Origin of the sequence: Francisella philomiragia subsp. philomiragia ATCC 25015 (assembly GCF_000156715.1) — a bacterium.
Lineage (GTDB): Bacteria > Pseudomonadota > Gammaproteobacteria > Francisellales > Francisellaceae > Francisella > Francisella philomiragia.
Genome location: NZ_DS999311.1, coordinates 230687 through 276146, shown reverse-complemented (window position 1 = coordinate 276146; position 45460 = coordinate 230687). Strand labels below are relative to the sequence as shown.

The following is a 45460-nucleotide window of genomic DNA, read 5'->3' as shown; positions in this document are numbered from 1 at the left end:
TTCAAGCACAAAAATATCTAGGTAAATGGTATGAGATAGCTAGATTTGATAATAGTTTTGAGAAAGGCATGACAGAAGTGTATGCTGAGTATAGCCTAAATCCTGATGGTTCGATAAAAGTTGTAAATAGTGGCATTACTCCAGAAACTGGTAAGAGAAGTTATGCAACAGGTATTGCTAAATTTGTAGATGGAGATGATCAAGGGTATCTTAAAGTGTCATTCTTTAGACCATTTTATGGAGCTTATGTAGTATTTAAACTTGATGATAATTATAAGTACGCGTATGTCGCAGGAGCAAATGAAAATTACTTATGGCTACTATCTAGAACCAAAACTGTACCTCAAAGTGTCAAAGATGATTTTATCAAAAAAGCTAAATCACTAGGTTTTGATACTAATAATCTAGTATGGGTTAAGCAATAATTGCTCTCAAAACAAAATAATCTTCATAAAGCTTCTATTCCCTCATTTTTAATCTAACAGAAAAAGGCTAAAATATGTCTATTCTTATTAGAGCTTTTTAAAAGATGAAAGGATTGGCAGATTTCAATAGATTTGATTTTGGTTGGTTAGTCGTTAGTATTGGCATGGCTGTTGGTGCAGGGATTGTATTAGTGCCTGTGAGTGTTGGTGTTGTTGGTTTTGCAGTTTTTGTAGTGTCAATACTGATAGCTTATCCTGGTATTTATCTTTTTCAAAAGTTATATATAGAAACTTTATTTGCTGCAAAACAACCTAAGCCATATAAGGAGACTGTAGCTGAATTATTAGGTAATGGTTGGGCTGTTTTTTTAGGGGCAGTATATTTACTGATGATGTTAACATGGACTATTATATATGCTGAGGTTGTAGCAAAGTCTCTAGCAGCATATCTATATATGTTTCATCTCAGCTCAAATCCACATTTAGAACAAAATGCGTTATATAGTGCTATATTGATGATTGTTTTAATCTTTACTGGGATGAAAAGCCAAAAGTTATTTGTAAGAGTATCAACTTTTTTAGTGTTTATATTAATCATAGCGATTATATTGGTATCTATATCTTTAATTCCGCTATGGTCATTTAAGAATGTTGTAGAAATACCTGCGAGTAGTAGTGAGTTTGTTGCTAAGAGTATCATTATGTTGCCATTTTCTTTGACATCAATATTATTTATACAGTCCCTAAGTCCGATGGTTATTGGTTACCGTAAGTATTATCACAATAAGGGTAAGGAATTTGTTTTATCTAAAACTCTAAAAACTATGACTTTAGCATTTGTGATCTTAGTTGTTATTATTGGTTTTTATGTTCTATCATTTTCGTTAGTTATCCCTAGAGCCGATGCATTAGAAGCAACACAAAATAATCAATCAGCATTTATACTTTTAGAGAAACAGCACATATCAAATATGCTAATATATGGATGCGGAATTGTTATTAGCTTATGTGCTATTTTGACATCTTTTTTGAGTGTATTAGCAGGTATGGAGGAATCCCTAAAAGGCTTGCTGCGAAATAGTGCTATCAAATTAGGGCTTAAAGAGGACTCGAAGGGTGTTTTTAGTTTAAATACGCTTGTGATAGGAATAATTTTTTTAATGACATGGCTTTCAATAGTTTTTGATGCTCCTGTGTATAAGTTAGTACCTTTATCTGGACCTGTCTTTGGTATATTGGGTTGCTTAGTGCCTGCGTATATTGTTTTTAAGATACCTAGTCTTGAGAAATATCGAACAAAAAGTATTTATTTTATTATTTTTGTTGGAATAATATTAGTGATATCACCACTGTTGACATCGGCATTATCTTAAAAATAGTGACTATACAGTTAGAAGATATAAATCCATAGATATAAATAAGATATATGTTTTTTTAAAAGATTAATGTCTAAAATGTCTCATACCTGTGAAGACCATAGTTATGCCAGCTTTGTTAGCAGCATCAATAACTTCTTGGTCATTCTTTGAGCCACCTGGTTGGATTACAGCAGTTGCCCCAGCTTTGATACACTCCTCTAAACCATCAGCAAATGGGAAAAAGGCATCAGAAGCTACAGCAGAACCTTTAGCACCCTCATGAATTTGTGCTTTTTCTGCTCCAATTCGAGCAGAATCAACTCGTGACATTTGCCCAGCACCAATACCGACTGTTTGAGTATCTCTAGCATAGACAATAGCATTAGATTTGACATATTTAACAGCTTTCCAAGCAAACATCATATCAGCCCATTCTCTGTCAGTTGGAGCTCTGTCAGTTACAACTTTACAGTCGTTTATTTCAACACCACCGTTGTCATAAGATTGAGATAAAATACCACCATGAATATTTTTGCTAATCATACGCGATGATTTTGTATCAAAAACTTTGCCAGTCTCTAGTACTCTAAGGTTCTTTTTAGCAGCTAAGATATCAAGTGCTTCTTGAGTATAGCTTGGAGCAATTATTACTTCTAAGAACATCTTGCCTAGAGATTCTGCAAATTCTTTATCAACCTCGCAGTTAAAAGCAACAATGCCACCAAATGCGGAAATTGGATCACAAGCTAGGGCTTTTGTCCAAGCTTCATAAGCATTTTTACCAGATGCGATACCACAAGGATTTGCATGTTTGATAATCGCACATGAGGGTTCTGAGTATTCACAAACCATTTCAAATGCACCATCAGCATCGTTTAGGTTGTTGTATGATAGTTCTTTACCTTGTAGTTGCTTAGCATTTGTAATGCTTATACAGTCAGTATCAGTAGAGTATAAGGCTGCTTTTTGATGAGGATTTTCACCATATCTTAGTACTTGCTTTAGAGTTCCTACTGAAAATAATTTTTCTGGGTACTCTTCATCAAGTTCCTTGCTAAACCAATTTGCAATATGGCTATCATACTCAGCAGTATGGGCAAATGCTTCTTTGGCAAATTTAAGACGAGTAGCTGGAGTCGTTTGACCGCCATTATCTGCCATTTCCTTTGCAACTATTTCATATTGGTTAGGGTTGGTTACGATAGTTGTGTGCTTATGGTTTTTTGCGCATGAACGTACCATTGACGGCCCACCTATATCGATATTTTCGATACAAGTGTCAAAGTCAGCGCCTGATTTAACAGTATTAACAAAAGGGTATAAGTTAACTACAACCATGTCTATTGCACCGATATGATTATCTGTCATAGCTTGTAGATGCTCTGAGTTATCTCTATCTGCTAAGATGCCACCATGAATTAGTGGGTGAAGAGTTTTTACGCGACCATTCATGATTTCTGGGAATTGGGTGTGATCAGATACATCTTTTACATTTAGCCCAGCTTCTTTAAGGGTTTTTGATGTTCCACCTGTTGAAAGTATTTCGACATTATATTTACTTAACTCTTTGGCAAATTCAACAATACCTGTCTTGTCAGATACAGATATAAGAACCCTCTTTATTTTTGACATGATTTTTCCTTGTTAATGATATGTTAAAGCTTAAAATTAAAATCTTATTATAACAATTTTAATCACAAAATCTTAGTCAAAACGCTTTTGTTTATGGGATATTTTACTAGTAAAATAGTGACTAATATATTAGTATATTTAATATCAGAACTTTAATCTTTAGATATTCAATTTAATATGTCAAATATTGTAATCGTTGGTGCTCAGTGGGGCGATGAGGGCAAAGGTAAGATTGCCGATACATTAGCCGAAAAATCAGATTTAGTTGTTCGTTATCAAGGTGGTAACAATGCTGGACATACTCTAGTGGTAAATGGTAAAAAAACATTTCTTCATTTGATTCCATCAGGTGTTTTGCATAAGCATACAAAATGCGTAATAGGTCATGGTGTAGTTGTTGATCCTATAGCTCTTGATACAGAAATTACACGTCTACAAGATACAGGTATTGAGATATCTGCAGATAATCTGTTTGTTTCAGAATCTTGTACAGTTATTACTTCATATCACAAGCTTTTAGATGCTGTTAGAGAGAATAGCACTACTGAGAAGATTGGTACAACTGGTAAGGGTATCGGCCCAGCGTATGAGGATAAGGTATCACGTAAAGGTATCAAATTTAAGCATTTGTTTGACAAAGATGTCTTAAGATCAAGATTGGCACTTTCTTTGGCTGAGAAAGAGACTCTATTTAAAGATTTATATAAAGTAGAGTATCCATCTTTAGAAGAAGAGTTTGAGAGATTGTATACACTAGGGCAAAAGCTCAAACAATATTCAGCTGATACTTTCTCTATCATCGATCAAGCTGTTTCTACTGGTAAAAATGTTGTATATGAGGGTGCTCAGGGAGTACTTTTAGATATTGATTATGGTACATATCCATTTGTGACATCTTCGAACACATCTGTAGCGGGTGTGTACTCAGGTGCAACAACAGCAGGACATAATCTTGATCATGTAATAGGTATTACAAAAGCTTATACTACTAGAGTTGGTGAAGGTCCTTTCCCAACAGAATTATTTGATGATACGGGATTATTTATACAGAAAAAAGGTGGTGAAATTGGTGTAACTACAGGTCGTATCCGTAGATGTGGTTGGCTAGATTTACCATTGCTTAAGTATTCTGCTAAGTGTTCAAATTTGACATCTATAGCATTGACAAAAGTTGATGTTCTTTCTGATTTAGATACCCTAAAGATATGTATTGGCTATAAGTATGAAGGTAAAGAAATATTCTGTGCTTATCCAGGCATAGATCTATGTAAAGTAGAGCCTATACTGGTAGATATGGAACCATTCTCTCTTGATGAAGTTGTAACAAAAGAAAATATGCCAACTGCTCTTAAAACGTATTTAAGAACTATAGAAAATCATATTGGTATTCCAATATCTTCATTGGCTTATGGCCCATCTAGAGAGCAGATTTTATTCTTTGAAGATTATTTCAAAAAGGGTTAGTTATGAGTTTTGCTAAAGATAATACAGAAGTATATATAAGTGCCGAGCAGCTAGAAACTGAGATTACAAAGCTAGCTGATAAGATAAATAAAGATTATGCAGGTCAAGAGATTGTATTGATTTGTGTATTGAAGGGCTCGTTTATGTTTTTTGCGGATCTAACTAGGAAGCTAGAAGTTGATCTTAGAACTCACTTTGTGACGGCTTCATCTTATGGTTCTGGTACAGTTAGTTCGGGTAAGGTAATCTCCACTATTGGCTCTTTGAAAAAAGAGTATATTCAGGGTAAAAACGTAATTATAGTCGAAGATATTGTTGATACTGGACATACTTATCATAAGCTTATGGATGGTATAAATGAGCTAGAACCAAAGAGCTTGAAATTTGCAACTTTACTATTCAAACCAGCTAGGCTAGAAAGAGAAGTAGACCTAGATTATATATGCTTTGAAATTGAAGATAAGTTTATAGTTGGTTATGGTCTAGACTATAATGATAGATATCGCCAGTTGCCATATATTGGTATCATGAAAGATACTAAGTAAAATTTTCTTAAAAGATATATCCACGAAACGTCATTATTAGTTATTTTATAACTTTGAAGTACTCAATAGACAGTCTTTAATACTCTGTACTTTATAGAGTATGTTAGTAACTAGATGAAGCGGATGTTTCTGATTTTTTATGATGATGACAGCTAGTTACAAGTGTAGTCATAATTATTAGCATAATAGGTATTATTAGTAGCTTTTATATGTATTTTCCTTCTTAATTCTTTATAAGTACATATAATGTATGACCTTTAATTAATATTAATTTGGTAGACCATAAAATGATAATAATTAATTACTTATAGATATACAAGTTATTCAGGAGTAAGAGGACTTTTTTTAAAGAGTTTGAATTTGCTAAGATGGTTATTAAAAATAACTACTGACAAAAGTCTCTCTCAAGAAATCTTCAGCAAGCTTCAAAGCTCTTTTGTTTGATTCTTTGCTAAATACAGTACCAAACTCAGGATCATTAGCATTAGGGTTAGTAAAAGCATGATATGTATTACCAAAAGTATGTAGTTGCCAGTCAGCTTTACGCATATTCATCTCTTGTTGAAATCTATTGACTTGCTCTGGTGGTACCATAGGGTCATTATAACCATGTAGCACAAGTATTTTTGTGTCTATGTTTTGTTCTTTTATAATATTAGACTCTAGTAAGCCATGGAAACTAATAGCTGCTTTTAATTCAAAGTTCGATCTAGCCATGTCTAATACACACTTACCGCCAAAACAAAAGCCTATAGCAGAAACACTTGACTTATCTACGCGAGGCATCTTTCTAACAATATTGTATGCAGACCTAAGTCTAGTCATAAGAGCGTGTTTGTCTTCAAGTAGACTATTCATAAGATTGGCATTTTCTTCTTTAGAACTACCTACCTTACCTTCTCCATAGATATCTATGGCAAAACCTAAATAGCCTTTTTTTGCCATAGCGATTGCTTTTTCACAAGCAAAGTTGTCTCTACCTGCCCATGTTGGAGCAACTAATACTGCCGGTAAGTGCGCACCTCTATCAGGGTATGCACAAAAACCTTTCAATAAAACACCGTCTCCACGATACTCAACTTCTTTTGTTATTATCATTTTTTATATTAAATATACTAAAACTAGCATAATTATAATCGTAAATAATGTTTCGGTATAGTGACAACTTGCTAGATTAGCAAAAATTAATAGAATTTATTTTTTATGATACTTATTAGATATAAAATACAGATAATAGTAGTGATAAAAAAGCTAATAGGAACATCGATATAATAGGCAGCTACAATCCCAGACCAAACCGTCAAGATGGATATAACTGTACTTAGAAATATAGGTTTATAAAAGCCATCTACCCATTGAGTAGCGATCGCAGCCGGACCTATAAGTAGTGAGAACACTAATAGTATACCAACAACTTGACAAGCCATAGATACTGTAATCGCAATACAGATGAAAAGTAAGATGGACAGAAATTTATTAGGGATTTTTTTTGATTCAGCAAATACAGGATCTATCGATGATATAAATAATGGTCTAGCAATCATAGCTAAAAGAGCTATAGTAAATATAGCAAGAGTAAGTAGTATATATATCTGCTCTAGTGTCACAGTGAGGATATCACCAACAAGGATGGACATCACAGAGCCTGAATAGCCACTTTGATATAAAAACAGGAAGTAAGTACCAAGACCCAAAAAGAAAGTCAAAACGATGCCTATCGCGATATCATTTTTTTTGATTTTGTCACCAAAGGCACCCATAAGAAGACCCGCGACTAGGTTTATGACAAGCTGTCCAGTCATGGCTGATAAATTTAGTAGAACTGCTCCAGAAGCTCCGGTAAGACTAATATGACCTAAAGCATGAGATGCAAATGATAATCTTCTGATAATCACAAAAAAACTAATAATACCGCATATAAGAGCGATTATAGTTCCAGCTATAAAAGCATAGAGCATGAAAGTATAATTAAACACAGATATCCTCCTGTAGACATGGCATCTCATTACAATAGTGACATTGACCATCCTTAAAGTGAATAAAAGCATCTAGTTGTGAGCTAATCTCTTTCATATCATGAGAGATTAGAAGTAATGTAATACTTTCTTTTTTATGAATTGCTTTTAAGCATGCTAGGAATCTTTGCTTTGCATCTGGATCAAGATCTGATAGAGGTTCATCTAACAAAAGAACCTTAGGATTATTTATAAGAGCTTGAACTAGATATATACGCTTTTTTTGACCTCCTGAGAGATTCTTAAAAGGCTTGTGTATATAGTCTTGAGTCTGGGTCAACATAATAAGATATTCCAACTTTTCTCTGAAATTCTTATCAAATAAAGGTAATCCCCATGAGTTTGGTTTATAACTGTATTTTACCAGAGTATAGCCAGATGTTTTTTCTTCAAAATTGATTTCTCTTTCTTGTGGTATATAGCTAATGCTATTGATATCAACTTTTGCATTATTGATAGTAATAGAACCAGAGATACTTGGTATCTTACCCAAAAGAGTTTTGAAAAAGGTTGATTTACCAACACCATTTTTACCTACTATACCTACCCAAGCATTTGTTGGGATTTCAAGATTAAGAGGTTGTGTGATTGGCTTGTTATAGCCAATTATCAGATTAGAACATTTGATCATTTTATTGGTTAGATTTGTCTAGTGCTTCAGCAGTTTTTTGTAATGTTTTTACCATCCATGTAATAGCATCTTCATTTGTAGGCATCGTTTCTGTAATACCAACTACGGGTATATCGTTTTCTTCTGCTAGCTCTAACATTTTATTAGTGACATTATCAGTAACTTGCTTATTATAGAAAAGAGCTTTAACTTCTTTATCCTTGAAAAGTTTTTGATAATCAATCATCATTTTAGGACTAGGTTCAGACTCATTCATAATAACCCATTGGAATGCTAGACCTTTCATGTCTAAGCCTAGAGCACTTGCCATATAACCAAATAGAGGTTCTGTAGCTGTAACTGGAGTGCCTGCGCTAGATTGTTTGATTTGTTTAACAAGATCGTAGACTTGTTGATACTTATGTTCAAAATTAACATAGTTTTTCTCAAATAAATTACTATCAATAGAGTCTTCTTTAGAGAATACTTCCTTTAATTTTTTCGCGAGAGCAGGGAATGTGTCTGGATCATACCAAAGATGAGGATTGATACCAAATTTTGGAGTTTCAGGATAATCTACAAGATCTTGTACTTTAATGATTGTAGCATGTGTATTACTCTTAAGAATAGGTATAATCCATGAGTCATAATCTGCACCGTTGTATATAATTACATCAGCTGATGCTAAAAGCTTAGCATTTTTGACCGAGGATATAAAAGTATGCGGATCGCCATCAGCATTGTTTATGATATTAGTAACTTTGACATTACTACCGCCTATAAGCTGAGCTATACTTCCATATTGGTTTTCAGCAGCAACTACAGTTATATCATGAGATCCTTTTGTTGTTTGTGGTTTAGTTGTCTCTTTTGTTAGAAAGTTAACAGCTACAAAAGCTATAATGATTATTGCCATCGCAGCAGCGATTATTAATTTTTTCATATTTTATATAGGTTCAAAATTTTATAACAAATAATAGATTAAAAAAAAGTTAGAGTAAAGCAGTATATATTTTAGTTATTTGAATCTTTGATGAATAAAGCTATTACAAAAGAAAGAATCATTAATATAGGAATAATTATTAATGTGCTTTGGAAAGCATATAATGTCTCATGTGACTGCTTAAGATGAGTTATTAATGCTCCTGTAGCTGGTTGTAAGATTCCTCCACTTAGTGGTAAGAACATATTTACTACTGCTAATCCAGTTGCAATTTGTGTCGCAGAAACAGTATTTCTTAGTGCAGAATAATTAAGAACATGAACTGCTTGGACAGCACCAAATAGGATACATAAGATTACAGCTACAGGAAAACTTGTATTGAAAAATAATAAGTATGTAACAATAAAGAATCCAAAGATAGGTGTAATTAATAAGAATTTCTTCTCGCCGTCAAATATTGAGGCAATAGCTCCCCATATTGGACTAGATATAGCTACACCAATAAAGATTAGTGAGGTACAGTAACCAGCATTGGCTTGAGAGAAACCGGTCAGTTGTAGATATTTTATTCCCCATAAATCAGCAAAAAGAACAGTGGTTCCATAGATAGTAAAGCAATACAAACCATTAAACCAAATTTGTTTATTTTTGAATACAGTAATAATATCTTTTAGACTACTTGTCTTTTGTTCATTTTGCATATTCTGTTTAGAGTAGTCAGGATGTACTCTTATTATAAATATACTAACAAGTAGTAAAATTACAGAAATTATGAATATTAAAGCCATAATTTGTGAAATGCTTAAATGTCTAGCTAAGAACACTAGAGGTGCGGCTGAAAGCGTAGCCCCAACGTATAGTACAAATTGAGTTAGGCCTGTAAATGCAGGGAACAATCTATTTGGTAACCATATCGCAATCGCTTTTATAGCACATAAAATGGCAAATCCTCCGCCAAAGCCTGCTAATATTCTATAGGTCAAAAGCATTGATTCATTATGAGCTAGAGTGGCAATTAGCATCGCTACTGAAAATATTGCAGAACTTACTATCATTACTCTCTTGATACCAAATTTGTCTACAAGAATACCTGCTGGGATCTGTGAAATTATATAACTCCAGTAGAAAGATGAGCTAAACATTGCAGTTGCTGCAAGGGTAAGGTTATATGGCTCTTCTGTAAAGCCATCAAGCAGAGCTCCTGTTGATGATCTTACAAAATACTCAAGAGCATAAAAAAATGCACAGGCGAACCATATACTTAACCCTAAAGCGGTAACTTTTTTCTTATACATTTTATTAGATTCCTCTTTTATCAAAAAAATTGCTTAGCAAAGATGAATAAAGGCTAAGCATTATAAGGGATGACAAAAATGATATACTAAACGATAACTTTTGTGAAAGCAAATTTTACTTATTTTTAATATTGGTTTTTAGTTTTTTGCAGGAACAATTCTAGTATTGTTGCCAGACATATATATAGTCACTTCATCGCCAATATTTAAGCCATGTTTATCTTCTTGTAATATGGCAAGTGTTTCACCATTACTTAACTGTATTGTAAATTGATATCCTTTTGAAGATGTTATGGCATCTTCTGTAGCACCACCTGCAATACCACCAACTACAGCACCACCAATAGAACCAGCAATACTAGTAAGCATATTACCACTACCTGCTAGAGCTCCACCAAGCCCACCAGCAAGACCACCTACACGAGCACCTACATTGTCAGAACCTTTGATATGAACTTGCTGAATATCTATGATTTTACCTTGTTTGACTTGAGATACTTGACCTACAGAGCTAGCCGAATAGCTTGGCTCTGATGTACTACAACCACTCAATATCAAGAGTGATAAAAATATTAAAGTATAAAAAATATTTTTCATATAATATTCTCCTAACAACAAAGTTTATTTGCAATATCAGCTACTCTTTTACCCAGTGTTTTACATATTTTTATTTCATCGTCAGACATGGTTTTGTTTGGTGAAAATGTATTTAGGTGAGATGCTCCATATGGAGTGCCACCTGTACGAGTATGTTCTAATGCTTGCTCGCTATATGGTATACCAACAATTAAACAACCATGATGTATAAAAGGGATCATCATTGATAGTAGTGTACTTTCATGGCCAGAGTGCATTCCTGAAGCTGCGGTAAAAAAGCCAACTGGTTTGCCAATTAGGCTACCTTTGAACCATATATCACTATGAATTTCTAAAAAGTATTTCAAAGGTGATGCCATATTGCCAAAGTATGCGGGACTTCCAACTATCAAACCATCACAATTGGCAAGATCTTCTTTTGTAGCATATAGATCGCCATTATCTGGAATTTTAGAGTCAATTTGCTCAGTTTTTGCTGAGATATTTGGTACCGTACGGACTATGGCTGTAGCACCTGTAGCTTCTACACCTAGGGCTATAGTATGAGCCATTTTCTTTGTACTTCCACCTTGGCTGTAGTATAGTATTAGTATGTTTTTCATTGTTGTTTTTCTATGTTTGATATCAAATTATACAAAAAATATTTGTCAATATTTAAAAACTATTGGATCTGGGTCTTCAAAGAATATCTTCGTAAAGATTGTCCAACAGTAGCTGCGGCTATAACTCTTACGAGTTTGTTTGCTATCGTACCAGCTTTTTTCATTATAATAAATATTTTGAATGCTTTTAACGCATTTAGTTCTCTTTCTGAGAATTTACAGAATTTTCTTTTTCAGAATATGCTTCCCGAGACTGCAGCGACAGTCCAGCAGTACATCACAAGTATTTCTGAAAAGATGACCTCTTTGCCTATTACATCAGTTATAGTTTTATTGGTTGTTATTTTTCTAATGATTAAAAGATTAGAAATTACCCTAAATAAAGTTTTTTATGTTAATAAACAACGACCGCTGGTTCAGAGTCTATTGGTTTATTGGGCTTTGATGACAATGGGGCCTATACTTATGGGTTTTGTATTTATTTCTAGTACATATCTTATTTCTATGGCTTGGTTTGTAAAAGATATTGGTATTGAGCAATATCTTTTAAATGGATTATCTTTAATTTTTTTAATAGCAGGATTTTTTGTTTTTTATAAAATATTACCTAATACAAGGATTAACTCAAAAACGGCATTAATTGTAGCGTTTTTGGTGGCTATTGTTTTCTCTATTGCAAAAAAACTTTTTGCTCTATATATGTTCTATGTACCTACTTATTCAGTGATTTATGGTTCATTATCTTTGATACCTATCTTTATACTATGGGTCTTTGTTGCTTGGCAGATTACACTTCTAGGAGCTGTAATGATCAAAGCTATACAGTATATGGAGGTGACACTAGACTTTAAGAAAGAAGTAAAAAGAGATGATCTAAGTATTAGTGTGTGTATGCTTAAAGAATTACATGTGGCTCAAAGAGAGTCGAGAAATGGAATAAGTATAGACCAGATGTATCAAAAAATGGCGGTTGCTGATTACGATAAAGTTAAGAAAATCTTATATGACTTAGAAACCGCCGGAGTTATTAGAATAACTGCTCAAGATATTTGTTATTTAAATTGTGATGTATTTAGTACAGACTTGTATGAGATATATTTGGCGTGTAATCCTACAATTAATTTTAAAACAAGTTCTATAAGAAAAATTAATGTAATAAAATCTGACTTATACAAAGATCTTGATATAAAATTATACGAGTGTTTTTAGGCGTATAAGGATTTATGTAATGTTATTTGAGACTCTTGATTATTCAGCATTGATTATAAATGTGTTGTATACAATATACTTAGCAAGGCTTAAAGTGTGGTCTTGGTCATTAGGTATAGTAGGTGCGATACTTTTGTTATTTTTGTTTGCAATGAAAGGTACATATTCACTGGTATTACTCCAATTTGTTTATGTAATATTCTTCAGCTATGGTTGGTATAAGTGGTATACACAGGGTATAGATGGTGAGCATAAGACTGTTAAGTGGATGAAGAGAGCTGACTATTTTCGTTATATTGTCTATCTAGTGATACTATGTATTTTTAGTATTGTATTTAACTATATCACTAGTTCAGCAGCTATATTTTCAACAGGTATTCTGACAGGTATTACATTTACAGCAATTATCATGACTATAGAGAAGTTTATGGAAAATTGGATTGTATGGATTATTTCGGATTTATATTTCGTTGTAGTCATGTATCAACAAGAACTGTATGGTCAAGTGCTACAGAACTTCATATTTTTCATTACAGCTGTTTATGGCTTTTATTACTGGTATAAAAATACAAAAACTGCAGAAGTTAGATAATGATTGTTAAGGTTGCTCTAGCAGTACCTCCAAGTTACTTGCTTGATTACTCTATTAAAGATACTAATGTCGAGCTATTTAGCAGAGTTTTGGTACAGGTGGGTAAGCGTCAACTTATAGGCTTTATTGTAGCTAAAGATATAAAGATTGATTATGAGCTTACAAGAGTAAAACCTATCCTAAAGATTATAGACCAACCTATTAGCGATGTTGTACAAAGACTTATTTTGTGGTTGTCGCAGTATTATTGTTGTGATTTATATAATGCTATACGTTTGGCTTTACCAAATGATTTTTTGAAAATTGAGAAAGTTTCTCCTCAGAAAGATACCTATGTATATTTAGATCAAATAGAGCTACAGCAACATAAACTGACTTCAAAGCAACAAGATGTTCTAAAAATTTTTGCTAATAATGAAGCGCTTCGTTTTGAGGATCTAAAAGAACTAGCCTCTAGCTATGTTATTAATAAACTGCTTGATAAAAACATCCTCAAAAAAACTTACAAGTTAAGACAGTCTAATAATACTATAGAATCAGACTTACCTAAGTTGCTTAATCCAGAACAGCAATACGCTTTTGAGCAAATTACATCACAATCGGGTTTCAAGGTATCTTTAATTTATGGAGTAACTGGAAGTGGCAAAACAGAGGTTTACTTACATACCATCCAGAGTTTTTTAGCTAAGTCTCAACAAGTTCTTGTCTTAGTGCCAGAAATAAATCTGACACCACAGACAATCAAAAGATTTGAGAAGAGGTTTATAGATAAGAATGTTGTTGCACTACATTCTAAACTAAGTGATAAAACTAGGTTAACTAACTGGTTAAAAATAAAAAATGGCGAAGCTGATATTGTAATTGCTACTCGAAGTGGAGTCTTAGCTGACTTTAAGAATCTTGGGATTATCATCGTTGATGAAGAACATGATAGTTCATATAAGCAACAAACAACAACTATTCGTTATAATGCTCGTGATGTTGCTATATTTCGAGCTAGTCAGTTTAATGTTCCAGTCGTTCTGGGTAGTGCTACACCATCTATTCAAAGTTACTATAATTATCTTATTGGAAAGTATAATTTGCTCAAGCTTAATAAAAGGGCGCTAAACTCACACCAGAATACGATTGAGCTATTAGATCTAAAATCAAGTATTGTTGATAATAGTATTAGTAATACTCTTTTTTCATTGATTGAACAGAATATCAACGATCATCAGCAGTCATTAATATTTATCAATAAATTAGGTTTTGCTAAGGCTTTGGTCTGTAAGAGTTGCGGAGAGGCTGTTGAGTGTAAGAGATGTGATAAGCCATATACATTACATACACATCCATATCAGTACTTAGAATGTCATTTTTGTGGTTCTCGTAAACCAATAGTTACAGCTTGTCCAAGTTGTAATGCTGAAGAACTGTTTGCTTATGGTAGTGGTACTGAGAAAGTTCAATCAAGAATAGAAGCCAGATTTCCATATAATAAGATAGTGCGCTTTGATAGATCAAATATCAAAACTATGAATGACCTACATAGCATTAATCAAATGATAAATGATAAGCAAGTTGATGTTATAGTTGGTACTCAGATGATAGCAAAAGGGCATCATTTCGAGAATATTACCTTAGCGGGATTAATTAATATTGATGCTGGTTTATATAGTACTGATTTTCATGCAATAGAGCGAACTGCGCAAATGATAGTTCAAGTCTCTGGAAGAGCTGGAAGAGCAGATAAACCTGGAAGGATAATACTTCAGACATATCAGCCTGATAATAAACTTTTACAGTTATTAGTAAATAGCGATTACCTTGATTTTTTAGACTATCTTTTAGAGCAAAGAAAGTACGCGAGTTATCCGCCATATACCTATCAAGCACAAATCATAGCTGAATCAAAAGATGAGAATAAAGTCTTAAATATATTGGAGCAAATATATTTAAGTTTGAAAGATAGCTCCGGTGTACAAGTATCTAAACCTCTACCAGCTCTTCATCTGAAAAAAAATAATGTATATCGCTATAGTATACTTTTAACCTCAAACTCTCGTAGTCAGATAAATTCAATAATTAAATGGGTAGCTAATACTCAAATAATGTCTAGTTTAAAAAACTCAGTTAAGATGTATTTTGATATTGACCCGATAGAGTTAGGTTGATTCAGAGAACTTTTATTTTTCTGAATTTAAATATTGATGAAGAATTTTAGGATTATCTTTTATCCAGTCATTAAACTTATTAGCGAGATTTTTCCCTGCTGGAGTGTTATTAAACATAAAAGCCTTATATGAAATACTATCATCAACTTTAATTGGTACTTGGCAAATATTTGGATTTATAGAGTGCTGGTACGCAATTTCAGGCGAATCGGTAAACATTATATCTGGATATATACCATCTATGCCATCGGTGATAGATTTAACCGCAAGCTTATTATCAGCGATAATTAATAATTGAGCATTTTTGATTTTCTGTAAAGCAAAGTTCTCATTTGTTCCACCTCTATTTTCGATGATTAGAGTGTTTGGGTTATCTATATCTGCAAAGCTTTTGAACTTAGGTAAGTTTTTGCAGTTAGTCATGGCAGCTTTACTAAAAGAGCCTAATGGAGTAGAGAATATAAATTTTGCTTGACGAGTAGAAGTTATTGTCATACCTCCTACAAAGACATCAAATTTACTGTCTTTTAGATCACCTTCAGCAGTTGCCCAAGTGGTTTTAACAAATTTAATATCTTCATTATTTGCTTTAGCAAAAGTTTTTATGAGATCAATATCCTTCCCAGAGAATTTATTATCGTTTTTATCATAAATTGAAAAAGGAGCATAATCTCCAGTTGTTCCAACAATAATATCTGCATAACAATTAGATGTTATAACAAAAAATAGAGCGATAGTTAGATATATTATTTTTTTCATTTTTTTAAAAAAATAAAATTTGAATGAAAAAATTTTATATCAAAGAGAAGAAATAAAATACAAGAAAATAGCAGATAGAAAATTAGTCTTCTTTTTTGTCGATTCTACTAGCTACGAAACAACCAGCACCAACAGCTACAAATGCAGATGTAATCCATAATAAATAAAACATACTAGTCTCCTCTTAGTATAACTCGTGAGAGTTTGCTTTAACTTCTTCAGCAGATACTCTACGACCATTTGCCCACATTTTCTTATACACAAAGAATGTATAAGAGAAGATGATTGGAAGTATAATAACAGCTGCACATAATATACCTATTAGAGAAGTTTGGCTACTACTTGCGTTAAATACTGTTAAGCTATATTGGAAGTTACCTACATTAGACACCATAATGAATGGGAATAATGCAAAGCCAACTGTTAATACAGCGCCTAGTAGAGAAGCCATACTAGCTATGAAGGCAGCACCATCTTTATCTTTGTTGTTAAACTTGATAACAAGTAATGCACCAACAAAAGCTAGGATAGGAGCAAACCACATCCAAATAGTTTTAGCTTGTGTGAAGTTGTAATACCAAGAGTGATCACTAGTAATAACTCCAGCACTAAATGGGTGTTGTAATGCTTCTGATGCGTATGTACAACTTGCACCAGTAGAATACTGATATCCTGGTATTAGAGCAATCCAAATAGCTGCGACTACAAATAAAACTAAGTAGATAGTCGCTGTAACATTTGTGATTTTTCTAAATCTATCTCTTAGGACACCATCAGTTCTAAGCTTAGCATAAGCTGAACCATGCATTAGTGACATATTTAGAGCAAATATACCAAATAATAGTGCAAATGGAGTCAATAAGTGTATTAAAGTAACCCACATAGACTGATATTGACCATCAGTAACTGTGCCGTATATTAATCTTGCAGTATCATCATAAGATATTGGGAAACCTAAGTATAAGTTACCAACAGCTACACCCATAACAACTATAGGGATAACACTTCCTAATAAAAGCATCCAGTCCCAGAAGTTTTTCCATGTAGGATTGTCTATCTTCTTTCTGTACTCAAAAGCAGGCGGTCTTAAGAAAAGTCCCCATAGCACTAGTAAGATAGCAATATATAAACCTGAGAAGCTTGTAGCATAAACTTGCGGCCAAATAGCAAATATGGCACCACCAGCTGTAATAAACCAAACTTGGCTACCATCCCAAGTAGGGCCAACTGTATTTATGATAGCTCTTTTTTCGTAGTCATCTTTACCAACAAATTTGGCAAGAATACCTACACCAAAGTCAAAACCAACAGTAGCAGCTACTAAGAATATTAGAACTCCTACAACTAGCCAAGAGATAATTTGTAAAACATCTAATAACATTTATCTCTCCTTATTTATCATTTTTGTTTTGTTCAAAATGGTATTTACCAGTGCCTAACGAGCTAGGTCCTAGTCTTGCATATTTGAACATTAAGAAAACTAATACAGCAAATAAACTCAAGTCTATTAGACAGAAGATTGCCATAGAAGTACCAACATCTGCTGCAGTAAGAGCTGAAGAACTTATACTAGTAGGAAGTTCTCCATATACTGTCCAAGGCTGACGGCCATGCTCTGTTACGAACCAACCAGCTGAACAAGCAATAAATGGTAATGGAATTGACCATAACATTACTTTTAGTACGAATCTGCTGAATTTAGTACCACCTAATGAGTTCTTAGCAAGTAGTATTAGCCCAACAAACATTAGAGCAAATAATAGTAAACCAATAGCAACCATTATTCTAAATGCCCAGAATATGCTAACAACTTCAGGAACCATATTAGTAGCAGCTGCTTTTACTAATTCAGGATCGTTAGCAACATTTGCTATAGTTTCAGAGTCAGCTTTACCATATTTCTCTTGAGCCACTTGTACAAGTAACTTACCGAAGCCCATGTATCTTTGGTATTCAGGATTGTTATAGTTAGCATAACTACCATCTGGAGTATCGCCTTCGTGACCAGTTTCTCTCCATTTTAGAAGATCTGCATACGCTAAACCACCATCTCTAATCATAACTACCGCAGCAGGTACTTTTTCGTACTTAGCAGGGTTAGCAGCAGCTACTTCTGGAGATACATCAGCAGTTTCACCTGTTGCGATATCTCTGTAGTATGCAAGATTAGGATCTCTAGTGCCATTAGCATCTGCTTTTCCATAAAGGATAGCTTTGATACCAGGGACTTCTACATCTGTAGAGTGAGTAGCGATTAGACCAAGTACAGCAGGGATCTCTACTGCATAATGGTTTTCTTGATCAGCATTGCTCGGGATAGCTACAGCATTGAAAGCAGCAGGAGCTTTAGAAGTATCCCATTCAGCTTCTATTGAAGCCATTTTTAATGGTTGTACTTTAAATGCATCTACACCGTTTGCATCACCAAAGAACATTGCCATAGTACAAGCAACGATACCAAAACCTAGGCCAACACCTAAAGATCTTTTAGCGAATCCATTATCACGATTTTTTAGTAGATAGAAAGCACTGATACCGATTACAAAAGTCGCACCAGTTGTATATCCAGCTGTTATCACGTGACCAAAGTTTGTTTGTGCTGTTTCATTTAGGAATACTTGAAGTAAGCTTACAGTTTCCATTCTCATTGTAGAGGCAACGAACTCAGAACCTACCGGGTGCTGCATATAACCGTTAGCAACTAAGATTAGTAGAGCAGAGAAGCTTGAACCTATTGCTAAACAGAATGTAGACAGTAAGTGTTGTTTCTTTGATAATTTATCCCAACCAAAGAAGAATAAACCAGCAAAAGTAGACTCAAGCATAAATGCTGCTAAGCCCTCAATAGCTAGAGGTGTACCAAAGATATCACCTACTGATTGAGAGTAGTATGACCAGTTAGTACCGAATTCAAACTCCATAGTTAGACCAGTAATAATCCCTAGAGCGAAGTTTATACCGAGTAATTTACCCCAAAACTTCACCATATCTTTATATACTTGCTTACCTGTTCTTACGTACATTACTTCCATTGTGAATAAAATCCACGTTAGACCTAATGTTAAAGGAACAAATAAGAAGTGAAATGATGCTGTTAAACCAAACTGCAATCTTGCTAAGTCAACAGACATGAGCGTTGGTAACATGTTGCTTCTCCTTATAGTTCTAGTATTTTAGTGTTATTTCCTTTTTGTAAAAGAAGTGGAAAGAAAAAATCTTATAAATTAATGATTTAGAGGTCTTTTCTTACCTTTAATTATACAGTTCAAATTGTAGCATATTAATAGTCTAAATCAAAAATTAAATTCGTGTCAAAATATTGAAAATAAAGGCTTTGAGTATACTGAAATGGTATAGTATCTATTTAAAACTAAAGATGTTAAATAGATAAAATTAATATATCTATTAGCTTTTAGAGTGGTTTTGTAGGAAATAAATAATTCATCATAATTAAAATGGATATCAGAAATTCTTATTTATGATATTAGAAATTTAAATGAGTAAAAAATTAGATAATAATCTTTATAGATCGATTTTTAGACTTTTTGCTAGCGCTTTGAGTTTTTTCATGGTTTCTGGAAGTTTTCTGATAGCAATCCATTGCTTTGCTAACTCAGTATCTTTGTAAGCTGGGTATCCCATATGACTCTCGCCAGCAGGGACATCCCACATTACACCAGCTTTACCACCGATACGAGCACCACTACCAATCTTAGTATGGTCTTTGACACCAGCATTACCAGCAATAACTACTCCATCGCCAACCACTACAGAACCACTGATACCAGCTTGTCCACATATCATACAGCCTTTACCAATAATGACATTGTGACCTATCTGGACTAAGTTATCAATTTTTGTATAATCACCAATTATTGTTGATCCATATTTAGCGTTGTCAATACAAGTGTTTGAACCGATATCTACAAAACTACCAATCACAACATTACCGATATGCGGAATTCTGACAATGCTTCTACCATCTTCAGAAGGTCTGTAGCCAAACCCATCTGTACCTATAGAGCAGTTAGAATATAGTCTACAGAAGTGTCCTATGACTGTTCTATCTCGAATTGTAACACTAGGCCATATAATACAGTTAGTACCAATCTTTGTATCGTTATAAATACATACATTAGCGTAGATTATTGTATTATCTCCAATCTCAACATTCTTACCAATATATGCTCCCGGACCGATCGAGACGTTTTTGCCGATTTTTGCTGTTGGGTCAATAACAGCCCTTTCGTGAATGCCATTCTGTTCTGGAGATGGTACAGAAAAAAGTTCTAATACTTTAGCCATAGCTAAATCAGCATTATTTACCACTAACAACGGTTTATTATTAATTTGTGCTAACTCATCGCTAATCTTATCACTGACTATAGCAGCAGCAGCTTTTGAGTTTTTCCAAAGTTTGATATGTTCATGCTGATCTATAAGAGTTAAATCATTTTCATTTGCTAAATCTGCGTAATCAAGTCCTGAAATAGTGATTTCATCAGAAGGTGCGTTGATTATTTTTGCTTTCAGAGTATCTGAGATTTGTTTTAAAGTGTGCTGCAACATCTTCCCCAAATGTATATTTATACTACAAAGATATCATATTTGAGCGTATTTTGATATCAACTAAAGCCGCATCAGTCACCAACCCCAAAATCAGTATTACTAACAAGTATTTCAAATTGAGGATCGTTGAAAAGATCTTTGTATTCTTCTAGGAACCATTTTTTGAGCTCTTCATCTGCTTTTATTGATGTTGTGTTGTTTACATATAGATTCAAAGTTGTGTGATTGAAGTGTTTTTTAGCAATTTCAATATCTTTTTTTATTATTTCTTTTGATTGACCTTTGACACCAATTAAAAGACAAACAGAATCAAACAATTCACTTAATTGTTTTGGAGAGCTATGAAAGAAGCCTTTATTTAATACTTTTTCTCTAAATTGATTGTCAAAACTTTCTAGACCTGTTTTGATAAAGATATCAGTCTCAAAAAGATCTTTGATTTTGTGTAGATGGTCTTTGTACATCCAGTGCGCTTCAACAAATAATAATCTGATATTTTTCTCTTTGACTATTTCTTTGATACGCTGTTTAGTTGCCTGAGGAAGTTCAAATATACTGCCAGAATTTATTATTTCTAGAATACCAAATTCTCCGGTAATATTGTTTAAAATATCAAGGTTAATAGTGTTGATTTCATCGATATTTTTTGAATTATCTAATATATAATCGCAAAATGTACATTTTCCATAAGCACAAGGGCGACTTTTTAGTAGTACGATTTCTCTTTTGTAGCGATGAACATCTGTGATTTTGCTATAACGATCCATTATTTGATGTACTCCTGTGCTTGTATTAAGGCTAGTTCATCAGTGTTTAATTCGTGTGTAACCCTGAAGATACCATCTAAGCACTTGGTAACTAAGTTTAGAGCTTCATCTAGTGTTTTGCCTTTTAGAAGATAGCTTAAAAACATCGCTGCTGTGATATCACCTGAGCCACTAACTTTAGGTTGGACCTTATATTTAGCGGATTCTATATATGAGAAGTTGTCGTTTTGATATATCGCTATACCAGTTTTATTTTTATCAAAAGAAACACTAGTGGTAATTATTATTTGTTTTTTATTTTTGGTTTTTGAAATTAGTTTTTGGCATGCTTTGATTATATCATTATAACTGTTTATTGTCGTATCACTTAGTACACTTAGCTCAAATAGGTTTGGTGTGACTATATCAGCTAGTGGTAATAGGTGTTTTAAGAAGATTTTAGGATGGTCATTTGATGCAAAAATATGCCCTGTTTCATCTTCATCATATTTGTCACCAAATACAGGGTCGCAGCAGTATAGACTAGCTTGTTTTTTTTCTTTAAGTAAAGTGACTGTATTTGCTATAACTTTAGCAATATCAACATTACCAATGTAGCCAGATAATATGGCATCTTGCTTTTCTAGAAAACCATTGGAAATCATTCCATCAATAATATTTTGGATATCTTCAGCACTAAAAAAAGATCCTTTAAAAAAATCATATTGAGTATGGTTTGAGAGCTGTACTGTATATATTGGAGAGACTTCTATACCAAGTCTTTGCATAGGAAATACAGCAGCTTTGTTACCCGCATAGCCGTATGCTACATGAGACTGTATAGACAATACTTTAGGGATGTTCGCATTCATATTATAATCCTAGATTGCTTCTGATATTTGCTAATAAGTTAACTGAAGTTTGCTGATCTCCAAATTTACCCATCTTAATAAATAAACTTACAGTATCATCTTTGGTCTTGAGTAGCTTGATATCAAAATTATCTATACCTGCTTTATTAAAAAAGCCTTTGTCTACAGTATATGTGCCTGTGATTTCAGCAGAATTATTGTCCATATTGCTAGTTTTTATTTTATCACTATTATTATTTAAAGCTAAAAGAGTGGCGTTGTAGACACTCTGTAGGCTGGTGTTATTTATTTCTGCACTAAGCGTACCGTTAGCAAGTCTTACAATTGAGTCTCCTGTTGCACTTAGGTCCTTAGATAAATCAGTGTTGTTAGAGCAACTAGTAAGAGCTAGATTTACTAGTATAAAAAGAGTCAATAATTTAAGAGTTTTCATGAGGATTATACTAATTTATAGATTAATAGCTTAAATTTTATAGCAGTATTAAGTCTTTGTAAATTAGCTATATCGAGCCTAGGCTCTTGAAAAACTAATAACAACCCCTATACTCTACAAAAGAAGGTAAGAGGTTTTGGAGAGACTGTGTCTGTATATAATCAGTTTGAAGAATTATTAGAATTCTTAAACAATCGTGTTGTTGGTCAAGAAAATTTAAATAAGCGCTTGTTGATAGCATTGCTAGCTGGAGGACACTTACTCGTAGAAGGAGCTCCAGGATTGGCTAAGACAACCGCGATCAAAACATTGTCTGAAAGTATAGATTGCTCTTATCATAGAGTGCAGTTTACACCGGATCTTTTACCGGCAGATTTGACAGGTACAGAGATATACATACCTCAGCAACAGAGCTTTGAGTTTCAGTCAGGGCCATTATTTCATAACCTATTACTTGCTGATGAGATAAATAGGGCGCCTGCAAAGGTTCAGTCGGCATTGCTTGAGGCTATGGGAGAGAAGCAAATCACAGTGGGTAAGAAGACTTATCCTTTGTCTAATCTTTTTATGGTGATGGCTACGCAAAACCCAATTGAGCAAGAAGGTACTTATCCACTTCCTGAAGCACAGTTAGATAGATTTATGCTTTTTGTGAAGATTGAGTATCCGGATCCAAAAACGGAAGCAAAGATTCTGGCTATAAGTAGAGGTGAGGCATTAGGGCATAAATTACGCTACCCAAATATTTCTCAAGAAGCAATTTTTGCAGCACAAAAAGAAGTTTTGAATGTTCAGATGTCAGCAGCTCTTGAGCAATATATTATTGAATTGATTCTAGCTACTAGAGACCCATCAAAATATAGTCCAAGTATCAAAAAATGGATTGCCTTTGGTGCAAGTCCTAGAGGAACTATAGCATTAGATAGAGCAGCTCGAGCACATGCTTGGTTATCTGGCAATGACTATGTATCTCCAGGAGATGTTCATGCAGTTATATATGAAGTCCTACGTCACAGAATATTATTAACATTTGAAGCAGATGTTGATGGTATTAAAAGTGATGATGTGATTACTGAATTGCTAAAGGCTGTGCCAATCCCTTAGAGTATCCTCAATGAAAAGTTATAAAGGTGTTAAGGCTGATATTCAAGAGCTTTTGAATCATCGCTATCAGGCAAAGTCACTAAAATTATTTGCTAATCAGAAAGTTAATACGACTAATGCTGGTACAAATATTTCTAATGCAAAAGGTCGTGGTATGGACTTTGATGAGGTTAGACATTATCAAGCAGGCGATGATATTAGATTGATGCACTGGTCACTTACGGCAAGACTTGGTAAACCATACACTAAAGTTTATCATGAAGAGCGTGAACGTAGTCTGTATTTTATTGTTGATCAAAATAGTACAATGAATTTTGGTACAAGGGAATGCTTTAAATGCGTTAAGGCTGCTAATACATTAGCGTTATTAGGGTTTGGGGCGTTAGAAGCACATGATAAGGTTGGTGGCATTATTTTTGATGATCATGGCTATAATTTCTATCCTGCAAAACAAGATAAATCAGCGTTGATCAAAATGTTTAATTTTATAACGACTGATCACAAAGATTATCAGCTTAAGTCTCAAAAGAAATTAGCAGATGTTATAAAGTTTCTTTATGCGAAAGTTCGTAGTAATAGTGTGATAATCATTATTAGTGATTTTAGTAGTTTTGATGAGCAAGCAAAACAGTATCTTAAATTATTGAGAGCTAAAAATGAGGTTATAAATATCTTTAGTTATGATCTTATAGAAAAGGAGTTGCCTGCTTTAGATACATATTATTTTAGTGATGGTGAGCATCGTATAGTATTAGATGCTGCAAGTAAGAAACAAAGAAGTGTTTATAAAAATCTTTATCAAGAAAGATACACTGCGATAAAGGATTTTTCACGTAAGAATAAAACAGGATTTATTGAGATAGCAACGAATGATGATTTGGTTAAAGCAATAAACTACGGGATAGCTAATTATGCAAACTAATGATCTTTTGGCTCAATTAAAAGATATTTATTTGCCTGCAAGGGTCTCTCAATGGTGGCCTTTGGCTTATGGTTGGTGGTTACTTTTAGGTTTGATTGTACTAACTTTTATTATCTTCTTGATTATTCTACATTTTAGGAAAAAGAGAAATAGTTACAAGGATTCTATTGTTAATGATTTTAGAAGGACAATAGAAGAGACTCAACAAAATAAACCTAAAGAAGCTTTGCAGAATATCTCGGTATATCTAAAAAGAGTAGCATTACAAAAATTTCCAAACCAAGAAATCAAAACTCTACATGGTGAGCAATGGCTTGAGTTTCTTGACTCTAAAATGAAAAAGCAAAATTTTAAAAATACCAAAGCTAATATGCTGGTAAATAGTTATAGAGCTATCGAATTAGATAGACAAACGTTAAATGAAATTTTGACTGTGGCAGAGCAGTGGCTAAGGAGAGTATTGTGATTAATATAGAATATCCTTGGTTTTTGGCTTTGGTTATTTTACCTGTTATTAGCTATTGGATATTTCCAAGGGTAAAACATGATAAGCAGCTAGCACTAAAAACTCCATTTTTTGATCAGTTAGAATCTCAGTTGAGAGGTAATAAAAATGGAGACTTTACCAAAGCGAATTATCTTAAATATATTCTAAGTACTATTTGGATATTATTGATTATTTCAGGTTCTGGTATTCAGTGGTTAGGCAAACCAGTTAGCTTGCCGCAAAGTGGTAGGGATCTGATGATGGCTATTGACCTATCTGGTAGTATGGCTATCCAAGATATGCAGAAGTCTAATGGTAAGATGGAGTCAAGATTTGATCTTGTAATGCGTGTTGCTAATGAGTTTTTAGATACACGTCAAGGAGATAGGGTCGGTTTGATACTTTTTGGTACTTGGGCATATTTGCAGACCCCGTTGACTTTTGATATTCCAACTGTCAAAAAAATGCTTGATGATGCGAGTATAGCTCTACCAGGTCCACAAACTGCTATAGGCGATGCTATAGGTTTGGCAGTTAAGAAGCTCAAAAGATATCCAGGTGACTCTAAAGCTCTTGTTTTGCTAACAGATGGTGAAAACAACTCTGGAGCGCTACAGCCTTTGCAGGCAGCAGAACTTGCAAAACAGTATCACATAAAGATATACACCATAGGTTTGGGTGGCGGGCAAATGATGGTTAAGACTACTTTTGGTGAAAGATTAGTTAATACATCAGAGGATCTAGATACAGAAGTATTACAAAAAATTGCCACAATGACCGGAGGGAAGTTTTTTAGAGCGCAAAATAGTACTGATTTGAAACAAGTATACGAGTCGATAGATCAGCTAGAGCCGATAGAGTCAGACAAAACAGTAGTTAGACCAGTTACATATCTATATCCATGGAGTCTTGGTCTTGCATTGCTGTTAAGTTTTGTAATGACTATGGTATGGTTGAAGCGTAGGAGAGGATATTAGTATGGATTTTCATTTTCTGCGTCCGTGGTGGCTGTTAGCATTAATACCTATTGTAGTTTTTGTTATTTTACTTTTTAAAAGTTCTTCACAAGCAAATAGTTGGGCTAAGTATTGTGATAGTCATTTGTTAGAACATGTAGTTGTAGGTAAGCAGTCAAAAACTAAAAAGTCATTGGTGCCTTTTTTATTTTTGTGCTTGTGGATTGTATCTGTGGTAGCATTAGCAGGTCCTACATGGAAGTATAAAGATGTGCCTGTATATCAAGAAAATGTTTCGAGGGTTATAGCTTTAGATGTTTCACAGTCTATGGACACTACAGATGTTTCTCCAACTAGGCTTGAGAGAGCCAAGTATAAGACTTTGGATATTTTGCGTAGAATAAAAGAAGGTCAGGTTGGGATGATAGTATTCTCAAGTGAGCCATTTGTTGTTTCGCCATTAACATCTGATGCGAATACTGTTGAGAACCTTGTCCCTGTTATTAATTCAGATATTGTGCCTGTGCAGGGCAATAATATCTATAAAGCTATAGAAAAATCTGCTCAGTTAATTACTCAGGCAGGTGCAAAAAAAGGTCAGATAATTTTGATAACAGATTCAACACCATCAGCGGATGCTATCGCTAAAGCAAAACAGTTAGCAGAGCAAGGTATAGATACTGATGTATATGCAATAGGAACCCCAAAAGGAGGTATTGCTAAAGATGACAAGGGTAATTATATAAAAGATGATGGAGGTAATATCCAGTATTTTGGTATAGATCTGAATCAACTTGAAGCATTAGCAAAAGCTGGATCTGGAAAATTAGTGACTTTAACTGCTAATAATACAGATGTTAAAAAGTTATTATCAGATACACAAGGCAATGGTAAAAAGAAATCAGATAAAAAGTCGGTAAATATCTTTTGGCAAGATGAGGGGATTTATTTTATTTGGTTACTGGCGGCTATGAGTTTACTGTTTTTTAGAAGAGGTATTTTGGAGAGAATATGTCGCTAAGAAAATTAATATTTATCTTGTTACTATTGCCATGTTTTTGTTTTGCGAATAAGTGGAATGATTTATGGCAAACAAGAGATCAACAAGGCATGGGATATTATGATAGTGGTAATGCAAAAAAGGCGGTTGAAGCTTTTCAAAATAGTAATTGGAAAGGTTCTTCATACTATAAGGCTGGAGACTATCAAAATGCATATCAAGAGTTTAAAAAAGATGATTCAGCTAAAGGGTTGTATAATCAGGGTAATGCTTTAACGCATATGGGCGAATACAAAAAAGCTATAGAAGCATATACAAAAGCTATACAAAAAAGACCAGATTTTGCAGATGCAAAAAATAACTTAGAAGTAGCAAAAGAGCTAGATAAACAAAAAGATAATCAGCAGAATTCTCAAGACAACAAAGACAACAAAGACAACAAAGACAACAAAGACAACAAAGACAACAAAGACAACAAAGACAACAAAGACAACAAAGACAACAAAGACAACAAAGACAACAAAGACAATAAAGACAATAAAGACAATAAAGACAATAAAGACAATAAAGACAATAAAGACAATAAAGATAATAAAGATAATAAAGATAATAAAGATAATAAAGATAATAAAGATAATAAAGATAATAAAGATAATAAAGATAATAAAGATAATAAAGATAATCCTGAGCAATCAGATGCAGCAGATCAGCGCCAACAAGAACTAAATGACAAAGAGGCGAATAAGCTTCTAGCTGCGATAAATGATAATCCAGGGGGACTTCTTAGAAATAAATTTGCACGTGACTACCAGAGGATGATAGGAGATAAGCGTGAGAACTAAATTATTAAAATTAGTAAGTATACTTTTGCTGTTAATCGCTGGATTGAATATTAGTTATGCTAATGTCACAGCTAGTGTCGATAATACTCATCTTGAGTATGGAGAAACTTTTGAGCTAATACTCCATCTAGATGATTTTGACACCCAGCCTGACTTAGATGTTTTAGATAAAGATTTTACAGTTTATAACACTAGTACCAGTAGTAAGACTACTGTTATAAATGGTAAATCAAGCTCACAATTTGAGATGATTGTCACGCTTATGCCAAATAGATCGGGTAATTTGACAATACCTGCAATTGATGTTGGTAACCAGTCAACAAAGCCAATCTCTATAAAAGTAGATAAAAAACTCTCAAATGAAGAAGCAAGTAATTATCAGGATATATTTGCTATAGGAACATTAGCTACAAACGAAACTTATGTTAATGTGCCTGTGTTATATACTTTGAAGCTGTATTATTCGACACCTATTTTGAGTCTAAATCCTAGAAATTTTGATATAAGAAACTCTGAAATTAAACAAACAAATCATAGAAGAACTTATCAAAAGCGCATTAATGGTAAAATGTATGATGTTGTGGAAGAAAGTTTTCTGATAATTCCACATAGAACAGGGACTATTGCTATTCCACCTATCGCAATGCAAGCGACTATTCCTAATACATTTGGTCAGTTAGGAACTAGGGTCAAAAGCTTCTCTACGGATGCTAAATTCTTAAGAGTTAAACCAATTCCTCAAAAAATTGCTATTAAAGACTGGTTCCCTGCATCAGATGTTAAGATTAGTGATAACTGGTCAGCAGGAGATACCATAAAAGAGGGTGAACTACTAACTAGGACCGTAACTATTAAGGCAAAAGGTGTCCTAAGTGAAGATATTCCAAAATTAGAATTTAAATCTTCGGATGCTTTTAATGTTTATCCTGAAAAGCCAGTACTTGAGGATATCGAGCAAGGCGGCCAGCTAATAAGTACAGCGACTTACAAGATTGGTTATATGCCTATTAAGCAAGGTAAAACGACAGTCCCTGCTGTTATATTAAAATGGTTCGATATTGATAATAGTAAATCACAGCTTGCGACAATAGCCGCAAAAACGTTTGATGTCAAAAAAGGCACTATACCTAGTACAAGTTTTAATGTAGGTAGTCAAACTGCACCACAAGTTATTAAAAAGGTTATTGAAGATACTTTTTGGCGAAATGTGGCTATAGGGATTTTTGTATTATGGCTGATTACATTTATGCTACTCATAAAGTGTAAACTAACTCGAAAAGCTAAAAATATAACTGAAGAAAAGTTTGTTACAGATGATAAAAATCCTGCAAGCATAAAAGATATTAAAAAAGCATGTGCAAATAAAGATAATATACAGCTTCAAAAAGCAATTATTGGTTGGGCAAATACTAAGAGTGATAAGCGACTCTTTTCATTATTAGAGGTTGCTGAGATATTCCCGCAATTAAAAGAGCAATTAAAATCTTTAAATGCGAGCATATATGCCGGAAAAAGTTTTAGTAATTACCAAGAACTGTTAAGTTTAATTAAAAGTACAACAAAAAATACTAAATCTAAATCTGATACACTAATTAAAGGTTTGTATGAATAGGTAGGGATCATGAAAAAATTTTTATTAAATATATTTATATTTTTGACTTTTGCTGTTTCAGCGAATTCACAAACTGTTCTTATAACTGGTTTTACTCCTTTTGGTGGAGAAAAGATAAATCCATCTTGGCAAGCAGTTAAACAGCTTCCAGACTCTATTGATGGAGCTAAGGTTATTAAAAGACAAATTCCAGTTACATTCAAAGGCTCTGCTAATGAGTTAGATAAATTAATCAAAGAATATAATCCTGATGTGATTATTGCAATTGGCGAAGCTGGAGGTAGAGCAGCAATCTCTATCGAAAGAGTAGCAATAAATGTCGATGATGCTAGGATTGCGGATAATGATGGCTATCAGCCTAGGGATGTCAAAATATCAACAAATGGTGATAATGCTTATTTCTCTAAGTTACCAATTTATCAAATCCAAGATGCAATACAAGCGCAGGGTATTCCAGCATATATATCTAATAGTGCAGGAACATATGTTTGTAATCATGTAATGTATCATTTACTAGAGACATATCCTAATAAGATAGTTGGATTTATACATGTGCCATATGCACCACAGCAAGTTGTAAATAAAGCTGATATACCTAGTATGAGCACTAATGATGCTACTAAAGCATTAAAGATTGCTATACAAGAGTCATTGATTAAGCAGGGTAGTTAACATGACAAAAGATTGGAAATATTATTTAGGATTGTTGTTATTTATCTTATCATTTGTGCCTTATATTGTGGTTTTTTGCATAATGCCTTTTTTGGGGTTATCTACATCTAGCTATTTGGCGATTTCATCAATTTTGCTTGTTAGTGCGGAGGGAATTTTTCTAATATCAGTTATGCTACTGGGTAAAGTAATAATTGATACGATAAAGTCAGCGATTAAGACAATATTTAAATCAGCTTTTACAACACAGAAGCCGATTAGTCGTACAAGGCATAGCATTGGTTTAGTGATGTTCTTTGCTAGTTTGGTATACCCAACATTATTGCTTGAGATGATACTTATTTTTGACAAGATTAGCCAAGTTGGACAGCTAAATATGATGTTTGTCTTGTTTAGTGGGGATATTATTTTTGTGGCTAGTTTTTTTGTCTTAGGTGGTGACTTTATCAATAAGTTAAAATCAGTATTTAGGTACAGTAATTAAGCATAACTCAAATAGAGGGTATAAGAAGATATGTTTCATAGATTTAAGTTAATAGTTTGTTTAACTCTAGTACTACTGCCTTTTAGTCTTTATGCAAAAGATAAAAAGTTAGATTATTCTAATTTTCTCGGGACTTGGACTAATGTGGATAAAAATACTCGATCTATAGTTAAGTTTGAAATAACTGCCGATGCTAAAGGTAACCCTTTGATTAGTCTAAAGGGAAATTGTTCACCAACATTTTGTGATATTGGGCCGTATAAACTAGTGCTATATGGAGATAGTGTAGCATCTAAAAAAGCGGTATCTGCTATTGCTAATTATGATATTGATTGGTCGAAAGGATATTATGTATTAAGACTAGAATCAGCTGATAAAGTGGAGCTTTCTTCGTATACTAGTTATGATGATTTTAGGACTAATAGCTATACTTCAGGGGTCTTTATAAAATCAGACTCAGTAGATAAATAGTATCTAGCCATTTGTCTATAGATTCTATTTGTATTATTATGGTTGTGTATTTTGGTAGATAGCTAATTTGTAATTTTTGGAGTGGTAATATTTGTGATGAAAGTAGAGTTTAGAGTTTTACAAACGCCAGATATTAACCAAATGCTAGAAGTGTTGATTGCTACAGTTATCAAAGAATATGATGAATGCAAAACAATAGCGATTCTTGCTCCTACAGGTATTGCAAAACAACTTGATGATGATTTGTGGCAAGATGGTCAGGATTCTTTTATACCGCATCATTGTGCTATAGCTGCTAGAGAATATAACCAATATAAAAATATTCCGATTCTTATCACAGATAATTTATTTATCACTTCAGGTTATGATGTTTTGATTAATATCATGGAAGTAGCAGTTGATCCTCAACGAGTTAAAATCAAAGAGTTAAAAGAGTTTGTTTATCAGGAAGATAGAGCTTTGCAGGCTTCGCGTAAGAAGTATGTTTACTATAAGAACTCAAATTTAGAAATAACTACTACCAAAGATAGTTAGTGTTGCTATTGGACGTGGTTAGCTTATTGATGATAAACCTTAGTATTATTTAACTAGTGACTAATAGTACTTTCTAAAGAACTTTGTTAAAATTATCAGCATTAATTTTTTCTATAAACTTATATATTTAGGCATTATAAATGACTCAAGAAATGAATAAAAACTATAACCCAAAAGAAATAGAGCAGTCTAATTATCAAAATTGGGAAGCTTCAGGTAAGTTTGCATGCGGTAATACTGACTCAAAAGATACTTATACAATCATGCTACCACCACCAAATGTAACAGGTACTTTGCATATGGGACATGGTTTCCAGATGTCGTTAATGGATATTTTGATCCGTTATAATCGTATGTCTGGCAAAGATACACTTTGGCAACCTGGTACCGATCATGCGGGTATCGCTACGCAAATGGTAGTTGAAAGACAGCTTAACGCTCAAGGTATCTCAAGACATGATTTAGGGCGTGAGAATTTTGTAAGCAAAATTTGGGAATGGAAAGAGCTATCAGGTGGCACTATTACATCACAGATGCGTAGAATAGGAGCTTCTCCAGATTGGGATCGTGAGAGATTTACAATGGATGATGGTTTATCTGATGCGGTTAAGAAGTGCTTTATTAAGTTATATGAAGATGGCTTAGCATATCGTGGTGAGAGGTTAGTAAACTGGGACCCTAAGTTAAAAACAGCAGTTTCAGATCTTGAGGTGGCTCAAGTAGATAAGCAGGGTTCTCTTTGGCATTTCGTATATCCGGTAGCTGATAGTGATGAGAAGATTATAATTGCAACGACTCGTCCTGAGACAATGCTTGGTGATATGGCTGTTGCAGTCCATCCAGAAGATGAAAGATATACTCACTTAGTTGGTAAGATGATAACTCTACCACTTACAGATAGACAAATTCCAATTATCGCTGATGATTATGTCGAAAAAGACTTTGGAACAGGTTGTGTCAAGATCACTCCAGCTCATGATTTTAATGACTATGAAATGGGTAAAAGACATGATTTGCCAATGCTAAATATTTTAACTGATGATGCGACATTAAATACAAATGTGCCATCAAAATATCAAGGTTTAGATAGATTTGAAGCTCGTAAGCAAATAGTCGCTGATATGGAGGTTTTGGGTCTTTTAGATAAGATAGAACCACATGCGCTAAAAGTGCCAACTGGAGATAGAACAGGAGAAATTCTTGAGCCATATCTAACTAAACAATGGTTTGTAAAAGCTGATGTGCTAGCAAAACCAGCTATAGAAGCAGTTGAAAAGGGCGATGTAAGATTTGTTCCAGATAACTGGAAAAATACCTATTTTGCGTGGATGAGAGATATTCAAGACTGGTGTGTATCACGCCAATTATGGTGGGGTCATAGAATTCCAGCTTGGTATGATGAAGCAGGTAATGCTTATGTCGGCGAAGATGAGGCTGATGTTAGAGCTAAATATAATTTGGCTGAAGATGTCACTATCAAGCAGGATGAAGATGTATTTGATACTTGGTTCTCTTCTGCATTATGGCCATTTAGTACATTAGGTTGGCCTGAGAAAACTCCTGAGTTAGCAAAATACTATCCAACAAGCGTACTTGTAACTGGTTTTGATATTATCTTCTTCTGGGTTGCTAGAATGATGATGTTTGGCATGTATTTTATGAATGATGTGCCATTTAGAGATATTTATATCACTGGTCTTATCCGCGATAGCGAAGGTCAGAAAATGTCAAAATCTAAGGGTAACGTTTTAGATCCTGTAGATTTGATAGATGGTATTTCATTAGATGAGCTTCTGAAAAAGAGAACTACTGGTCTAATGCAACCACAAATGAAAGCTAAAATTGAGAAAGCTACTAAAAAAGAATTCCCTGAAGGTATCAGCGCGTATGGCGCTGATGCAGTGAGATTTACTTATGCTGCATTGGCATCTACATCTCGTGATATTAGTTTTGATACTGCGAGAGTTGAGGGGTATCGTAACTTCTGTAATAAGCTATGGAATGCTTCAAGATTTGTGATGATGAACCTTGATGATTATAAAGTTTGTGATAACTATGAGTTAGGTGTGGCTGATAAGTGGATTTGGAGTGTGCTAAATACTGCTACCGCTGATGTACATAGACATATTGCAAATTATCGTTTTGATTTAGTAGCAAACACTATTTATGATCTTGTATGGAATAACTATTGTGACTGGTATGTTGAGTTTGCAAAAGTTACCTTAAAAGACGAATCACTTTCAGAGCAACAAAAAAATGGTGTTAAATATACTCTTACTAAAGTTTTAGAAAATATCTTAGCTTTAGCGCATCCGCTTATACCATTTATTACAGAGAGCATTTATCAGCAGTTAAAAGCACATTTAAATGATGCTAAAGATACAATTATGGATGTATCTTATCCTGTGGATACCCAAGATTTAGAAGCTCCAGAAGCTGAAAAAGCTATCGTATGGTTACAAAATGTTGTTACAACTCTGCGTAATATGCGTAGTGAGGTGGGTATTAAGCCATCTTTAGAGATTTCTCTAATAGTCAAAGATGTTGCTGCTAAGGACAGAGAATACTTAGCTCAAACAGAAGGCTTTATCAAAGCGTTAGCTAGAATAAGTAATATTGAGTTTAATGATAATCCGCCAACATCTTTATCACAGATTGTTGAAGGGCTTGAGTTAAATATTCCATTAGCAGGTTTGGTTGATATTGATGCTGAAAAGGCAAGATTGGATAAAGAGCTAGACAAACTAAAAGGCGAAGTTGATAGGGTACAGAAGAAACTTTCTAATGAAAGATTTGTCTCAAATGCACCTGAGGCAGTTGTTGCTGCAGAGCAAGAAAAGCTTGCTAAGTATCAAGAGTTATATGATAAGACTTTAGAGAAGAAGCAAGCATTAGCATAGCTACTCATAAATCACCTTATTTCTACCATTTTCTGAATAAAATTAATTTATATAGAATTCTGATTAGCATTTATATTAGCTGCTAGAGATTTTTTGATTATAGTTTTCAAAAGCTTCTTATGTTTATGATTAGGGTTTTTTCTTAGGCAGTCTAACGCATATTGTTGCAATATAACCAAAGGTAGAGTTATATCATCTCTCATTTTGATAGATCTTTCTTTGACAGGATTTGCATGCAAGAAGCTCTCATCTTTTTCAGTTACAGCTAACAGATATTTTTTAGCTAATTGATGCTCATCGAATAATTGTTGCCAAAAGGCACTGTATTTAGGATCTTTACTTATATGCTTTGTAATATTGAAATTTGTTTGAGCAATACTTTGTAGAGCATTATCAAATATTCCTTTGATTATAAGTGAGCGTTTATATATTTTTTGTAGTGCGGTTAGATTGTTGTTATCTTTTGTCACTACGGTACTTATAGCTGTTCCTAAGCCATAAAATGCCAAGATATTCTGTCTCATTTGAGTCCAAGCAGCACCATAAGGTATAGCTCGAAGGTCATCTAGTTTAAATTTATCGCTAGAGTTTCTTTTAGCGGGGCGAGATCCGACATTCATTTCACTAATATATTTCAAAGGAGTGATTTCGGTAATATAGTCAATAAATTGCGGATGATTTTTTAGATTTATATAGGTATCGAAAGATAGTTTTCCTAGCTCATTTATAAGAGAAGTCTCTGTAGGATTAAGTCTATGTGCATTGTGTAAGTTTAGTTTGCCATATAAGCCAGATGTTAAAATTTGCTCAAGATTATATTGAGCACTATTGGTATTACCAAATTTTGAAGAGATACTTTGTCCTTGGATAGTTATCTGTACATCGTGGTTTGAGACAACATTAGATAGTCCTTTGTAGAATAGGAACATATCTCCACCTCCACGTGAAGGAGGGCCGCCACGGCCATCAAAAAATATTGGTTTGATACCTTTTGAGCTAAGATATTTGCTTAGAGCTCTTTTTGCCTCAAGGATAGACCAGTTAGCCATGAAATAACCACCATCTTTGGTACCATCAGAGAATCCAAGCATAATGGTTTGAGTATTTTGCCATGCTTTGAGATTGTCTGTGTAGAGCTGTATTTTGAGTAGTTCATCAAGGATTTTTGTCGAATTTTTGAGGTCCTCCATAGTCTCAAATAAAGGCACTACTTCAATTTTTATTTTATTATTAGTATCGATATCTTTGTTGAAGAGTTTAAATATTGTCAAAACCTCTAAGATACTTACAGTAGAGTCAGCATTACTTATGATATATCTTTGAATAGCATCGTAACCACTGTGTTGCTGAATATATTGTATAACTTCAATAGTTTCTAGAAGTTCTCTAGCTAGATCGCTGTTGACTTCTAGTTCTTTAAAAGATTTTTGTTTAGCAAGTTCGATAAGGTGTTTAATTTTCTCAGACTCGTTGAGTGCTTGATAGTCAAGGTTATAGTTATCACTAAAAAGTTCATTAAAAAACTGATTATGTATTTTGGCATTTTGACGAATATCCAATTTAGCAAAATGAAAGCCGAAAATTTTGACCTTTAGGATGAGATTATCTAGTTTATCGACAAACAAAGAGTCATATTCGCTATCTACGACATTTTTTACTTTGACTAAATTATCCAAGAATGTTTGTGCGTTAGGATATTTGTTAGTTTTTAGTCTTTTGCGTATTTTTGTAAGCTCTTCATGGACATTTTCAAAAGTAAGTTTTTTGATTAATCTTTTTAGATCTTTATTGTAGCTATTTAATATATTTGTTCTTAAGTGTTTAGAAACTTTTTTGGTAACATTTGCTGTCACAAAAGGGTTGCCATCACGATCTCCACCTGGCCAAAATCCAATTTCAATATTAGTACTATCATTGGTTAGTTTATGTTGGATTTCTGGAATCACATTATAAAAAATATTATTTAGATACCATATTATCGAAACAGCCTCATCCTCAGGTGTTGGCTTAGTTTTATTACTGAATTTAGTTTTTCCCATTTGCAGGAAAATATCCTGAATTTTATTTATGTCATTAGCGATAATGGCTTTTTTTAGATCATGGATAATCGGTAGCACTAATTTTGCATAAAACTGTGTAGGATGAGCTGTGAGTACAAGTCTTGTTTTGTACTCTTGTAAGGCTCTACTTAGAGCGTTTTGTTTATCGTGTCGTTCGACTCTTCTAGCTAGCCTTGTGATACTATACTCACCATTTAAATCATGTGTTTTGGCATAAGCAGCTTCTTCAAGAGCATCTATCAAGACTGTTTGTCGTTCAATATAGCGTATGAATTTGACAAAGATTTGAAGCTTTTGCTCTTCTGACATTTCAGGATATAGATTTTCAATAGTCTCTATTGGGTCTTTAGCATTTTCAATGAGATCTTTACAGATATTAGCAAATGTAGCTAACATTGCATTTGCATTGTGTTCTTTATCAAGAGGAGTACTCAAAAAAAGGCCATTTAGCATCTTATACTTAAGCTCAACTTCAGATTTATAGCTCTCTACTAGTTCATTTTGGATCGAATAAAATGACATTGGCAACTCCTCAAATTTATAAAAACATATAAATAAACATTTAAAACTATTTGGTATGCAGAGTATATATTTATACGCTTATTTTGATGATTTTATATAATTATTACTTTAGTTTTGTGCTAATGAATAAGAGCTTATTAAATAACTGTCTTGAAACCATCAAATTTCTAGTTTAATCTTAAAACAATTTTATTTGCATGATATTTTAAATTGGGAATTTGTAGATATGAAAAAATCTTTTGTATTGCTTGACTATATTTTGAAAAACTTGTTTACAGCAATATTTTGGTTTGTTGCTGGTCTTTTTGTTGGTTATTTAGCAGTAAGCTTTGCAGCATCAGAACATGTTTATAGTGTTCTAAAGTCTTATGGTTTTGTTTGGATGTCAATATATGGGGCTATTAAGATTTCGGGAGTGCTTAGTATTATTTTTGCTATTATTTTTGCTGTATTTGATGAAAATAAAAAGTTTTTGATAATACCGATGATAATTACCGTCGCTGTTTTATATTTTATTCAATATTTTTTGACTCATTTCATATTTAACTGTTTAGCATAAAATCATGTTGAATCAACTTGCTGAAAATATCTGGGTTGTAGATGGCGGAGCAGTTCCTTTTTTTGGTCTTCCGTATACGACAAGAATGACGATTATAAGGCTTGAGAATAATGATTTATTTATTCACTCACCAATTAAGCCAAATAACGAGCTAATTCAAGAAGTATCAAAGCTTGGTAATATTAAGTATCTAATTTCTCCAAATAAAATTCATCATCTATTTTTACAAGATTGGATAGAGCTTTATCCTAATGCCGAAGTATATGCTTCACCAGGCCTTAGAGAAAAAAGAAAAGATATTAATTTTACTGCTGATCTAAAAGATTTTCCTAAAGCTCAATGGCAGAATGAAATTGATCAGCTAATATTTAAAGGTAGTAGAGTAATGCAAGAGGTTGTGTTCTTTCACAAGCCATCTAAAACTTTGATACTTACAGATCTTATAGAGAATTTTGATGAGAACTACTTTACAGGATTTAAAGGCTTGATAGCTAAGTTATCAGGTATAGTTGCCCCAAATGGCAAAACTCCTATAGATTGGAGGATGTCATTCTTTTTTGGTAAAAAACAGGCTAGAGAGTGTTTTGAGAGAATCTTGGCTTGGCAGCCTGAGAGAATAATTGTTGCTCATGGTAAAAATATTGAAACAAATGCTGTAGACTTTCTTAAAAAATCATTTAAATGGGTAGGGAAGTAAATTAATGATCCATGCAGCAGCTTTTGTCGCTATCAAAGATAATAAGATTCTTTTGACTAGAACTAGAGATAATACTATTTGGTATCAAGCAGGTGGCAAAATTGAGCAAAATGAAACACCTATCCAAACTATTGTAAGAGAGCTAAAAGAAGAGTTAAGTCTGGAGCTTACAATAGATGATATGCGTTACTTAGGGAACATAACTACGGATAATCATGATAGAACCACGACGGTATCTTTAGAGTGTTTTACAGCCGATATTAATCAAGAGATTAAACCATGTGCTGAAATTTCGGCAATCAAATGGTTTGACTTTGATGATACTGAGTTCGTTGCACCAGCTGTATTAGAGGTTATTGCGAAATACAAAAGTGGTGAATGGCAAATATAGATATTCTAGGTATTCTTTTAGACTTTAAATCATAATTTTTTCAAATACATATTTAAATGATTAAATAAACTTATAAGCTAGTATAAACTTGTTTCAAATTGCTAATGAATTATCAAAAAATATGCAAAGAAAAGAGCTACTAAATGCGGTTAAGAGGATAGTTGTAAAAGTTGGGACTAGTACTCTAACTCATCAAACAGGTCTACTAAATATTTATCGAATAGAAAAGCTAGTTAGACAGTTATCGGACCTTCATAATCAAGGCTATGAAGTAATACTTGTAACATCAGGAGCTGTTGGTGCAGGCATGGGTAAGTTGGGGCTGCAACAAAAGCCAAAAACTCTACCCGAGAAGCAAGCTGTAGCTGCAGTAGGGCAAGTGGCTTTGACTCATTTATATCAAAAGCTTTTCTCTGAATATGGTAAGAATATTGCTCAGTTGCTTCTGACAAAAGATGATGTTGCTAATAGAGAAAGATACCTAAATGCGCGAAATGCTTTTTCAGCTTTATTGGCAAAGGGAGTTATCCCAATCGTTAATGAAAATGATGCGGTAGTAGTTGATGAGATTAAGGTTGGTGATAATGATACATTATCGGCATTAGTTGCAAATTTAATAGATGCTGACTTGTTGATTATTCTCTCGGATATTGATGGTCTGTATACAGCAAATCCACGTATAGATAGTTCAGCAAAACTTTTAAATATTATCCCAGAAATTTCAGATGATATTCGAGCTATGGCTGGTGACGTGGGTTCTAAATTTGGGACAGGAGGCATGGCTACTAAGATTAAGGCGGCTGAGATTGCTGTGGCTGGTGGTATTAATATGGTTATTGCTAGTGGAGAAGATCCTAAAATTCTTTTGGAGATAATATTGGGAGATGATATCGGGACATTATTTGCAAAAAATAACAAAAAAGAAATTACAGCTAAAAAGCATTGGATAACATACAGTAGTCACAAACGTGGAGAAATTATAATCGATAAAGGAGCTGTTACGGCGCTAAAACAAAACAAGAGCCTTTTACCATGTGGAATTATTTCAATTAATGGAGATTTTCAAAAGGGCGCTACGGTTGTTGTTTGTAGTGAAGATACTCAAGAAATAGCTACTGGATTGGTTAATTATTCATCACAGGATTTAGCAAAAATCAAAGGACATAAAAGTTATGATATTGCTAATATTTTAGGGCATTGTGATTATAATGAAGTTGTCCATGTTGATAATATGTTTTTAAAGGAGTGTTAGATGAGCTTGTCTATCGTAGAAATGGGTAAAAATGCTAAACAAGCTGCCAAAGAGTTAGCTAAAGTAAATACAGAGCTTAAGAATAATGTGTTACAACAGTTAGAAAAATCATTGTTAGACAATGCTGAGTATATTTTGCAACAGAATCAAAAAGATCTAGATAATGCTAAAAAAAATAATTTATCAAAAGCATTCATTGATAGATTAACACTAACCTCAGCACGAATAGAATCTATGGCTCAAGGGGTTAGACAAATTGCTGACTTTGCAGATCCTATAGGCAAGGTTGAGAAAGGCTTTAAGCACCCTAGAGGAATGACAATCTCTCAAGTTAGAGTGCCATTAGGTGTAATTGCGATGATTTTTGAATCACGCCCAAATGTAACTATAGATGCTGGAGCATTAGCATTAAAATCAGGTAATGCTATTATCCTTAGAGGAGGTTCCGATGCTTTACATACAAATATTGCTTTGAAAAATATTTTCCAAGAGGTATGTGAAAGGCATGGGTTATCAAAAAATATAGTACAGTTAGTCGAGGATATCGCCAGAGAGCGTGTAACAGAATTAGTAACATTAGATAAATATATTGATGTGATAATTCCAAGAGGTGGCAAAAGTCTTAAAAAAGCTATCCAACAGCAGGCTACTATTCCAATGATAGAAACAGGGGCTGGTATTTGTCACACTTATATTGATGAGTTTGCAGATTTAGATAAAGCTATAAAGATAGTTATAAATGCAAAAACCCAGCGTCCTGGAGTTTGTAATGCTTTAGAGAGTCTTTTGGTTCATCAAAATATAGCGGAGAAATTTTTACCTAAGTTAGAAATAGAGCTCGCTAAATACAACGTTGAACTAAGAGCCGATAATGAGAGTCTAAAATATCTAGGAAATGCTATACTAGTGACCCCTGAGGATTGGGATACAGAATATTTAGATCTAGTACTTTCTATTAAAACAGTGACAAATATTAATGAAGCTATAGAGCATATTAATACCCATGGTAGTATGCATTCAGAGTGTATAGTCACTGAAAGTTATACAAATACAGAGATTTTCTTAAATGAAGTAGATGCCGCAGCTGTATATGCTAATGCTTCAACTAGATTTACAGATGGTTCTGAATTTGGTTTTGGCGGTGAGATTGGTATTAGTACGCAGAAGCTTCATGCTAGAGGACCAATGGGTATCAATGAGCTTACAACTCTAAAATATATTATTAGAGGAAATGGGCAGGTTAGGGGATAGTCTTATTTTACTAGTATAGATTTATCTACATTATTGATATCTGTGAAACCACAAAATGCCATAGTTTTATCCATTTCTTGATGGAAAATTTCAAGTACTCTGTAAGCACCTTGTTCGCCATAAGCACCAAGACCGTAAACCATTGGTCTACCAATTAGTCCAGCTTTAGCTCCGAGAGCTTTTGCTTTGAGTAAATCTTGACCGCTACGAATACCACTATCAATTAGAACTTCAAGTTTTGGATCTACTGCATCAACTATCTCTTCAAGCATAGATATGCTAGACGGCGCTCCATCTAACTGGCGACCGCCATGATTTGAGACTACTATTGCATCAGCACCAGTATTTTGCGCCATAATAGCATCTTGTGTATCCATAATCCCTTTGATAATCATTGGACCATTCCATTGCTTTTGTACCCACTCGACATCATGCCAATTTAGGCTTAAATCAAATTGTTCATTTGTCCATTTACCAAGAGATGCGAAGCCACCTTTATTTTCAGCGTGATTTGCAATATTACCAAAGGTTCTATTTTTGGTTTTTAACATATTCAAGCACCAGTATGTTTTAGTACTTAGGTTAATTAGATTTTTAAGAGTAGGTTTTGGAGGTACTGTTAAGCCATTTTTTATATCGGCATGGCGGTTACCTAGCATTTGTAGGTCAGCAGTTAGTACTAGGGCACTACAATCAGCATGCTTCGCGCTTGCTATAAGATTTGCCATAAACTTTCTATCTTTCATCATATACAACTGAAACCAAAATGGTTTGGTTGTATGCTTAGCTACTTCTTCTGTAGAGCAGATAGACATTGTCGATAGTGTAAAAGGAATACCAAATTCTTCGGCTGCTTTGGCAGCATGAATCTCGCCATCTGCATGCTGCATTCCAAGTAGACCAACTGGAGCAAATGCTAAAGGCATACTGTATTCTTGTCCAAGAATTTTGGTTTTTAACGATCGATGTTGGATATCAGTTAGCACTTTTTGCCTAAAAAAGTATTTATCAAAATCTTTTTGATTATGCTCTAGAGTATTTTGTTGCCATGAGCCTGATTCACAGTAATCAACAAACATTTTAGGAACTCTGCGATGATAAATTTTACGCATATCATCGAGAGATATGATTTTTAGTAGATTTTTTTTCATAAAAGCTTTCTCAACCATAATGATTTTTTTATCAAAACTGTAGTGGTGATGTAATAAGTTAAATTTCTGTAAATATTTTATCTTCAGGTAGTCTAGATTTTGGTAATTTAGCATTAAAATCTTCTTCTGAAGCATAACCAACAGTTACAACCACGGATGTTTTATAACCTTTTTCTCTTAGATTAAATTCTTCATCTATTATATGAGCTTCGATGCCTTCCATTGGTGTAGCATTTATCTTCAGTGCTGATAATCCTAATAGAATATTACCAAGGGCAATATAAAGCTGCTTTTCTGTCCAAATTTGTAATTCTTGTGGTTTGTCTTTGTATGCTAGAGCAAATTTTTTGCGTACATCTCTTTGCATATTTTCAAAATCTGAAGTAGGGAATCTACCATCTTTACGCTCTTGATCAAGAAGTAGCTGTAGATATTTATCATCGATATCAGTTTTTAGGCAAAATACTATGGCCAAAGCACAATCTTTAATATTTGTTACATTTTTTGGGTGTATATTTTCAGCAGCTTTTGAAATTTTGGTTTTTGCCTCATCAGATGTTGCTAGGATAAAATGCCATGGCTGTGAGTTTACACTTGATGGTGTGAATCTTAGCAAGTCTTTTATTTGTTGGATTTGTTCAGAGGTTAACTTTTTTGTTGGATCATAAGCTTTTGTAGTGTAGCGAGTTTTGGCATATTCGACGATATTCATAATTAAAAAGTAAAATTTTATCAAAAGATTAACTCAGTATATTTGATTCAAAAATATACAACAATGTTTTTTAATCTAGAGATATTTATATTTTTTTGTAATCATATTGTTTTGTAAGGATTAATTTTTAAGGATATATAAATGAGAAAAAAGATTTTAGTAACGATGCTTGGTGTTTTTGCGGGATTATCGTTTGCAAATGCAGAGAATATAGAGCAGATGAGAGATAGTTCGCAAAAGATTGTTAGCGTAAACCCTAATTTTGTTGAAATTGATGTTTCAGCATATAAGCATAATCTAAAAGTGGTGAAGAGCATTATTGGAGATGATGTTAAATTATGTGCAGTAATGAAGTCGGATGCTTATGGACATGGATTAGATAATTTGATTGATGCTACAGTCAGCTCGTCTGCTGTTGATTGTATTGCTGCAGTTGACAATAAAGAGTTTGCGATTATCTCTCCCAAAATTCAGCAAAGTGGAAGAGATATTACAGCTCTAAGAATTGCTCCTGTTACTAAATCTGAACTAATTCAGGCCATTAATAATGGGTGGGATATCGAAGAGATCATAGGCTCTTATGAGCAAGCAAAGATTATTTCTGACACAGCTCAGCAGATGAGTGAAATTCTTGGTAAGAAAGTGATAATAAAAGTTTCTATAAATATAGAGACTGCGATGGGAAGAATGGCTTTTAGGAAGGTTGAAGATATAAAAAAAGCTATGAAATTACCAAACATTAAAGTAGTGGGAGTTATGACACATTTTGCTAAAGATTATGAGAGTGAGAGTGTGGCAGAGCCTGCAACAAAACAGCAATTAGCAAAGTTTGATGAGATAGTCTCTCAACTAGATTTACCAGAAGGAACTATACAGCATGTTGCTAACTCAGGTGCAGCTGCAAAATATCCTTGGGCAAGAAGAGATATGGTTAGAGCTGGTTCTCTTATTTATGGTGAAGATCTTGATGATTTGCAAGATCCTAAACATGAGCTTCGACCAGTGATGAAATCATTTAGATCAGAAGTTGCGATTATTGAGAGAGACATTCCACCACATTCACCAATTAACTATGATGCTGAGCAATATACTCGTTCGGATAGAAAATCAACAACGGCAACATTAAGAACTGGCTATAACTATGGTTTCCCTCAAAGAGCTTATAAAAGTAAAATGCAAGTTATTATCGATGGTGTCAAATATCCTGTTATTGGTAAAACATCTATGAATATGCTTGTTGTGGATATTACAGATGAACCGAAAGATAAGAGGGTTAAAGTAGGCGACCAAGCATTATTAGTAGGTAAGTACGGAGATAACTATATTTCTTGGCAACAGTTTGCACAACAAAATAATATGGGAACTACAGAGGAGGTTCTGGTGGTTGGTAGTCTTAACAAAAAGATTAATACTACAGCTGATTAAGAATTATTTTTGATTGGACATTTCCAATTAAAATTTTCTGGTAACTTCGCTGTTATTTTTGGGAAATCTTTTTTTAGAAATATTATTAGTGAAATTGATCTTAAAGTTTTTATATACATCAGTAACATAAATATTGAGATCATAGTTTCATAGAAATATCTCATTATTTTTATACTGCCTTTTATTTCAAAGTTTAGATAGATGATTTTATCAAAGACTATTAACACTAAAAATGCTAGCAGTGTTAAAAGTATAAATGTAATAAAACTAGTAATTACTTTCCTTAGGATTTTTGAACTTGAAGTAATATAAAAAGTATTGTTTTTATTATCAAAAATAATGGCTTTTAGTTTGTTTAACTTTTTTATCTCTTGAAAAGAAAGATACTCAGTAAGTTTATTTAGTAAATAAATATCTCTAAATCTCGGTGGAACTATCGCAAATTCTCGTTTGAGAAAGTTTTTATGATCTATCTTGAATTGTAAATACAAAGCTGCTCTAGCGATAGGGTCTGTAGTAGAATTTATTTTCTCTATTATTTCAGCCATATCTTTTATCTTATGATGACTAAAGACATTTACTTTCTCAGTTTCGCCAAATAAAAAATTAAGTGCATAATAGAGTATTGCTACAG

General features: G+C 33.6%; 44 protein-coding genes and 1 pseudogene (1 of these 45 only partly in view). 25 read left to right on the top strand and 20 right to left on the bottom strand.

The genetic code is table 11. The features are described 5' to 3' along the window. A pseudogene (locus tag FTPG_RS01700) lies at positions 1–425 on the top strand (lipocalin family protein); the annotation flags it as partial. A gap of 104 nt (positions 426–529) precedes the next feature. Further along, positions 530–1798, top strand: coding sequence for an aromatic amino acid transport family protein (locus FTPG_RS01695; protein WP_004286679.1), 1269 nt, complete (start codon positions 530–532; stop codon positions 1796–1798). A 69-nt stretch (positions 1799–1867) separates the two neighbouring features. Here FTPG_RS01695 and purH read toward each other — a convergent pair whose 3' ends face one another. Next, complete coding sequence (purH, locus tag FTPG_RS01690; RefSeq protein WP_004286678.1) at positions 1868–3415, bottom strand: bifunctional phosphoribosylaminoimidazolecarboxamide formyltransferase/IMP cyclohydrolase; 1548 nt, start codon at positions 3413–3415, stop codon at positions 1868–1870. Positions 3416–3592: 177 nt separating this feature from the next. Between purH and FTPG_RS01685 the strand changes: the two genes are divergently transcribed. Next, positions 3593–4879 (top strand): adenylosuccinate synthase, encoded by a 1287-nt coding sequence (locus FTPG_RS01685; protein WP_004286677.1) that lies wholly within the window; start codon positions 3593–3595, stop codon positions 4877–4879. Between the two features lie 2 nt (positions 4880–4881). Further along, the gene (gene hpt, locus FTPG_RS01680) at positions 4882–5424 is read left to right on the top strand and encodes a hypoxanthine phosphoribosyltransferase (protein ID WP_004286676.1); all 543 of its coding nucleotides are present in this window, start codon (positions 4882–4884) and stop codon (positions 5422–5424) included. A gap of 375 nt (positions 5425–5799) precedes the next feature. On the opposite strand, the gene FTPG_RS01675 is transcribed toward hpt, so the two are convergent. The 7 genes from FTPG_RS01675 to wrbA all read right to left on the bottom strand — a co-directional run bounded on the left by FTPG_RS01675 (position 5800) and on the right by wrbA (position 11486). Next, positions 5800–6522: a dienelactone hydrolase family protein gene (locus FTPG_RS01675; protein WP_004286675.1), complete on the bottom strand. Its 723-nt coding sequence runs from the start codon at positions 6520–6522 to the stop codon at positions 5800–5802. Positions 6523–6608: 86 nt separating this feature from the next. Beyond that, complete coding sequence (locus tag FTPG_RS01670; protein ID WP_004286674.1) at positions 6609–7472, bottom strand: metal ABC transporter permease; 864 nt, start codon at positions 7470–7472, stop codon at positions 6609–6611. Further along, complete coding sequence (locus FTPG_RS01665) at positions 7393–8070, bottom strand: metal ABC transporter ATP-binding protein (RefSeq protein WP_004286673.1); 678 nt, start codon at positions 8068–8070, stop codon at positions 7393–7395. Before FTPG_RS01665 ends, FTPG_RS01670 begins: the two co-directional genes overlap by 80 nt. A 1-nt stretch (position 8071) precedes the next feature. Further along, on the bottom strand, positions 8072–8992 hold the full coding sequence (locus FTPG_RS01660) for a metal ABC transporter solute-binding protein, Zn/Mn family (protein ID WP_004286672.1): 921 nt from the start codon (positions 8990–8992) through the stop codon (positions 8072–8074). Between the two features lie 71 nt (positions 8993–9063). Further along, positions 9064–10287: an MFS transporter gene (locus tag FTPG_RS01655; RefSeq protein WP_004286671.1), complete on the bottom strand. Its 1224-nt coding sequence runs from the start codon at positions 10285–10287 to the stop codon at positions 9064–9066. A 138-nt stretch (positions 10288–10425) separates the two neighbouring features. Beyond that, positions 10426–10884 carry an outer membrane lipoprotein gene (locus FTPG_RS01650; RefSeq protein ID WP_004286670.1) on the bottom strand — a complete coding sequence of 153 codons (459 nt, stop codon included), beginning with the start codon at positions 10882–10884 and terminating at the stop codon, positions 10426–10428. Between the two features lie 11 nt (positions 10885–10895). Continuing rightward, the gene (wrbA, locus tag FTPG_RS01645; protein ID WP_004286669.1) at positions 10896–11486 is read right to left on the bottom strand and encodes an NAD(P)H:quinone oxidoreductase; all 591 of its coding nucleotides are present in this window, start codon (positions 11484–11486) and stop codon (positions 10896–10898) included. Positions 11487–11498: 12 nt separating this feature from the next. Between wrbA and FTPG_RS01640 the strand changes: the two genes are divergently transcribed. From FTPG_RS01640 to priA, 3 genes are read left to right on the top strand one after another with little or no spacing between them, the layout of a single operon-like run. Further along, entirely contained in the window at positions 11499–12695 is a 1197-nt protein-coding gene (locus tag FTPG_RS01640) for a YhjD/YihY/BrkB family envelope integrity protein (RefSeq protein WP_004286668.1), read from the top strand. A 19-nt stretch (positions 12696–12714) separates the two neighbouring features. Next, positions 12715–13287 carry a nicotinamide riboside transporter PnuC gene (gene pnuC / locus FTPG_RS01635; protein WP_004286667.1) on the top strand — a complete coding sequence of 191 codons (573 nt, stop codon included), beginning with the start codon at positions 12715–12717 and terminating at the stop codon, positions 13285–13287. Beyond that, positions 13287–15443 carry a replication restart helicase PriA gene (priA, locus tag FTPG_RS01630; RefSeq protein ID WP_004286666.1) on the top strand — a complete coding sequence of 719 codons (2157 nt, stop codon included), beginning with the start codon at positions 13287–13289 and terminating at the stop codon, positions 15441–15443. Before pnuC ends, priA begins: the two co-directional genes overlap by 1 nt. A 12-nt stretch (positions 15444–15455) precedes the next feature. Here priA and FTPG_RS01625 read toward each other — a convergent pair whose 3' ends face one another. From FTPG_RS01625 to FTPG_RS01595, 8 genes are all read right to left on the bottom strand, one after another. After that, complete coding sequence (locus tag FTPG_RS01625) at positions 15456–16202, bottom strand: transporter substrate-binding domain-containing protein (RefSeq protein WP_004286665.1); 747 nt, start codon at positions 16200–16202, stop codon at positions 15456–15458. Positions 16203–16284: 82 nt separating this feature from the next. Beyond that, positions 16285–16374, bottom strand: coding sequence for a hypothetical protein (locus FTPG_RS09625; protein WP_030003323.1), 90 nt, complete (start codon positions 16372–16374; stop codon positions 16285–16287). Positions 16375–16386: 12 nt separating this feature from the next. Beyond that, a complete protein-coding gene (cydB, locus tag FTPG_RS01620) occupies positions 16387–17583 on the bottom strand; it encodes a cytochrome d ubiquinol oxidase subunit II (protein ID WP_004286664.1) in 1197 nt (398 codons plus the stop codon). 10 nt (positions 17584–17593) lie between these two features. Then, a complete protein-coding gene (locus tag FTPG_RS01615) occupies positions 17594–19348 on the bottom strand; it encodes a cytochrome ubiquinol oxidase subunit I (protein WP_004286663.1) in 1755 nt (584 codons plus the stop codon). A gap of 376 nt (positions 19349–19724) precedes the next feature. Further along, a complete protein-coding gene (gene lpxD / locus FTPG_RS01610) occupies positions 19725–20768 on the bottom strand; it encodes a UDP-3-O-(3-hydroxymyristoyl)glucosamine N-acyltransferase (protein ID WP_004286662.1) in 1044 nt (347 codons plus the stop codon). A gap of 74 nt (positions 20769–20842) precedes the next feature. Beyond that, positions 20843–21538, bottom strand: coding sequence for a hypothetical protein (locus tag FTPG_RS01605; RefSeq protein WP_004286661.1), 696 nt, complete (start codon positions 21536–21538; stop codon positions 20843–20845). Beyond that, positions 21538–22389 carry a pyridoxal kinase gene (gene pdxY, locus FTPG_RS01600; protein ID WP_004286660.1) on the bottom strand — a complete coding sequence of 284 codons (852 nt, stop codon included), beginning with the start codon at positions 22387–22389 and terminating at the stop codon, positions 21538–21540. The genes FTPG_RS01605 and pdxY overlap by 1 nt, the downstream gene beginning before the upstream one ends. A 1-nt stretch (position 22390) precedes the next feature. Continuing rightward, positions 22391–22822 carry a DUF3568 family protein gene (locus FTPG_RS01595; RefSeq protein ID WP_004286659.1) on the bottom strand — a complete coding sequence of 144 codons (432 nt, stop codon included), beginning with the start codon at positions 22820–22822 and terminating at the stop codon, positions 22391–22393. Between the two features lie 147 nt (positions 22823–22969). On the opposite strand from FTPG_RS01595, the gene FTPG_RS01590 reads away from it, so the two are divergent. The 12 genes from FTPG_RS01590 (at position 22970) to FTPG_RS01535 (ending at position 34806) form a co-directional block, all read left to right on the top strand. Further along, on the top strand, positions 22970–23926 hold the full coding sequence (locus tag FTPG_RS01590; protein WP_004286658.1) for an AAA family ATPase: 957 nt from the start codon (positions 22970–22972) through the stop codon (positions 23924–23926). A gap of 10 nt (positions 23927–23936) precedes the next feature. Next, complete coding sequence (locus FTPG_RS01585; protein ID WP_004286656.1) at positions 23937–24848, top strand: DUF58 domain-containing protein; 912 nt, start codon at positions 23937–23939, stop codon at positions 24846–24848. Further along, positions 24838–25314 (top strand): DUF4381 domain-containing protein, encoded by a 477-nt coding sequence (locus FTPG_RS01580; RefSeq protein WP_004286655.1) that lies wholly within the window; start codon positions 24838–24840, stop codon positions 25312–25314. Before FTPG_RS01585 ends, FTPG_RS01580 begins: the two co-directional genes overlap by 11 nt. Beyond that, positions 25311–26312 carry a vWA domain-containing protein gene (locus tag FTPG_RS01575; RefSeq protein WP_035722111.1) on the top strand — a complete coding sequence of 334 codons (1002 nt, stop codon included), beginning with the start codon at positions 25311–25313 and terminating at the stop codon, positions 26310–26312. The genes FTPG_RS01580 and FTPG_RS01575 overlap by 4 nt, the downstream gene beginning before the upstream one ends. A 1-nt stretch (position 26313) precedes the next feature. Then, on the top strand, positions 26314–27312 hold the full coding sequence (locus tag FTPG_RS01570; protein WP_004286653.1) for a vWA domain-containing protein: 999 nt from the start codon (positions 26314–26316) through the stop codon (positions 27310–27312). After that, positions 27303–28133, top strand: coding sequence for a tetratricopeptide repeat protein (locus FTPG_RS01565; RefSeq protein ID WP_004286651.1), 831 nt, complete (start codon positions 27303–27305; stop codon positions 28131–28133). Before FTPG_RS01570 ends, FTPG_RS01565 begins: the two co-directional genes overlap by 10 nt. After that, positions 28123–29745, top strand: coding sequence for a BatD family protein (locus FTPG_RS01560; protein ID WP_004286650.1), 1623 nt, complete (start codon positions 28123–28125; stop codon positions 29743–29745). Before FTPG_RS01565 ends, FTPG_RS01560 begins: the two co-directional genes overlap by 11 nt. A gap of 9 nt (positions 29746–29754) precedes the next feature. After that, positions 29755–30417 (top strand): pyroglutamyl-peptidase I, encoded by a 663-nt coding sequence (gene pcp / locus FTPG_RS01555; RefSeq protein ID WP_004286649.1) that lies wholly within the window; start codon positions 29755–29757, stop codon positions 30415–30417. 1 nt (position 30418) lies between these two features. Continuing rightward, complete coding sequence (locus FTPG_RS01550; protein ID WP_004286648.1) at positions 30419–30901, top strand: transporter suffix domain-containing protein; 483 nt, start codon at positions 30419–30421, stop codon at positions 30899–30901. 30 nt (positions 30902–30931) lie between these two features. Beyond that, positions 30932–31372 carry a hypothetical protein gene (locus tag FTPG_RS01545; RefSeq protein ID WP_004286647.1) on the top strand — a complete coding sequence of 147 codons (441 nt, stop codon included), beginning with the start codon at positions 30932–30934 and terminating at the stop codon, positions 31370–31372. A gap of 96 nt (positions 31373–31468) precedes the next feature. Beyond that, a complete protein-coding gene (locus FTPG_RS01540) occupies positions 31469–31906 on the top strand; it encodes a DNA polymerase III subunit chi (protein WP_004286646.1) in 438 nt (145 codons plus the stop codon). A 140-nt stretch (positions 31907–32046) separates the two neighbouring features. Further along, positions 32047–34806, top strand: coding sequence for a valine--tRNA ligase (locus FTPG_RS01535; RefSeq protein ID WP_004286645.1), 2760 nt, complete (start codon positions 32047–32049; stop codon positions 34804–34806). Between the two features lie 47 nt (positions 34807–34853). On the opposite strand, the gene FTPG_RS01530 is transcribed toward FTPG_RS01535, so the two are convergent. After that, the gene (locus tag FTPG_RS01530; protein WP_035722107.1) at positions 34854–37388 is read right to left on the bottom strand and encodes a phosphoenolpyruvate carboxylase; all 2535 of its coding nucleotides are present in this window, start codon (positions 37386–37388) and stop codon (positions 34854–34856) included. A 226-nt stretch (positions 37389–37614) separates the two neighbouring features. Here FTPG_RS01530 and FTPG_RS01525 point away from each other — a divergent pair, with 226 nt between their 5' ends. The 5 genes from FTPG_RS01525 to FTPG_RS01505 all read left to right on the top strand — a co-directional run bounded on the left by FTPG_RS01525 (position 37615) and on the right by FTPG_RS01505 (position 41538). Then, entirely contained in the window at positions 37615–37947 is a 333-nt protein-coding gene (locus FTPG_RS01525) for a hypothetical protein (RefSeq protein ID WP_004286643.1), read from the top strand. A 4-nt stretch (positions 37948–37951) separates the two neighbouring features. After that, a complete protein-coding gene (locus tag FTPG_RS01520) occupies positions 37952–38644 on the top strand; it encodes a DUF4336 domain-containing protein (RefSeq protein WP_004286642.1) in 693 nt (230 codons plus the stop codon). 4 nt (positions 38645–38648) lie between these two features. Continuing rightward, positions 38649–39035, top strand: a complete 387-nt coding sequence (locus FTPG_RS01515) for an NUDIX hydrolase (RefSeq protein WP_004286641.1) — start codon at positions 38649–38651, stop codon at positions 39033–39035. A gap of 121 nt (positions 39036–39156) precedes the next feature. Continuing rightward, the gene (gene proB / locus FTPG_RS01510; RefSeq protein ID WP_004286640.1) at positions 39157–40287 is read left to right on the top strand and encodes a glutamate 5-kinase; all 1131 of its coding nucleotides are present in this window, start codon (positions 39157–39159) and stop codon (positions 40285–40287) included. Next, complete coding sequence (locus FTPG_RS01505) at positions 40288–41538, top strand: glutamate-5-semialdehyde dehydrogenase (protein WP_004286639.1); 1251 nt, start codon at positions 40288–40290, stop codon at positions 41536–41538. It abuts the gene before it with no gap. Positions 41539–41540: 2 nt separating this feature from the next. Here FTPG_RS01505 and FTPG_RS01500 read toward each other — a convergent pair whose 3' ends face one another. Then, on the bottom strand, positions 41541–42689 hold the full coding sequence (locus FTPG_RS01500) for an alpha-hydroxy acid oxidase (RefSeq protein WP_035722203.1): 1149 nt from the start codon (positions 42687–42689) through the stop codon (positions 41541–41543). 58 nt (positions 42690–42747) lie between these two features. Continuing rightward, positions 42748–43401 (bottom strand): oxygen-insensitive NAD(P)H nitroreductase, encoded by a 654-nt coding sequence (nfsB, locus tag FTPG_RS01495; protein ID WP_035722104.1) that lies wholly within the window; start codon positions 43399–43401, stop codon positions 42748–42750. A 141-nt stretch (positions 43402–43542) separates the two neighbouring features. On the opposite strand from nfsB, the gene alr reads away from it, so the two are divergent. Continuing rightward, positions 43543–44826, top strand: coding sequence for an alanine racemase (gene alr, locus FTPG_RS01490; protein ID WP_004286636.1), 1284 nt, complete (start codon positions 43543–43545; stop codon positions 44824–44826). Here the strand turns inward: alr and FTPG_RS01485 are convergent. Next, positions 44823–45460 carry the 3' portion of a hypothetical protein gene (locus FTPG_RS01485; RefSeq protein ID WP_004286635.1) on the bottom strand. It continues 55 nt past the right edge of the window, so 638 of the gene's 693 nt are visible here — the last part of the coding sequence; its start codon lies beyond the right edge, outside the window; the stop codon is at positions 44823–44825. The two genes, alr and FTPG_RS01485, sit on opposite strands and share 4 nt — an antisense overlap.

Coding starts and splice junctions, on each gene's coding strand:
- nfsB (WP_035722104.1), bottom strand. CDS start 43,401: ATGAATATCGTCGAATATGCCAAAACTCGCTACACTACAAAAGCTTAT.
- pdxY (WP_004286660.1), bottom strand. CDS start 22,389: ATGAATGCGAACATCCCTAAAGTATTGTCTATACAGTCTCATGTAGCA.
- FTPG_RS01535 (WP_004286645.1), top strand. CDS start 32,047: ATGACTCAAGAAATGAATAAAAACTATAACCCAAAAGAAATAGAGCAG.
- FTPG_RS01540 (WP_004286646.1), top strand. CDS start 31,469: ATGAAAGTAGAGTTTAGAGTTTTACAAACGCCAGATATTAACCAAATG.
- cydB (WP_004286664.1), bottom strand. CDS start 17,583: ATGTTATTAGATGTTTTACAAATTATCTCTTGGCTAGTTGTAGGAGTT.
- FTPG_RS01665 (WP_004286673.1), bottom strand. CDS start 8,070: ATGATCAAATGTTCTAATCTGATAATTGGCTATAACAAGCCAATCACA.
- FTPG_RS01505 (WP_004286639.1), top strand. CDS start 40,288: ATGAGCTTGTCTATCGTAGAAATGGGTAAAAATGCTAAACAAGCTGCC.
- alr (WP_004286636.1), top strand. CDS start 43,543: ATGAGAAAAAAGATTTTAGTAACGATGCTTGGTGTTTTTGCGGGATTA.
- FTPG_RS01525 (WP_004286643.1), top strand. CDS start 37,615: ATGAAAAAATCTTTTGTATTGCTTGACTATATTTTGAAAAACTTGTTT.
- FTPG_RS01565 (WP_004286651.1), top strand. CDS start 27,303: ATGTCGCTAAGAAAATTAATATTTATCTTGTTACTATTGCCATGTTTT.
- FTPG_RS01595 (WP_004286659.1), bottom strand. CDS start 22,822: ATGAAAACTCTTAAATTATTGACTCTTTTTATACTAGTAAATCTAGCT.
- pnuC (WP_004286667.1), top strand. CDS start 12,715: ATGTTATTTGAGACTCTTGATTATTCAGCATTGATTATAAATGTGTTG.
- FTPG_RS01530 (WP_035722107.1), bottom strand. CDS start 37,388: ATGTCATTTTATTCGATCCAAAATGAACTAGTAGAGAGCTATAAATCT.
- FTPG_RS01520 (WP_004286642.1), top strand. CDS start 37,952: ATGTTGAATCAACTTGCTGAAAATATCTGGGTTGTAGATGGCGGAGCA.
- purH (WP_004286678.1), bottom strand. CDS start 3,415: ATGTCAAAAATAAAGAGGGTTCTTATATCTGTATCTGACAAGACAGGT.
- FTPG_RS01660 (WP_004286672.1), bottom strand. CDS start 8,992: ATGAAAAAATTAATAATCGCTGCTGCGATGGCAATAATCATTATAGCT.
- FTPG_RS01605 (WP_004286661.1), bottom strand. CDS start 21,538: ATGGATCGTTATAGCAAAATCACAGATGTTCATCGCTACAAAAGAGAA.
- FTPG_RS01695 (WP_004286679.1), top strand. CDS start 530: ATGAAAGGATTGGCAGATTTCAATAGATTTGATTTTGGTTGGTTAGTC.
- FTPG_RS01545 (WP_004286647.1), top strand. CDS start 30,932: ATGTTTCATAGATTTAAGTTAATAGTTTGTTTAACTCTAGTACTACTG.
- FTPG_RS01650 (WP_004286670.1), bottom strand. CDS start 10,884: ATGAAAAATATTTTTTATACTTTAATATTTTTATCACTCTTGATATTG.
- FTPG_RS01640 (WP_004286668.1), top strand. CDS start 11,499: ATGTTTGATATCAAATTATACAAAAAATATTTGTCAATATTTAAAAAC.
- wrbA (WP_004286669.1), bottom strand. CDS start 11,486: ATGAAAAACATACTAATACTATACTACAGCCAAGGTGGAAGTACAAAG.
- proB (WP_004286640.1), top strand. CDS start 39,157: ATGCAAAGAAAAGAGCTACTAAATGCGGTTAAGAGGATAGTTGTAAAA.
- FTPG_RS01585 (WP_004286656.1), top strand. CDS start 23,937: ATGAAAAGTTATAAAGGTGTTAAGGCTGATATTCAAGAGCTTTTGAAT.
- FTPG_RS01675 (WP_004286675.1), bottom strand. CDS start 6,522: ATGATAATAACAAAAGAAGTTGAGTATCGTGGAGACGGTGTTTTATTG.
- FTPG_RS01655 (WP_004286671.1), bottom strand. CDS start 10,287: ATGTATAAGAAAAAAGTTACCGCTTTAGGGTTAAGTATATGGTTCGCC.
- pcp (WP_004286649.1), top strand. CDS start 29,755: ATGAAAAAATTTTTATTAAATATATTTATATTTTTGACTTTTGCTGTT.
- FTPG_RS01515 (WP_004286641.1), top strand. CDS start 38,649: ATGATCCATGCAGCAGCTTTTGTCGCTATCAAAGATAATAAGATTCTT.
- hpt (WP_004286676.1), top strand. CDS start 4,882: ATGAGTTTTGCTAAAGATAATACAGAAGTATATATAAGTGCCGAGCAG.
- FTPG_RS01625 (WP_004286665.1), bottom strand. CDS start 16,202: ATGAAAAAAATAATATATCTAACTATCGCTCTATTTTTTGTTATAACA.
- FTPG_RS01570 (WP_004286653.1), top strand. CDS start 26,314: ATGGATTTTCATTTTCTGCGTCCGTGGTGGCTGTTAGCATTAATACCT.
- FTPG_RS01615 (WP_004286663.1), bottom strand. CDS start 19,348: ATGTTACCAACGCTCATGTCTGTTGACTTAGCAAGATTGCAGTTTGGT.
- FTPG_RS01580 (WP_004286655.1), top strand. CDS start 24,838: ATGCAAACTAATGATCTTTTGGCTCAATTAAAAGATATTTATTTGCCT.
- FTPG_RS01670 (WP_004286674.1), bottom strand. CDS start 7,472: ATGCTTTTATTCACTTTAAGGATGGTCAATGTCACTATTGTAATGAGA.
- FTPG_RS01500 (WP_035722203.1), bottom strand. CDS start 42,689: ATGAAAAAAAATCTACTAAAAATCATATCTCTCGATGATATGCGTAAA.
- FTPG_RS01685 (WP_004286677.1), top strand. CDS start 3,593: ATGTCAAATATTGTAATCGTTGGTGCTCAGTGGGGCGATGAGGGCAAA.
- FTPG_RS01550 (WP_004286648.1), top strand. CDS start 30,419: ATGACAAAAGATTGGAAATATTATTTAGGATTGTTGTTATTTATCTTA.
- FTPG_RS09625 (WP_030003323.1), bottom strand. CDS start 16,374: ATGTTTTATTTATTATGGATTACATCTGCATTTGTAGCTGTTGGTGCT.
- priA (WP_004286666.1), top strand. CDS start 13,287: ATGATTGTTAAGGTTGCTCTAGCAGTACCTCCAAGTTACTTGCTTGAT.